Origin of the sequence: Compostimonas suwonensis, from assembly GCF_002797855.1 — a bacterium.
In the GTDB taxonomy this organism is placed as follows: domain Bacteria; phylum Actinomycetota; class Actinomycetes; order Actinomycetales; family Microbacteriaceae; genus Compostimonas; species Compostimonas suwonensis.
In genome coordinates, this window is the sequence record NZ_PGFB01000003.1 from 54,366 (window position 1) to 112,036 (window position 57,671).

The 57,671-nt window shown below is 68.9% G+C and carries 43 protein-coding genes (2 of these 43 cut by a window edge); 33 read left to right on the plus strand and 10 right to left on the minus strand.

Annotated elements, in window-relative coordinates:
* The 4 genes in view from CLV54_RS08145 to guaA are tightly spaced (at most 4 nt apart) and all read left to right on the plus strand, a layout consistent with a single transcriptional unit that may run on beyond the window.
* Window positions 1–50 carry the 3' portion of a cation:proton antiporter gene (locus CLV54_RS08145; RefSeq protein WP_100344489.1) on the plus strand. Its footprint begins 1,306 nt before the window's first position, so 50 of the gene's 1,356 nt are visible here — the last part of the coding sequence; the start codon falls outside the window, past its left edge; the stop codon is at window positions 48–50.
* Window positions 13–867: an SURF1 family protein gene (locus tag CLV54_RS08150; protein WP_100344490.1), complete on the plus strand. Its 855-nt coding sequence runs from the start codon at window positions 13–15 to the stop codon at window positions 865–867. Before CLV54_RS08145 ends, CLV54_RS08150 begins: the two co-directional genes overlap by 38 nt.
* 4 nt (window positions 868–871) lie before the next feature.
* Window positions 872–1,312 (plus strand): DUF3817 domain-containing protein, encoded by a 441-nt coding sequence (locus CLV54_RS08155; protein WP_100344491.1) that lies wholly within the window; start codon window positions 872–874, stop codon window positions 1,310–1,312.
* The gene (guaA, locus tag CLV54_RS08160; protein ID WP_100345004.1) at window positions 1,308–2,891 is read left to right on the plus strand and encodes a glutamine-hydrolyzing GMP synthase; all 1,584 of its coding nucleotides are present in this window, start codon (window positions 1,308–1,310) and stop codon (window positions 2,889–2,891) included. Before CLV54_RS08155 ends, guaA begins: the two co-directional genes overlap by 5 nt.
* A gap of 215 nt (window positions 2,892–3,106) precedes the next feature.
* On the opposite strand, the gene CLV54_RS08165 is transcribed toward guaA, so the two are convergent.
* Window positions 3,107–3,913, minus strand: a complete 807-nt coding sequence (locus CLV54_RS08165) for a Bax inhibitor-1/YccA family protein (protein WP_100344492.1) — start codon at window positions 3,911–3,913, stop codon at window positions 3,107–3,109.
* 132 nt (window positions 3,914–4,045) lie between these two features.
* Here CLV54_RS08165 and CLV54_RS08170 point away from each other — a divergent pair, with 132 nt between their 5' ends.
* The gene (locus CLV54_RS08170) at window positions 4,046–5,065 is read left to right on the plus strand and encodes a glycerophosphodiester phosphodiesterase family protein (RefSeq protein WP_100344493.1); all 1,020 of its coding nucleotides are present in this window, start codon (window positions 4,046–4,048) and stop codon (window positions 5,063–5,065) included.
* Between the two features lie 66 nt (window positions 5,066–5,131).
* Window positions 5,132–7,642, plus strand: coding sequence for an ATP-dependent helicase (locus tag CLV54_RS08175; RefSeq protein ID WP_100344494.1), 2,511 nt, complete (start codon window positions 5,132–5,134; stop codon window positions 7,640–7,642).
* Between the two features lie 116 nt (window positions 7,643–7,758).
* Here CLV54_RS08175 and CLV54_RS08180 read toward each other — a convergent pair whose 3' ends face one another.
* The gene (locus tag CLV54_RS08180) at window positions 7,759–8,520 is read right to left on the minus strand and encodes an oxygenase MpaB family protein (protein WP_100344495.1); all 762 of its coding nucleotides are present in this window, start codon (window positions 8,518–8,520) and stop codon (window positions 7,759–7,761) included.
* A gap of 68 nt (window positions 8,521–8,588) precedes the next feature.
* Here CLV54_RS08180 and CLV54_RS17675 point away from each other — a divergent pair, with 68 nt between their 5' ends.
* Window positions 8,589–8,747: a hypothetical protein gene (locus tag CLV54_RS17675; RefSeq protein ID WP_170061968.1), complete on the plus strand. Its 159-nt coding sequence runs from the start codon at window positions 8,589–8,591 to the stop codon at window positions 8,745–8,747.
* Window positions 8,748–8,870: 123 nt separating this feature from the next.
* Here CLV54_RS17675 and CLV54_RS08185 read toward each other — a convergent pair whose 3' ends face one another.
* The 4 genes from CLV54_RS08185 to CLV54_RS08200 are packed head-to-tail and all read right to left on the minus strand — an operon-like array spanning window position 8,871 to window position 13,067.
* Window positions 8,871–9,743: a carbohydrate ABC transporter permease gene (locus CLV54_RS08185; protein ID WP_100344496.1), complete on the minus strand. Its 873-nt coding sequence runs from the start codon at window positions 9,741–9,743 to the stop codon at window positions 8,871–8,873.
* Complete coding sequence (locus CLV54_RS08190; RefSeq protein ID WP_100345005.1) at window positions 9,740–10,681, minus strand: carbohydrate ABC transporter permease; 942 nt, start codon at window positions 10,679–10,681, stop codon at window positions 9,740–9,742. Before CLV54_RS08190 ends, CLV54_RS08185 begins: the two co-directional genes overlap by 4 nt.
* A complete protein-coding gene (locus CLV54_RS08195; RefSeq protein ID WP_100344497.1) occupies window positions 10,681–11,991 on the minus strand; it encodes an ABC transporter substrate-binding protein in 1,311 nt (436 codons plus the stop codon). The genes CLV54_RS08190 and CLV54_RS08195 overlap by 1 nt, the downstream gene beginning before the upstream one ends.
* Window positions 11,992–12,044: 53 nt before the next feature.
* Complete coding sequence (locus tag CLV54_RS08200; protein ID WP_100344498.1) at window positions 12,045–13,067, minus strand: LacI family DNA-binding transcriptional regulator; 1,023 nt, start codon at window positions 13,065–13,067, stop codon at window positions 12,045–12,047.
* 231 nt (window positions 13,068–13,298) lie between these two features.
* Between CLV54_RS08200 and CLV54_RS08205 the strand changes: the two genes are divergently transcribed.
* The 16 genes from CLV54_RS08205 (at window position 13,299) to CLV54_RS08280 (ending at window position 42,223) form a co-directional block, all read left to right on the plus strand.
* Window positions 13,299–14,870 (plus strand): DUF5597 domain-containing protein, encoded by a 1,572-nt coding sequence (locus CLV54_RS08205; RefSeq protein WP_157802878.1) that lies wholly within the window; start codon window positions 13,299–13,301, stop codon window positions 14,868–14,870.
* A complete protein-coding gene (locus tag CLV54_RS08210; RefSeq protein ID WP_170061969.1) occupies window positions 14,867–16,579 on the plus strand; it encodes a GxGYxYP domain-containing protein in 1,713 nt (570 codons plus the stop codon). The genes CLV54_RS08205 and CLV54_RS08210 overlap by 4 nt, the downstream gene beginning before the upstream one ends.
* On the plus strand, window positions 16,576–18,639 hold the full coding sequence (locus CLV54_RS08215) for a beta-galactosidase (protein WP_100344501.1): 2,064 nt from the start codon (window positions 16,576–16,578) through the stop codon (window positions 18,637–18,639). Before CLV54_RS08210 ends, CLV54_RS08215 begins: the two co-directional genes overlap by 4 nt.
* A 51-nt stretch (window positions 18,640–18,690) precedes the next feature.
* On the plus strand, window positions 18,691–21,387 hold the full coding sequence (locus CLV54_RS08220) for a carbohydrate binding domain-containing protein (RefSeq protein WP_100344502.1): 2,697 nt from the start codon (window positions 18,691–18,693) through the stop codon (window positions 21,385–21,387).
* A 341-nt stretch (window positions 21,388–21,728) separates the two neighbouring features.
* Window positions 21,729–22,892 (plus strand): ADP-forming succinate--CoA ligase subunit beta, encoded by a 1,164-nt coding sequence (gene sucC, locus CLV54_RS08225; RefSeq protein ID WP_100344503.1) that lies wholly within the window; start codon window positions 21,729–21,731, stop codon window positions 22,890–22,892.
* A 16-nt stretch (window positions 22,893–22,908) separates the two neighbouring features.
* Window positions 22,909–23,796: a succinate--CoA ligase subunit alpha gene (gene sucD, locus CLV54_RS08230; protein WP_100344504.1), complete on the plus strand. Its 888-nt coding sequence runs from the start codon at window positions 22,909–22,911 to the stop codon at window positions 23,794–23,796.
* Window positions 23,797–23,934: 138 nt separating this feature from the next.
* A complete protein-coding gene (locus CLV54_RS08235) occupies window positions 23,935–26,694 on the plus strand; it encodes a cation-translocating P-type ATPase (protein ID WP_100344505.1) in 2,760 nt (919 codons plus the stop codon).
* Window positions 26,695–26,703: 9 nt separating this feature from the next.
* Window positions 26,704–27,213, plus strand: a complete 510-nt coding sequence (locus CLV54_RS08240) for a hypothetical protein (protein WP_157802879.1) — start codon at window positions 26,704–26,706, stop codon at window positions 27,211–27,213.
* A 103-nt stretch (window positions 27,214–27,316) separates the two neighbouring features.
* Window positions 27,317–28,705 carry a hypothetical protein gene (locus CLV54_RS08245; protein WP_100344507.1) on the plus strand — a complete coding sequence of 463 codons (1,389 nt, stop codon included), beginning with the start codon at window positions 27,317–27,319 and terminating at the stop codon, window positions 28,703–28,705.
* 33 nt (window positions 28,706–28,738) lie between these two features.
* Window positions 28,739–29,980 (plus strand): cell division protein PerM, encoded by a 1,242-nt coding sequence (locus CLV54_RS08250; protein ID WP_100344508.1) that lies wholly within the window; start codon window positions 28,739–28,741, stop codon window positions 29,978–29,980.
* 9 nt (window positions 29,981–29,989) lie between these two features.
* Window positions 29,990–30,583, plus strand: a complete 594-nt coding sequence (gene purN, locus CLV54_RS08255; RefSeq protein ID WP_100344509.1) for a phosphoribosylglycinamide formyltransferase — start codon at window positions 29,990–29,992, stop codon at window positions 30,581–30,583.
* On the plus strand, window positions 30,580–32,220 hold the full coding sequence (gene purH / locus CLV54_RS08260; protein WP_100344510.1) for a bifunctional phosphoribosylaminoimidazolecarboxamide formyltransferase/IMP cyclohydrolase: 1,641 nt from the start codon (window positions 30,580–30,582) through the stop codon (window positions 32,218–32,220). The genes purN and purH overlap by 4 nt, the downstream gene beginning before the upstream one ends.
* Before the next feature lie 161 nt (window positions 32,221–32,381).
* Window positions 32,382–33,611 (plus strand): dimethylargininase, encoded by a 1,230-nt coding sequence (ddaH, locus tag CLV54_RS08265; protein WP_281258168.1) that lies wholly within the window; start codon window positions 32,382–32,384, stop codon window positions 33,609–33,611.
* 413 nt (window positions 33,612–34,024) lie between these two features.
* Entirely contained in the window at window positions 34,025–35,836 is a 1,812-nt protein-coding gene (locus CLV54_RS08270; protein WP_100344512.1) for an ABC transporter ATP-binding protein, read from the plus strand.
* Window positions 35,833–37,638 (plus strand): ABC transporter ATP-binding protein, encoded by a 1,806-nt coding sequence (locus CLV54_RS08275; RefSeq protein WP_100344513.1) that lies wholly within the window; start codon window positions 35,833–35,835, stop codon window positions 37,636–37,638. The genes CLV54_RS08270 and CLV54_RS08275 overlap by 4 nt, the downstream gene beginning before the upstream one ends.
* 259 nt (window positions 37,639–37,897) lie before the next feature.
* Entirely contained in the window at window positions 37,898–42,223 is a 4,326-nt protein-coding gene (locus CLV54_RS08280; RefSeq protein WP_157802880.1) for an OmpL47-type beta-barrel domain-containing protein, read from the plus strand.
* 186 nt (window positions 42,224–42,409) lie between these two features.
* Here the strand turns inward: CLV54_RS08280 and CLV54_RS08285 are convergent, their stop codons facing one another.
* Together CLV54_RS08285 and CLV54_RS08290 are read right to left on the minus strand one after the other, a co-directional pair.
* Window positions 42,410–42,721 carry an MGMT family protein gene (locus tag CLV54_RS08285; RefSeq protein WP_100344515.1) on the minus strand — a complete coding sequence of 104 codons (312 nt, stop codon included), beginning with the start codon at window positions 42,719–42,721 and terminating at the stop codon, window positions 42,410–42,412.
* Complete coding sequence (locus tag CLV54_RS08290; protein WP_100344516.1) at window positions 42,705–43,157, minus strand: GNAT family N-acetyltransferase; 453 nt, start codon at window positions 43,155–43,157, stop codon at window positions 42,705–42,707. Before CLV54_RS08290 ends, CLV54_RS08285 begins: the two co-directional genes overlap by 17 nt.
* Window positions 43,158–43,341: 184 nt before the next feature.
* On the opposite strand from CLV54_RS08290, the gene CLV54_RS08295 reads away from it, so the two are divergent.
* Both CLV54_RS08295 and CLV54_RS08300 read left to right on the plus strand, forming a co-directional pair.
* Window positions 43,342–44,556 (plus strand): NADP-dependent isocitrate dehydrogenase, encoded by a 1,215-nt coding sequence (locus tag CLV54_RS08295; protein WP_100344517.1) that lies wholly within the window; start codon window positions 43,342–43,344, stop codon window positions 44,554–44,556.
* A 29-nt stretch (window positions 44,557–44,585) separates the two neighbouring features.
* Window positions 44,586–45,812 carry an ROK family transcriptional regulator gene (locus CLV54_RS08300; protein WP_100344518.1) on the plus strand — a complete coding sequence of 409 codons (1,227 nt, stop codon included), beginning with the start codon at window positions 44,586–44,588 and terminating at the stop codon, window positions 45,810–45,812.
* A 71-nt stretch (window positions 45,813–45,883) separates the two neighbouring features.
* Here CLV54_RS08300 and CLV54_RS08305 read toward each other — a convergent pair whose 3' ends face one another.
* On the minus strand, window positions 45,884–46,840 hold the full coding sequence (locus tag CLV54_RS08305; RefSeq protein ID WP_100344519.1) for an acetylxylan esterase: 957 nt from the start codon (window positions 46,838–46,840) through the stop codon (window positions 45,884–45,886).
* A 286-nt stretch (window positions 46,841–47,126) separates the two neighbouring features.
* Here CLV54_RS08305 and CLV54_RS08310 point away from each other — a divergent pair, with 286 nt between their 5' ends.
* The 5 genes from CLV54_RS08310 (at window position 47,127) to CLV54_RS08330 (ending at window position 53,694) form a co-directional block, all read left to right on the plus strand.
* Window positions 47,127–48,425: an ABC transporter substrate-binding protein gene (locus tag CLV54_RS08310; protein ID WP_211294493.1), complete on the plus strand. Its 1,299-nt coding sequence runs from the start codon at window positions 47,127–47,129 to the stop codon at window positions 48,423–48,425.
* Between the two features lie 122 nt (window positions 48,426–48,547).
* Complete coding sequence (locus CLV54_RS08315) at window positions 48,548–49,438, plus strand: carbohydrate ABC transporter permease (RefSeq protein WP_211294494.1); 891 nt, start codon at window positions 48,548–48,550, stop codon at window positions 49,436–49,438.
* Window positions 49,435–50,280, plus strand: coding sequence for a carbohydrate ABC transporter permease (locus CLV54_RS08320; protein ID WP_100344520.1), 846 nt, complete (start codon window positions 49,435–49,437; stop codon window positions 50,278–50,280). The genes CLV54_RS08315 and CLV54_RS08320 overlap by 4 nt, the downstream gene beginning before the upstream one ends.
* Window positions 50,277–52,961 carry a hypothetical protein gene (locus CLV54_RS08325; RefSeq protein ID WP_157802881.1) on the plus strand — a complete coding sequence of 895 codons (2,685 nt, stop codon included), beginning with the start codon at window positions 50,277–50,279 and terminating at the stop codon, window positions 52,959–52,961. The genes CLV54_RS08320 and CLV54_RS08325 overlap by 4 nt, the downstream gene beginning before the upstream one ends.
* Window positions 52,962–53,415: 454 nt before the next feature.
* Window positions 53,416–53,694, plus strand: a complete 279-nt coding sequence (locus tag CLV54_RS08330; RefSeq protein WP_100344522.1) for a hypothetical protein — start codon at window positions 53,416–53,418, stop codon at window positions 53,692–53,694.
* Here CLV54_RS08330 and CLV54_RS08335 read toward each other — a convergent pair.
* Entirely contained in the window at window positions 53,691–54,002 is a 312-nt protein-coding gene (locus tag CLV54_RS08335; RefSeq protein WP_100344523.1) for a helix-turn-helix domain-containing protein, read from the minus strand. The two genes, CLV54_RS08330 and CLV54_RS08335, sit on opposite strands and share 4 nt — an antisense overlap.
* Before the next feature lie 381 nt (window positions 54,003–54,383).
* Here CLV54_RS08335 and CLV54_RS08340 point away from each other — a divergent pair, with 381 nt between their 5' ends.
* The 3 genes from CLV54_RS08340 to CLV54_RS08350 all read left to right on the plus strand — a co-directional run.
* Window positions 54,384–55,550 (plus strand): ROK family transcriptional regulator, encoded by a 1,167-nt coding sequence (locus tag CLV54_RS08340; RefSeq protein WP_100345008.1) that lies wholly within the window; start codon window positions 54,384–54,386, stop codon window positions 55,548–55,550.
* A gap of 124 nt (window positions 55,551–55,674) precedes the next feature.
* Window positions 55,675–56,943 carry an extracellular solute-binding protein gene (locus CLV54_RS08345; RefSeq protein ID WP_100344524.1) on the plus strand — a complete coding sequence of 423 codons (1,269 nt, stop codon included), beginning with the start codon at window positions 55,675–55,677 and terminating at the stop codon, window positions 56,941–56,943.
* Between the two features lie 197 nt (window positions 56,944–57,140).
* Window positions 57,141–57,671, plus strand: partial view of a carbohydrate ABC transporter permease gene (locus CLV54_RS08350; RefSeq protein ID WP_100344525.1) — the 5' portion only. 468 nt of this gene lie beyond the right edge of the window; only the first 531 of its 999 coding nucleotides appear in the window; the start codon lies at window positions 57,141–57,143; its stop codon lies off the right edge, out of view.

Sequence of the window (57,671 nt, forward strand, 5' to 3'; positions counted from 1 at the left end):
TGCAGCAGTCGGATGACGTGGCGGAACGAAGGCGAGAACCCGATTACTGATCAGCTCGGGCAGACCCCGACCCTCTTCCGTTTTATGCTGCGCCCGCGCTGGATCGGCCTGCTGCTGCTCACCCTGCTCGTCGCGGGGATCTTCGCGGCGCTCAGCCAATGGCAGCTCAGCCGCGCCATCGAATCCGGCCAGGAGGTCGTGCGCACGACCGAGCAGGTCGTGCCGCTCGAGAGCATCGCGCAGCCGAACGGGCCCATCCAGACGATCGCGACCGGGCAGATGGTGAGCGTCGAGGGCACCCTCGTCGCCTCGGACGTCGACGTGGTCGCCAATCGGATCAACGGCGGCGTGAGCGGGTACTGGGTGGTCGGCCACGTCGACACGATGACCGATGCGGATGCCGCGGGGCCGGCGCTCGCGGTCGCCTACGGGTGGACGGCCGACCGGAACGCCGCCGATGCCGTGGCGCGGCAGCTCGAGGCCTCAGCCGGCCCGCAGGAGCTCGTCGGGCGCTTCCTGCCCAGCGACTCCCCCGAGGTGCCCGGCGACGGAGTCGACCCGCACGAGATGACGACGATGTCGGTCGCCGACCTGCTCAACCGGTGGTCGAACGCCGACGACCGCGACGTCTACACGGGCTACGTGGTCTCTCGCGACGCGGCTGCCGGCCTCGAGGTGATCGACTCGCCCGCCCCCGACGAGGAGGTCACCCTCAACTGGCTGAACATCTTCTATGCGGTCGAGTGGGTCGTGTTCGCCGGGTTCGCCTTCTTCCTCTGGTATCGCCTGGCCAAGGACGGGTGGGAGCGGGAGCAGGACGAGCGTCTGCAGGCGGAGATGGCCGCCCACGGCGTGGACGTAAAATAGCTCCATGCCCCTCGAACCCAAAGCCGCCGATTTCCCGAGAATCCGCGGAGCCCTCACCTTCTACCAGGTGAGCTCGATCATCACGGGTGTGCTGCTGCTGCTGCTGTGCGCCGAGATGCTCATCAAGTACGTGTTCCAGTACGAGCTCGAGATGGGCGGGCCGCAGGGCTTCCTCGCCTTCGTGCCGAGAGACACCGTCGTGGCTGTGAACCTCAGCACCGGCATCCTCATCGCCCACGGCTGGTTCTACGTCGTCTACCTCTTCTCGGACTTCAGGCTCTGGAGCCTCATGCGCTGGCCGTTCGGCCGCTTCGTTCTCATCGCCCTCGGCGGTGTCGTGCCCTTCCTGTCGTTCTTCGTCGAGGTCAGGATCGCGCGCCAGGTTCGGGCCTACCTCGCCCGGCGTGAATCGGAAGACCAACAACTCGTGGAGGCCCCCCATTAGCCCGCAGCAGCCGAGCGCGCCCGCGCCTGTACTCGTTGTCGACTTCGGAGCGCAGTACGCGCAGCTCATCGCCCGCCGTGTGCGCGAGGCGAACGTGTACTCCGAGATCGTGCCGCACGACATCACCGCGGCGGAGGTGGCCGAGCGCAACCCGATCGGCATCGTGCTGAGCGGCGGCCCCTCGAGTGTCTACGAAGACGGCGCGCCCGCCTTCGACGCAGCCATCTTCGACCTCGGCATCCCCGTGCTCGGCATCTGCTACGGCTTCCAGGTCATGGCGACGGCCCTCGGCGGCGAGGTCGCCCACAGCGGCGTGCGCGAGTACGGCTCCACGAACGTGACGGTGTCGGATGCCGGCAACGCACTGCTCGCCGACCAGCCCGCCGCTCAGACCGTGTGGATGAGCCACGGCGACTCCGTGTCGAAAGCCCCGGCCGGCTTCGACGTGCTCGCGAGCACCGACTCCACCCCGGTCGCGGCGTTCGCCAACGACGCCCGCAGGCTCTACGGCGTGCAGTGGCACCCCGAGGTCAAGCACTCCGTGCATGGCCAGCAGGTGCTCGAGAACTTCCTGCACCGCGCGGCCGGCATCCCGGCCGACTGGAACAGCGGCAACGTCATCGCCGACCAGGTCGCCGCCATCCGCGCCCAGGTCGGAACGGGCAAGGTCATCTGCGCCCTCTCCGGCGGAGTCGACTCCGCCGTCGCGGCGGCCCTCGTGCACAAGGCCGTCGGCGACCAGCTCGTCTGCGTCTTCGTCGACCACGGCCTGCTGCGCGCCGGCGAGCGCGAGCAGGTCGAGATCGACTACGTCGCCGCCACCGGCGTGCGGCTCGTGACCATCGACGCCGAAGACCGCTTCCTGAGCGCCCTCGACGGCGTGAGCGACCCCGAGCAGAAGCGCAAGATCATCGGGCGTGAGTTCATCCGCACCTTCGAGCAGGCGCAAGCACAACTGCTCGCCGAGTCGGCGGCCGACGGCGACCCCATCCGCTTCCTCGTGCAGGGCACGCTCTACCCCGACGTCGTCGAGTCGGGCGGCGGCACGGGCACGGCGAACATCAAGAGCCACCACAACGTGGGCGGCCTGCCCGAAGACCTCCAGTTCGAGCTCGTGGAGCCGCTGCGCACCCTCTTCAAAGACGAGGTGCGCGCGATCGGCCGCGAACTCGGCCTGCCCGAGATCATCGTCGGCCGCCAGCCCTTCCCGGGCCCGGGCCTCGGCATCCGCATCGTCGGCGAGGTCACCCGCGAACGGCTCGAGCTGCTGCGCCACGCCGACGCGATCGTGCGCGCCGAGCTGACCGCCGCCGGGCTCGACAGCCAGATCTGGCAGTGCCCCGTTGTGCTGCTCGCCGATGTGCGCTCCGTGGGCGTGCAAGGCGACGGGCGCTCCTACGGCCACCCCATCGTGCTGCGCCCCGTCTCCTCCGAAGACGCCATGACCGCCGACTGGACCCGCCTGCCGTACGACGTGCTCGCGCGCATCTCCAACCGCATAACCAACGAGGTGGCGGATGTCAACCGCGTTGTGCTCGACGTGACGTCGAAGCCGCCGGGGACGATCGAATGGGAGTGACTCGGGGCCGGGTTTCGGCTCGGGCCTGAGCATTCGCTCCTCAGCTCAGACATTGCGGCGAATGGCCCATCCGAAAAGCGTGGATGGGCCATTCGCCGCAAAACTCGCACCCCGCGAATACTCAGGCCCGAGCCGAAACCCGGCGTCCGGGTGAGGGTGTTAAAAGGAAAGGCCGCCCCGTGGGGCGGCCTTTGCCGTGAGCAGGAGAGCGGGTGCTAGTCGCGGGCGATGGCGAAGATACGCAGAAGCTCGAGGTAGAGCCAGATGACCGTTACCATGATGCCGAAGGCGCCCGTCCAGCCGTACTTGCGCGGCGCGCGGTTGCGCACGCCCTGCTGGATCGAGTCGAAGTCGAGCACGAGCGAGTACGCGGCCATGATGACCACGAGCACGCCGACGATGAGACCGAGCGGGATGCCGAAGATCTCGGCGCTGCGCAGGCCCCACGGGTCTTGGTTGACGCCCGTGAGCATCAGCACGAAGTTGAGCAGCGAGAAGACCGCGTAGCCGATCATCGCGATGAGGAAGATCTTCGTGGCCTTCTTCGAGGCGCGGATCTTGCCGCTCGCGAAGAGCGCCAGGGTGACACCGACGACGACCAGCGTCGCGATGACCGCCTGCACGACCACGCCGGGGAACTCGGTCTCGTAGAACGCCGAGATGCCGCCGACGAAGACGCCCTGCACCGCCGAGTAGGCGAGGATGAGCGCGGGCGAGGGCTCCTTCTTGAAGATGTTGACGAGCGCGAGCACGAAGCCCACGATGCCCGCGCCGATCCACAGGAACGGGATGGTCGGCGCGAGGATCCAGCCGACCGCCGCGCCCGCGAGGAGGAAGACGAAGGTCACGACCGACTTCATGATCGAATCCTCGATCGTCATGCGGTCGGTGTCGGAGGAGGTCGCGGCCGGCTGGTTGTACAGCTCGGTCAGACTCTCGGCGGACGGCGTCGCCACAGCGGTCGTCGTGCCGCCCGTCTGGAAAGCCTTGTTCCGCGAGAATGCGGGGTTGTCGAGTGCCATGGGTCCTTCTGCTCTCAGGGATGTCGGGGATGGAACACCGTCATAGACGCTTCATGACATCTAATCAAGTTTCTCTCAGTAAAAGCTGGATGTTCGCCCGTTATTCCCGGTCTCCCGCACTATATTGAGCGGATGACCGTGCGCACGACCCCCACACCGATGATCATCGGTCATCGTGGGGCCAGCGGCTACCGTCCCGAACATACCCGATCCGCGTACGAACTGGCCTTCGCCCTCGGCGCGGAGGCCGTCGAACCCGACATCGTGGCGACGAAGGACGGCGTGCTGGTGGTGCGGCACGAGAACGAGATCTCGGGCACGACGGATGTCGCGAGTCATCCGGAGTTCGCGGCGAGGCGCACGACCAAGCTCATCGACGGCCACGAGCTCACCGGCTGGTTCACCGAGGACTTCACCTGGGACGAGCTCTCGACCCTGCGCGCGCGGGAGCGGCTCGGCGCCCTGCGCCAGTCGAGCGCGAGCTTCGACGGCCACTACCCGATCCTGCGGCTGAGCGAGCTCGTCGAGATCATCGACAGGGCCTCCGCCGATGCACGCGCGCCGCTCGGCATGGTCGCCGAGATCAAGCACGCGACGTACTTCGCCTCGATCGGGCTGCCGCTCGACGAGCTGCTCGCGAACGAGCTCGACGAGCTCGGCTGGGGCTACCAGTTCGACCGGCTCACGATCGAGAGCTTCGAGCAGACGGTGCTGCACGAGGTGCGCGCCCGCGGCGTCAAGGCCAGCTACGTGTACCTCATCGAGGCGAGCGGCAAACCCGCCGACCTCGTGGCGCGCAGCGGTGCGCAGGCGACCTCCTACGCCGATGTGGTCACGCCCGCGGGCCTGTACGGGCTCTCGGGGCACGTCGACGGCGTGAGCGTCGACAAGTCGCTCCTGCTGAGAACGGATGCCGCGGGCCGCCCCGCGACGACCGAGCTCGTCGATCACGCCCACGCCGCCGGGCTGCAGATCTTCACATGGACCCTGCGGCCGGAGAACCGCTTCCTCTCGGCGCCGTTCCGGCGCGGCCGCGCGAAGGCCGCGTTCGGCGACTGGCAGGGGGAGTGGCGGCTCATCATGGGCACGGGCATCGACGGCATCTTCGCCGACCACCCCGATCTGGCGCTCGCGCTGCGCGACGAGCTCTGACGGCCGCCCGTCGGTCGCCGAGGAACGCGGCCGGGCGTCGGTGGCCGCGCCTAGACTTGTTGCGGCATGACGACTCTCTCCGATCCTGACGACACCCGCGCGACGGGTTCCACGACGCCCGTGATCGTGCACGACCCCGCGGCGGGCGGCGGCTTCGCGTCCGCGGGCCCGGGCTCAGCGGCATCCAGCCCTCTGCTCGACGGTCTCAACCCCGAGCAGGCCGAGGCCGTGAGCTACCGGGGGCAGGCGCTGCTCATCGTGGCCGGCGCAGGCTCGGGCAAGACGAGCGTGCTCACCCGGCGCATCGCGAGCCTCATCGAGAGCCGCGAGGCGTGGCCGAGCCAGATCCTCGCCATCACCTTCACCAACAAGGCCGCGGCCGAGATGCGCGAGCGCGTCGAGGCGCTGCTCGGCCAGGTCGCCGACGGCATGTGGATCTCGACCTTCCACTCGGCGTGCGTGCGCATCCTGCGCCGCGAGGCCGAGAACTTCGGCTTCACCTCGAGCTTCAGCATCTACGACTCGGGCGACTCGCGCGCGCTGCTCAAGAGGATCATCAAAGACCTCGAGGCCGACACGCTCGGCTTCACGGTCGCCTCCGCCGCGAACAAGATCTCGAGGCTCAAGAACGAGCTCACGGATGTCGAGAGCTACGCCCGCATGGCGAACTTCAACGACCCCAACGAGGTGATGTTCCTCGAGATCTTCCGCCGCTACACGCGCAGCCTCACCGAGGCGAACGCCTTCGACTTCGACGACCTCATCGGCCAGACGGTCTACCTCTTCCGAGCCTTCCCGCACGTCGCCGCGAAGTACCAGCGGCGGTTCCGGCACATCCTCGTCGACGAGTACCAAGACACCAACCACGCGCAGTACTCGCTCATCCGCGAGCTCACGCGCCCCGTCGGCGCCGAGGTGGTCGCGCAGGCCGGCTTCGACACGCCCCTCTCGTCGCGGGCGAGCGACGGCAGCGGCGGCATCCCCGGCGCCTCTCTCACGGTCGTGGGCGACTCCGACCAGTCGATCTACGCCTTCCGCGGGGCCGACATCCGCAACATCTCGGAGTTCGAGCGCGACTTCCCGGGCGCGAAGGTCGTGCTGCTCGAGCAGAACTACCGGTCGACGCAGAACATCCTCTCGGCGGCGAACGCCGTCATCAGCAACAACTTCGACCGCAAAGACAAAAAGCTCTGGACGGCCGTGGGCGACGGCGAGAAGATCATCGGCTACACGGGCTACAGCGGGCACGACGAGGCGCAGTTCGTCGCCGACGAGATCCAGGTCCTGCACGAGGCGGGCGTCGCCTACAAAGACATCGCGGTCTTCTACCGCACCAACGCCCAGACCCGTGCGCTCGAAGAGATCTTCATCCGCTCGGCGCTGCCGTACCGGGTGCTCGGCGGCACCAAGTTCTACGAGCGCGCCGAGATCAAAGACGCGCTCGCCTACCTCGTCTCGGTGGCCAACCCGCAAGACACCCTGCCGCTGCGGCGCATCCTCAACGTGCCCAAGCGGGGCATCGGCCCGGCGACCGAGACGGCGCTGGCCAGTTACGCCGACAAGAACGGCGTGAGCTTCCGCCAGGCGATGCGGGACGCCGCGCAGCTCGGCCTCGGGCCCAAGGTGACCGCCGCCATCCTGCAGCTGGCCACCCTGCTCGACGAGACCGCGCTCGCGATCGACCCGGGCAATCCGGCGGGGCAGCTCAGCGTCGCCGAGGTGCTCACGGCTCTGCTCGAGAAGAGCGGCTACATCGACGCCCTGCGCGCGAGCCGCGACCCGCAAGACGAGGCGCGCGCCGAGAACGTCGACGAGCTCGTGGCGGTCACGCGGGAGTTCGCGCGCAACAACCCCGACGGCGGCCTCATCGACTTCCTCACCGAGGTCTCGCTCGTGGCGGCGGCCGACGAGCTCGACGACTCGAGCGGCACGGTCTCGCTCATGACCCTGCACACGGCCAAGGGTCTCGAGTACGAGGCCGTCTTCCTCACCGGGGTCGAAGAAGACCTGCTTCCGCACAGGATGTCGGCGAGCGAGCCCGGCGGCCCCGCCGAGGAGCGCCGCCTGTTCTACGTGGGCATCACGCGTGCACGCCAGCGTCTCTACCTCTCTCTTGCGATGACCCGCGCCCAGTTCGGCGAGACCGCCGTCGCGATGCCGAGCCGCTATCTGCAAGAGATCCCGGCCGAGCTCATCGAGTGGCGGCAGTCCCCGGGCATGGCGACGAGCCGCGGCGGAACCCAGCCGCGCGCGCTCAACGCCAACCGTTCGGGCTACGGCGGTTCGGGCTACGGCTCCGGCGGCCACGGTTCCGGTTCGGGCGGCTACGGCACGGGCGGGTCGATCGCGCCGAAGCCCAAGGTCAAGACCGAGTGGGCGAACCGGGTCACGGGGCAGGTGCGCGACAACGGCGACCTCGAGCTGCTCGCGGGTGACCGCATCCGTCACACCGATTTCGGCGAGGGCCGGGTCACCGCGGTCACGGGCGAGGGCACCAAACGGGTCGCGCACGTGCAGTTCGACGCCGCGGGCACCAAGAAGCTGCTCATCAAGATCGCCCCGATCGAGAAGATCTAGCGCCAGCTGCCCCCCCGGTCTCGCGGCGCACACCGTTCGTCGCGGCGCAGGTTCTTCGGTGCGCCCCGACGAACGTCGTGCGCCGCGGCATCCGCCGTGCGCGCACGACGCCGCGTTCAGAGGGCGCGCAGGTAGCGGTTCTTGAGGGCGTGGCGCAGGCGGCGTGGCAATCGTGGGTAGATCACGGCCGCGGCCCGCCAGAACCGCTCGAAACGGCGGGCGGATGCCGCAGACCACGGCAGTCCGTAGGCATCCCGCAGCTCGTCCGGCAGCAGCCCCGCCGTCAGCAGTCTCGCGAGCGGCATGGCGGCCTTCAGCCACAGCGGAGCCGTGCGCGGGTGCAGCAGATCCCACGCGACCCTGCGCGCCTCAGGCGTGACGGTCAGCCCGGCGACCGACTGGCGCCAGTAGCGCCGGAACGCCTCCCGATCGGCCGGCCACGAACCGACCGGCACCTGCAGCGCCGTGCCCACGACCTCGTACTGCCGGTAGAAGGCCTCGGCCGACTCCTCGTCGAGCTCGCCGTAGACCCGCTCGTAGATCTGCAAAGCGGTGTCGTAGAGGGTCGCGGCCACCCACAGCTGCAGCCCGGGGTCGAAGGCGTCGTAGCCGTCGCCGTGCGCGTCGGCCTTGCGGCGCACGGGCCCGTGCGCCCGGTTGACGCGCCTGCGCACCTCGGCCACGTTCTCGGGCGTGCCGAAGCCGATCGCATAGAGATAGGTCATCGTGCCGCGCAGGCGGTCGAGCGGCCGGTTCGCGAAGTCGCTGTGCGCGGCGACTCCTGCGCCCACCGCAGGGTTCGCGATCTGCAGCAGGATGGCGCGCCCGCCCCCCGCGAGCAGGATGCCCTCTGCGCCGATGTCCTGGATGCCGCGCATAGTGGTGTCACTGTACCCGGCGCGTCAACCCTCTGTCTGAGAGAGGCCCGGCAGGTCATACTGGCGCAATGGGAATCCTCATCGTGTTGCTCATCCTCGTCGGCATCCTCTTCCTTGCGCTCGGCATCTTCGTCGAGGCCGTCAAGTTCCTGCTCTGGCTCGGCATCGCGCTGCTGATCATCGGCGTGATCGTCTGGTTGATGAAGTACATCCGCCGCAACGTCTGAGCGCGAGCAGCCGGGGCCGCCCTCCTGCGGGATGCGCCATATGGCCGTTCCGGACGGCGACGGACGCGCCGGCGCCCGTTCGCCTCGCGACGTGCGCCCCATCCGGAGGGAGGAGGTCGCCGGCTACTTCAGCGCTCCCGCCAGGATGCCCGACACGAACTGCTTCTGGAACACGAGGAAGAAGATCAGAGTCGGGATCGTGGTGATCGAGGTGCCGAGGAGAAGAGCTCCGAAGTCGGTCTGGCTCAGTCCCACCAGGGTGCCCAGGAAGACCGGCGCCGTGTACAGCTGCGGATCTGTCAGCACGAGGAGCGGCCAGAGGAACGAGTTCCACTGGAACATGAACATCAGCAGGGCGACCACGGCGAGGGCGGGCCGGATCGAGGGGAGAGCGATCCGGTAGAAGATCCTGAAGTCACCTGCACCATCCAGACGCGCCGCCTCGATGAGCTCGGTGGGGAACGCCAGAAAGGACTGGCGCATGAAGAACACCCCGAAGGCGTTGAGTGTGAACGGCAGGATGACGGCCTGTGCGGTGTTGATCCATCCGAGGCTGGACATCAGCTCGAACAAGGGCACGAGCGTCACCTGATACGGGATCGTCATCGTCAGGAGTATGACAGTGAGGATCGCCTGGCGCCCGCGGAACGAGTACTTCGCCAGCGCGAAGCCCGCCATGGCGGCCACGAGACCGGCGAGCAGGGTGTACACGACGGCGATGACGATCGACATGAGCAGGTTGGTGGCGAACGTCGTGTCCTGAAACAGGGTGGTGACGTTGGCGGCGAGCTCGCCGCCCGGCAGAAGCGCCGGTGGTGCGGAGTAGATGTCCGCGCTCTGGCGGGTGCCGGCCACGAACATCCAGTAGATGGGGAAAAGGCTGATGGCGGCACCCAGCACGAGTCCCACGTGGATCGCGATGGATCGTATGACGGCGCCCGCCGAGCGGCGTTGAGCTCGTGGTGCGGAGGGGGATCGGAGCACTGCCTCGGTCATTCGTCGTCCTTGTCGCGGAGAAGGCGCATCTGGATGAGCGCGATGATCATCACGATGATGACCAGGACCCAGGCGATCGCTGACGCATAGCCGAAGTCGAGGCTCTTGAACGCGGTTCGATACAGGTACAGCACGATCGTCAGCGTCGCCCCGGCAGGGCCGCCCTGGGTCAGGATGTAGGGCTCATCGAACATCTGCAATGTGCCGATCGTCGATGTCACGACGCAGAACAGGATGACGGGCTTGAGCAGCGGCACGGTGATGTAGCGGAAGGTCTGCCCGGCGTTCGCGCCATCCATCGTGGCGGCCTCTCGCACGCTCGGATCGATGGAGGACATGCCGGCGAGCATGATGACCATGTTGTACCCCATCCACCTCCAGGTGACCGCGGAGATGAGGGACACGCGCGCCCAGAACGGATCGCCCAGCCAGTTGATCGGCTCGACTCCGAACATGCCGATGATCTGGTTGGCGACACCGGAATCGCCGTTGAGCAGGGCGCGGAACACGATCGCGTACGCGAGCAGGGCGGTGACCGCCGGAAGGAAGTAGATCAGCCGGAAGCCGGTCTTCAGCTTCACATAGCTCGAACGCAGCGCCGATGCCACGACGAGCGCGATGAGCAGCATGAGGGGAACCTGGATGACCAGGATGATGAGCGTATTGCCGAGGGCGAGCCAGAAGTTGGGATCGCCGATGAGCCGCTCGTACTGACGGAAACCGACCCAGGCGAGTTCTCCTCCCTCGCGGGACTGGAAGCTCAGTATCAGGCTGCGCACGATCGGATAGGCCTGGAACACCGCGAAGAGCACGAGCGCTGGTGCGAGGAACAGGAGGTAACGATGGTTGATCTTCCGTCGAGAGGGGCGCGAGGCCCCGGGGAGCCGTGCGTTCTGCACAGCTCCCCGGGCGGTCGCGTCCGGAAGGACGCCCGGCATCACTGACCGATCTGATTCCGCAGCTGCGCCGCGGCGTCCTTCATCGTCGACGCGGGGTCGGCGTTCGATACGACGATCTTGTTCATCGCGTCGATGACGATCTGGTCGGCCTTGTCGTAGTCGGAGGTGAACGGCACGGCGGCGATGTCCGGGATCGTGTCGGCGAACAGCTGGTAGACCTTCTGCCCGCCGAAGTAGTCGACCGGCTCGGTGAAGGCGGGTTCGCTGTGCGCGGCGAGCAGTGACGACATGCTGCCGAGCTCCATCATGGTGTTCGCGGAGTCGACCGTGCCGAGCGCGAAGGTCGCGAACAGGTAGCCGCCCTGCGGGTTCGAGGACTTCGCGGGGACGACGAGATAGGAGCCGCCCTGATTGGAGGCGCGGGAGCCGCCGTCCTCGAGCTCGGGAAGGGTGAGGACGCCCCACTGGCCGGCCATCTCGGGCAGGTTGGTCTGGAACGAGCCGGAGTACCACACGGGCATGATGAGGCTGCCGACGGCACCGCTCTTGAGCGCCGTCGTCAGGCCGTCGTCGTTGTTGACGATCTCGGCGTAGCCTCCCTGCACGGCCTTCTGCAGCCGAGTCGCGACGGCGATCGAATCGTCGCTGTCGAGATTGACCTCGCCGGAGTCGGTGAAGTAGCTCTCTCCGAGCTGCTGCAACTGAGAGCTGTAGAGCTGCGAATTGGCGACGGAGAGCGGGAACAGCTTCACCCCGAGATCCTGCAGCTTGTCACCGGCGGCCAGGTAGTCGTCCCAGGTGACGATCGATGCGGGATCGATGCCCGCCTGCTCGAACAGGTCGGCGCGGTAGTACACGGCCACCGGTCCCATGTCCCACGGGACGCCGAAGAGCTCGTTGTCGTCACCGGTCGCAGCGGGCCACTTCGCAGGAGCCCACTCGGATTCCCGCTCGTCGAGGCCGAAGGTGCTCAGATCGACGAGGCCGTCGGGGAACGTGCCGGTCACGGTCTTCATGCGCTCGACGGTGACTCCCACGACGTCGGGAAGATTCGTCCCGCTCTGCAGGCCGACGGTGAGGCGTGTGCTCACGTCGTCGTATCCGACGACTTCGAGGTTGACTGTGAGGTTGGGGTACTCCTTCTCAAAAGCGGGGATCACGGCCTTGAGCGGGCCATCCGAGCCCTGCCAGGCGAGCACGTTCACCGTTCCCGAGACGGCTTGCGGGTCGGTGATGGGTGCGAGCGCTGCGTCGTTGCCCGAGGATCCGGAGCAACTGGTGAGGGCGATCGTCGCTGCTGTGGCGGCGGCGACGGCAAGTGCCTTCGCCCCCATGGTTCGATGCGACATTGGACTCTCCTTCGAGTTAATGGCTGGGTGACCCGTGTTGAGGCCACGTCTGCTCACCCGCGACGTGCCGGCGAGGTTGAATCCCGCACGACGAGGCGCACGGGGAGTACGGTGGTGCCCGCGGTCGGCCGAAGGCCGGAGTCGAGCAGGATCTCGGCGGCCTTCTCGCCGAGGTCGGGGGAGGAGACGTGCACGCTCGTGAGCGCAGGGCTCACGAGCGCTGCGGCCGGGATGTCGTCGAAGCCCGTGACCGAGATGTCCCCGGGAACGCTGTATCCGTTGTGCTGCAGCCAGTTCATGGCCCCGATCGCCATGCGGTCGTTCATCGCCATGATCGCAGTCGGGTGCTGCTCGGCGCTCATCAGGCGGGCTGCTGCCGCCTCGCCGCTCTCCGTGCCGAAATCGCCGCGTTCGACGACCACGATCTCGCCGATCGCCGCGTCTTTCATCGCCCGCTGGATTCCCGCCCGACGAGACGCGAGTACAAGACGATCCTCCTCGGGACCGTCGATGACCGCGATGCGCCGATGGCCGAGGGCCAGGAGGTGCTGGGTGAGGGCGTACATGCCGCCTTCGTCGTCGCCGCGCACGGAGGCGACCTCGTGCGTCGTGTAACCGATCACGATCATCGGATACCCCGCCTTCACGATGTCGGCGAAGCCTTCTTCGCCCACACCCGCTTCGACGATCATCGCGTCGGTGATCCGCTCGGCGAGGGCGTCGGCGAAGACGTTCGTGCGGTCGTGCTCGGTGGCGGGCAGGGACAGGAGCATCTTGTGGCCGCGGGCGGCGATCGCCCGGGTCGCGCCGTGCACGACCCCGAGCAGGTGCGGATCGTTGAACAGCGCGTCGGCGCCGTACGGTGCGATCACGCCGATGATCTTCGAGGTGGAGCGGGCCTGGGTCGACCGCGTGGCGGTGGTGAGGACGTAGTTCTGCTCCGCGGCCGCTGCGAGAACTCGCTGCCGGGTCGACTCCACCACCGTCGTGTCGCCGTTGAGGACTCGGGCGACGGTCTGGTGGGAGACCCCCACCACCTCGGCGACCGATCTCATGGTCGGGCGTTTTGCTGTCATCTGGACTCCTGTCACGTGACGGTCACTCTAGATGAATGCCGCCGTGATCGTCAACCCGAAGGCCTGAACGATCCGAAGATCTCAAGATATTGGCCCTCATCTCCTGAATTTCTTTGTATGATCGACGCATTCGTTATAGCGTCAAGGTCAACGACGGGGCATCCTGTCATGTGACAGACGCATCGTGAGGTGTAAGACATCACGAAGCACAATGAAGTGATCGGAGACTGGATGCCCGCACCGTGGCTCACCGCTTTCGCGCCGTATCTCCTCGGCGCGGAGCTGCACAATTCATCGGCCAGTTCTCCCGAGCTGATCGCCGAACGCATCGGGCGCGTCGCCGGCCTGGGAGCGGACGTCGTGCTTGCGCCGATCGCCTGGGAGCTCGTGGAGCCGGAGGAGGGGCGGTTCGACGTCGAGATCGTCGACGCGATGGTCGCGACCGTGCGAGAGGTCGGCCTCCGTCTCATCCCCCTGTGGTTCGGGAGCTGGAAGAACGGCGTGTCGAGCTACGCACCCTCCTGGGTGCAGGACGATCCCGCGCGGTTTCCCGCTGTCCGGACAGGCGACGGGCGGGCGCTCGCGATACTGTCGCCGTTCTCCCACGAGCTCGGGCTCGCTGAGCGGACCGCCTTCCGCCAGGTCATGAGCCGCCTCGCACAACTCGATCCCGGCAAGGAGACGGTGGTCGCCGTGCAGGTCGAGAACGAGGTCGGTGTCCTGGGCGCCAGCCGCGATCATTCGGAGCCAGCGGGCCGCGCGCTCGCTGAGCCGATTCCCGAGGTCGTGCTCGAATCGCTCCTGCGCGACCGCGGAGTGCTGCGACCTCGAGTGCGGGAGGCCGTGCGCGTCCTCGAGGGAGCACATCGCGCCCCGACATGGCAGGACCTGCTCGATGGAGATCCGGAAACGGACGAGCTGTTCATGGCCGCTGGATACGCACGCCACATCGCCGCCGTCGCGTCCGAGGGGCGGGGCGCTTACGACGTCCCCATGTTCGTCAACGCCTGGCTCGACTCCGACGAGGCCCCGGAGTCCATCGCGTTCGCGGGCGGAAACCGACCGGGTCTCTACCCGAGCGGGGGGCCGCTCGTGCCCGTCGCTCCGGTCTGGTCGGCGCTCGCACCCGGACTCGTGCTGGCGCCGGACATCTACCACGGCGACTTCGCGGAGTGGTGCAGGATGTTCGCCGCGGTCAACGACGGCATCCTCCTGATCCCGGAGATGCCGCCGACCGTCAGCTCGATCGCAGACATCCACATCGCGCTCGGCGAGTTCGGCGCGAGCCTGGTCTCCCCGTTCGGCGCCGACGGGCTCGACAGCGAGAGCGAGCACGCTGTCGCCCTCCGGGGGGCGTATCGCGCCCTGTCGAACGTCCGAACGCCCCTCGGCCGCGCGCGGGAGGCCGGTCGCTGCATCGGCTTCGGCATCCGGGCCGATGAGACGATCGAGCGTGCGCTCGACGACGTCGTGTTCCGGATCGGACCCGACCGCGCCGATGCCCCGGGCTCCGGGCCAGGCGGCTGGGGCATCGTGTTCCGTGAGGACGACGGCACCTTCGTCGCGATCGGATCCGGATACTGCCTCACGGTCGTCTCGCCGGCTTCCGCCACGGTTCGCGGCGCGCAGACGGGCGGCTACCGCGATGGGGTGTGGCGGGCGTTCCAGTTCCTCAACGGGGACGAGACGAACTCCGCAACCCATGTGAGGATGCCGCATCGCGATCCCGGCATCGCGTTCCCGGTAGACGGCTCCGGCGAGCTGCGAATCCAATGCTTCTCGATCAGTGAATGGACAGTATGACCCCGCCCGCAGACAGCTCGGCCGCCCCGGTCGACCCGCAGCTCTTCCCGCGAGCGGGGACGGCTCCCGAATCCCTCGTGACCCTCGACGTGCGCGTCGGGCATCCCGACGGTGACACTCCTGATGCCGCCGCGGCGGCGAAAGTGCTCCAGGGTCTCGTGAACCGACGCGGTGCAGAGAAGCTCTACCTCTACAACTCCTGCTCGGACATCACCCATCAGATCGGCGGCGCCGAGTGGGAGGTGCAGCGCGACTGGCTCCGGGCGCTGCCGCAGCTGGAATCGCTGCCGACGACGGAACTGGTCCGTCATCGGCACAGGGACGGCGGGCTCCGTCGGCTGCTCGAGGTCTACGGCGACACCGTCACCGGCGTCGTCGTGTGGGACCCGCGTCGACGGGGGAAGGTCGCGATGGCGACCTTCGGCGCGGCGGTCACCATCGCGTCGCAGCGCGAGGCGGTTCCGGTCTCCCCGGAGCTCCTCGATGAGCTCCGCGGCTGGGGGATCGACCTCCCCGTGATCGAGGACCTGCGCGACCACGGCTTCCGCAGCGACCACGAGGTGGTCGAGTGGAGCGTTCGCGAGTACTGGGCGACCTCCGACACCACGCTCAACGTCGTCTTCTCGCTCGGCCTCGACGGGTGGCAGGGAATCCAGGAGTGGGCCGACAACTGGTGGAGCAACGACGTCTTCAACGAGGGGCCCATCGACTACGCCGTGGCGGTGAACGGCTTCTGCTTCAACCTCGACATGGTCGACGGATACGACGATCACGCCCTACTCGACCTGTTGTCCCGCTATCCGGCGGGGCGGACGGCGATCCTCGGCTGGGTGCCGACGCATCCTGTCGTCTACGGCTTCGCCGAGATGCCGCAGTGCCTGAACCTCACCTCGTCGTATGTGATCGGAGTGAACGGCTTCTCGAACCTGAGCGTGTTCGCGTCTTACCCGCCCACGGCCCGAACGCCCGGCGCCGGGCGTTCCATCCCGATCGGCGAACGCGACACGGTGATCGCGCTGATCGCGACAGACGGCGACGCATTGCACTGCGTGTACCGAGGGATGTTCTCCGCGTTCTCCCAGCGCCGGGACGACACCTTCGGGGCCACTCCCATCACGTGGACGATCTCGCCCGCGCTCGCCGAGCTCGCACCCCCGCTGTTCGACTATTTCGACAGGCAGCTTCCCGAGGGCAGCGATTTCGCGGCTGCATGGGCGAACAAGATCCAGACCCCGTACGATTCCGATCTCCAGACCGCCGTGGACGATGTCTACGCCCGCAGCGTTCGGGCGGGAATCCGCACACTCTGGACCGTTCATTCGGGCGAGGAGAGCCAGTTGCTCCCGGCACATCCCTGGGACGGGCTCATCATCGGCTACGCCGACAGCCGAGAGGAAGCACGCCTGAGCGCGGCGAATCCCGTGGTTCCGGTCATCGGCACCTGGTCGTTCGGGGCGAACGAGGTCGAGGAGACCGCCGACGGCCTCCGAGCCCTGTCGGCGACGGCTGACGGGCCGCTGTTCCTGGTGGTGAACCTGGGGGCGGAGTTCGACGAGGCCGCGGACTTCTCGCGCCGCGCATCCGAACTGCGCGCCCTGCTCGAGAACGACCCCCGGCGCTCGTACCACTTCCTCGGCGCCGCGGATCTGTTCGCCACCTATACGAGCTACGTCGCCGCCCTCGAGAGCACGAGCGGAGCACGCGCATGAAGATCTGGTACGGCGGCGATTACAACCCCGAGCAGTGGGACTCCGAGACCGTGGAGGAGGACATCGCCCTCATGGGTGTCGCAGGTGTCAACCTCGTGACGATCAACGTCTTCGGATGGGCGATCATCGAGCCGCGTGAGGGCGAGTTCGACTTCAGCGCGCTCGACGAGCTGATCGCGCGATTGGGCGCAGCAGGCATCGGGGTCGACCTCGCAACGGGCACGGCCTCCCCGCCGCCGTGGCTCACGACCCGGTATCCCGAGATGCTCCCGGTACGCGCCGACGGCACCCGACTGAGCCAGGGGAGCCGCCAGGAGTACTGCCCGAGCTCACCGGTGTACCGCGAGGCGAGCCTCCGACTCACGCGAGCCCTCGTGTCGCGCTACGCGGCCCATCCCTCGATCGAGCTCTGGCACATCAACAACGAGTACGGCGGTCACAACTCGCACTGCTACTGCGACGTCTCGGCAGCGGCCTTCCGCGACTGGCTCGAGCACCGCTACGGAACCGTCGACGAGCTCAACGCCGCGTGGAGCACGACGTTCTGGTCCCAGAGATACGACAGCTTCGCTGAGATCCTCCCCCCACGTGTGACGTCGACGCACGGCAACCCGATGCAGCTCCAGGACTTCGACATCTTCTCGACCCACGAGCTCATGGAGTGCTATCGGGGCGAGGTCGCCATCGTCCGTGAACTCTCGCCGGGCATCCCGCTCACCACGAACTTCATGGGCTTCTTCAAGCGAGCGGATTACTGGACCTGGGCGCGCGAGGTCGACATCGTGTCCAACGATGCGTATCCGGATCCGGCCGACCCCGACGCCGCCGCATACGCCGCGATGAACTGGGATCTCATGCGGTCGCTCTCCGGCGGGCGGCCGTGGATGCTGATGGAGCAGGCCGCGAGCGCCGTCAACTGGCGAGCGGCGAACCAGCCCAAGGCGCCGGGGCAGATGCGCGCATGGTCCCTGCAGGCCGTCGCCCGCGGCGCGCGCTCGGTGCTGTTCTTCCAGTGGCGCCAGTCGGCGGGCGGAGCCGAGCAGTACCATTCCGCGATGCTTCCCCACGCTCACACGCGCTCGCGCGTGTGGCGGGAGGTCCGCGAACTCGGGGCGGAGCTGCAGGGGCTCTCCGCACTCGGCGCCGATCTCGATGTGGGGCTCAACGGCCTGGGGGCCCGGGTGGCGATCGTGTTCGACTGGCCGTCGTGGTGGGCCATCGAGCAGGAGCACCTCCCCACCGCGCACGACTATCTCCGGCACGTGTTCGCGTGGTACCTGCCGTTGTGGCAGAACGACGTGCCCGTCGACTTCGTGCGGGCGGGCGACGATCTGTCGCGTTTCGATGTCGTGATCACGCCGAGCACGTTCACGATGACGGATCAGGCGGCCGAGTCGATCGACCGCTTCGTGCTCTCAGGAGGCACTCTGGTCGCCACCTATCAGACGGCGGTCGTGGACGAGGTCCTCCGCGTCCGCCGCGACGGCTACCTGGGACCCCTGGCCCACACCCTCGGCATCTGGATCGAGGAGTTCACTCCGCCCGCGGGAGCCGACCTCTGGGAACAGCGCGAGGAGGCGCCGTCGGTGTCGTTTCGCGGGCCGGCCGGCAGACGGCTCATGGGGTCGAGCTGGGCAGAGGTGCTCCACACCGACACGGCATCGGCCGTCGCCGAGTTCGACTCCGGCCCTGCGAACGGCCACCCTGCCGTCACGCGGAACGAGCGCGGTCACGGGGTCGCCTGGTACGTCGCCACCCAGCCCGACCGCGAAGCCATGCGCGAGCTCCTCGTGGCGATCGGCGTCACCCAGGGCGTCGAGCCCATCGATCCCGCGCTCGAACGCGTCGAGCGCGGCGGGCTCGTCTTCCTGATCAACCACGGCTCCGTCGCCGCGCGGGTTCGCGATCACGGCACGGATCTGCTCACGGGCGACCGGGAACCGGAGTGGGTTCCGTCATTCGGCGTGCGGATCATGTCGAACGCGCGCTCCGGCCTCGCGACACCGTCGGACAGCGACCGTGACCTCGCGGAGAGCACCATCCCCGGCGCACCCGCTTAAGACCTGGGCCCCTGCATCGACGCGGGACCCTCAAGGAGAAGGAGACAGGCAATGAAGCGCTGGTTATCTCACACGACGGCACTCGCCGTGCTCGTCGCACTGCTCGGGGTGGTGCCGATCGTCCAAGGAACGGCGGAGTCGGCCATCGCCTCGACACCGAGGCTGACCGACCCTCTTTTCACCAAGGTGCCGCAGGCGACGGCGCTGACGACGCTCGACATGCGCGTGCAGTACACAGGCGGTGACTCCACGGACGCCGTCGCCACTGCACGCGTGCTGCAGGGCCTGGTGAACCGCACCGCCACGAACAAGGTCTATCTGCTCAACGACGCGATCGACGCCTTGCACGAGATCGGGGGAAAGAACTGGAACGTGCAGGAGGACTGGATCACCAACACGGATGAGCTCACAGACCTTCCGCGTACTGCGCTCGCGCGCAGCAGCGGCGAGAACGGGGGCCTTCGCGCCCTGGTCGACCAGTACTCGGGGTATATCAACGGTGTGGTGATCTGGGATCCGACGGCGACCGGAGACGTCGACGTCGCCACGTTCGGCGCGGCCGTGACGATCGCTGCGCAGACGGGGGCGCTCGCCGTTTCGCCCGATCTCCGAGACGACCTCGTCTCGTGGGGGTACAGCTTCCCGGTTCTCGAGGACCTCCGGGACTACGATTTCGACGACGACTTCGAGGTGCTGAACTGGTCTGTCGAGAACTACTGGGCGGGGTCGAACCAAGATCTGCGATCGGTCTTCTCGCTCGGCGCGGACAGCTATCTCGACATCCGTGCCTTCAATGAGGGGCCCATCGACTATGCCGTCGCGACCAACGGATTCGCGTTCGACATCAACATGGTCGACGCCGACGACGACGCCGCGCTGATGGGGCTGCTGGACAACTACGTCGACGGCGAGACGGCGATCCTCGGCTGGATTCCCACCCACCCGGGCGGAACCGGTTTCGGCGAGACGCCGGCGGTGCTCGACGGCACGTCGTATTACGTGCTCGGCGGGAACGGCCTGTCGGACTTCAGCGTCTACGGGTCGTTCCCGGACAGCGACATCGATCTGCCCGACCCGGTCGCCGACACGGTGGGCGCCAACGACGTCTACGTCGGCCTGATGCTGACGGATGGCGACGCACTGCACTGCGTCTACCGCGGTATGTTCTCGGAGTTCACGCAGGAGCGCACGTCGAGCTTCGGGGAGGTGCCGATCACCTGGTCGATCGCACCCCAGCTGGCGAACCTGGCGCCGCCGGTGTACAACTACTTCGCCGAGAACCTCCCGGAGGGCAGCGATCTGACCATCGGCTGGGCCGACAAGGTCAACAGATCCACTGATACGGGCCTGACCGCTCTTGCTGAGCAGTGGAGGCAGTACGCGGACCTGAGCGATATCCACACGGTCTGGACGGTGCACTCGCAGGAGGATTCGCAACGCTCCGACCTCGTCGGCTGGGACGGTGTCGCGATCGGCTACACCAACAGCCAGATCCCGGCGCACCCGGCGACGCTGCGCTCCGACACCGCCGTGCTCGGCACCTGGAACTTCGGGTACGACGCGCCGGCCGAGGACGTCGTGGCCGGCATTCAGGACTATGCGGGCCAGAACCCGGGTGCGCCGTTGTTCATGATGGTGACGATGGGTGCGCCCTTCAGCGAGACGGGCAGCTACTACGACAAGGCGAAGGACATCGCCGACGCCCTCGGGGCCGACCCGCAGGGACGCAACTACAAGTTCGTCGGCCTCTCCGACATGGCCGCCACGTACAGCGAGTTCGCCGCCAACGGCGGCATCGGCGGCGGCGGTGCGGGCAACCTGATGTCCAACGGCGGCTTCGAGCTCAACCCGCTCGACGCGAACGGCTGGGGAACGCAGGACTGGAACAGCAACGCCTCGCTCAGCTGGGCGACCGACCAGAAGCGCAGCGGCCTGTATTCGGCGAAGGTGTCGGGCACCGGCGTGAACGCGGGGTTCAATCGCGACTACACGAACAAGATCTCCATCGGCCCGTCCGAGACATACACCCTGGGAGGGTGGATGAAGACCGATTCCGTGTCGGGGACCGGCGCCTGGGTGTGGACCGAGCAGTTGGACTCCCTCGGCAATGTCATCTCCGGCACCCGGTGGGACAGCCCGCAGGAGCTCGGGACGAACGACTGGAACAAGGTCAGCCATACCTTCACAGCGGCGCCGAACGCGGCCAATATGAACCTGTACGTGCACCTCAACGGATCGGGCACGGTCTGGTACGACGACATGACGCTCGCCTCGGGCGCGGGCCCGGTCGTCTCGAACAGCGGCTTCGAGTCCGACCCGATCGACGCGAACGGCTGGGACACGTTCTCGTGGTCCGGTTCGCCCGCGATCACGTGGGCGACCGATCAGGTGCACGGAGGATCGAGGTCGCTTCGCGTGACGAACGCGTCATCCGCGTTCGGCGGTGTCAACCGCGACGGGAATCGCGTCCCGGTCGAGGCGTCGACGAGCTACACGCTCGAGGGATGGGTGCGCACCGACTCGGTCTCCAGCCCGACGGGGGAGGGCGCCTATTGGGCGATCGGTTTCGCGGATGCGGCCGGCAACTGGATCGGGACGAGCACCTACACGGATGTGCTGAGCGCGACCCACGATTGGACGCAGGTGTCTGCGACGGTGACGTCTCCCGCGAACGCCGCATACGCCACGATCGGAGCGCGGCTGAACGGAACGGGAACGGCCTGGTTCGACGATGTGACGCTCGAATAGCGGAATGGCAGGCCACTGCTGCTCGCCGGCGAGAGGAGGACGCACGCGGTCCGCGCGTCTCCACGAAGCCGGCGAGCAGCAGGAGGTCGTCGCCGCAGCCTCCGGCTCCGCCGTCGAACGCCGTGTCGGGGCGGTGTGGTCGTCCGCTGTCGCGGAGGGCGCCGCCCTGTCGCGGGCCTGCCGGTCTACGTGCCCGCCACCCGCAAGGGGTAGAGTTCTCCTGGCGAAAATATCTCGGCGTCGAGCTAAATCGACACGCCTGATTGTGCCTACCATCACGTCAGAAAAGCGCGGCAGAAGCCACCAGCCCAGCGCCGCGAACCCACCGGACAAGGAAAACCGTGGATCTATACGAGTACCAGGCCAGAGACCTGTTCGAACGCTACGAGGTCCCGGTGCTCCCGGGCATCGTCGCCGACACCCCCGAGGAGGTGCGTGCAGCGGCCGAGAAGCTCGGCGGCGTGGTCGTCGTCAAAGCTCAGGTGAAGGTCGGCGGGCGCGGCAAGGCGGGTGGCGTGAAGGTCGCCAAGACTCCGGATGACGCAGAGGCTGCTGCTCGCGACATCCTCGGCCTCGACATCAAGGGCCACACCGTCAAGCGCGTGATGGTCGCCGGCGGTGCACGCATCGCCCAGGAGTTCTACTTCTCGGTTCTGCTCGACCGGGCCAACCGCTCGTACCTCTCGCTCACGAGCTTCGAGGGCGGTATGGAGATCGAGATCCTCGCCGTCGAGCGCCCCGACGCGCTCGCCCGCATCGAGGTCAACCCGATTAAAGGCATCGACCTCGAGACCGCCACGGCGATCGCCCGCCAGGCGAACTTCCCTGACGACCTCGTCGACAAGGTCGCCCCCGTCTTCGTGAAGCTCTGGAACGTCTACAAGGGCGAGGACGCGACGCTCGTCGAGGTCAACCCGCTCGTGCTGACCGAGGAGGGCGACATCGTCGCCCTCGACGGCAAGGTCTCGCTCGACGAGAACGCCGGCTTCCGTCACCCCGAGCACGAGGCGCTCGAAGACAAGGATGCAGCCGACCCGCTCGAGGCGAAGGCGAAGGCCAACGACCTCAACTACGTGAAGCTCGACGGCGAGGTCGGCATCATCGGCAACGGCGCGGGCCTCGTGATGTCGACTCTCGACGTGGTCGCCTACGCGGGCGAGAAGCACGGCGGCGTGAAGCCCGCCAACTTCCTCGACATCGGCGGCGGAGCGTCGGCCGAGGTCATGGCCAACGGGCTCGACGTCATCCTCGGCGACGCGCAGGTCAAGAGCGTCTTCGTGAACGTCTTCGGCGGCATCACGGCGTGCGACGCGGTGGCCAACGGCATCGTCGCGGCACTCGGCATCCTGGGCGACTCGGCGACGAAGCCGCTCGTCGTGCGCCTCGACGGCAACAAGGTCGACGAAGGCCGCAAGATCCTCGAGGACGCGGCGCACCCGCTCGTGACCCTCGCCCTCAGCATGGACGAAGGCGCCGACAAGGCCGCCGAGTTGGCTTCGAAGTAAGTAAGGACGAACAGACATGTCGATTTACCTCAACAAGGACTCCAAGGTCATCGTCCAGGGCATCACCGGCGGCGAGGGCTCGAAGCACACGGCTCTGATGCTCAAGGCCGGCACCCAGGTCGTCGGCGGCGTGAACGCCCGCAAGGCCGGCACCACCGTCACCCACGGCGACGTCGAGCTGCCCGTCTTCGCGACGGTCGCCGAGGCGATCGAGAAGACCGGCGCCGACGTCTCCATCGCCTTCGTGCCCCCGGCCTTCACGAAAGACGCCGTGATCGAGGCGATCGACGCCGAGATCCCGCTGCTCGTCATCATCACCGAGGGCGTTCCCGTGCAGGACTCGGCCGAGTTCTGGGCCTATGCCGGCGAGAAGGGCGGCAAGACCCGCATCATCGGGCCGAACTGCCCCGGCATCATCACGCCCGGTGAGTCGCTCGTGGGCATCACGCCCGCGAACATCACGGGCAAGGGCCCGATCGGCCTCGTTTCCAAGTCGGGCACCCTGACCTACCAGATGATGTACGAGCTGCGCGAGATCGGCTTCTCGACGGCGATCGGCATCGGCGGAGACCCCATCATCGGCACGACGCACATCGACGCGCTCGCCGCGTTCGAGGCCGACCCCGAGACGAAGGCGATCGTCATGATCGGCGAGATCGGCGGCGACGCCGAGGAGCGCGCGGCCGAGTTCATCAAGGCGAACGTCACGAAGCCGGTCGTCGGCTACGTCGCGGGCTTCACGGCCCCCGAGGGCAAGACCATGGGTCACGCGGGCGCGATCGTCTCGGGCTCCGCGGGAACCGCCCAGGCCAAGAAGGAGGCCCTCGAGGCCGCCGGCGTCAAGGTCGGCAAGACGCCGAGCGAGACCGCCGACCTCATGCGCGAGATCATCACGGGCCTCTAAGGCCTCGTCACGACGACGGAGATCCCTCTCCCTCTCGGCACCGCTCCTCGAGCGCGACCCGATCGGGGGTGGGATCTCCGTCGTCGTGGGCCGGGGAGGTGGCTCTAGCATGGTGCGAGAACGACTCCGGGGGGATCCATGGGCGACCAGACGCAGACGACGACGGCGACGGATGCCGCGGCCTACCGGCGCGGCGGCGACGAGGTCGCGCGTTCCCTGGGCTCAGACGCGGCATCCGGTCTGAGCGCTGCCGAGGCATCCGCCCGTCTCTCCTCGCACGGCCCCAACCGCCTGACCGCCCGCAGGCCGCCGTCGATGGCGCTCGTGGTTCTCACGATCCTGCGCGCGCCCATGAACATCATGCTCATCGTCGTGGCGGCGGCCGCGATCCTGATCGGGCAGTACGGCATCACGCTCGTGCTCGCCGTGCTCGTGACCGTGAACCTCGTGCTCGGCATCCGCCAGGAGCTCTCGTCGCGCGCGGGCGTCGACACGCTCGCGGCCGAACAGGTGGAGCGGGTGCGGGTCGTGCGCGACGGCCGGCCCGCGAGCATCGACGCCGAGGAGCTCGTGCCGGGCGACATCGTGACGGTCGAGGCCGGCGACCTCATCGCCGCCGACGGCCGCATCCTGGAGTCGGCGAGCCTCGAGGTGCAGGAGGCCGCCCTCACGGGGGAGAGCGCCGCGGTCGCGAAGGATCCGCTCGCGATCGCCGACGGCACGGGAGCCGGCGGCGCGGGAGGCGATGCCGGCGCCGAGGTCGCGCTGGGCGACCGCTCGAACATGCTCTTCCAGGGCACGACGGTCTCGCGCGGAACCGCCCGCTTCGTCGTCACGCAGACGGGCATGTCGACCGAGATCGGGCACATCGCCACCCTGCTCACCGAGGTGGAGCGGGTCGACTCGCCCCTGCAGATCGAGCTCGCGGCGCTCACCACGCGGGTCGCGATCGTCGCCTGGGTGGCGGTCGCCCTCATGCTCGTGATCGGCGCGCTGCGCGGACTGCCCGTCGCCGATCTCGTGCTGCTCGGCGTGACCGTGGCGATCTCGTCGATCCCCACGAGCATGCCCACCTTCGTGCAGACGATGCTCGCCTACGGCGCGAAGAAGCTCGCCGACGGCAAGGCGATCATCCGCAACCTCGCCGACGTCGAGACCCTGGGCGCGACGAGCGCGATCGCGACCGACAAGACCGGCACGCTCACGCTCAACGAGATGGTCGTGACCGAGCTCTTCGCGAGCGGCGAGTGGTTCAGCGTCGAGGGCGACGGCTACGGGAAGAGCGGCCGGGTGCTGGGCGCGGCCGGGCGCGAGGTGCCCGACTTCACCCAGCTCGCCTATGCGCTGTGCCTCGTCTCGGACGCGACGGTCTCCGACGCGGGCGAGGTCGTGGGCGACCCGACCGAGGCTGCGATGGTCGTGCTCGCCGCCAAGCTCGGCGTCGACGAAGTGCTCACCCGGCGCGAGTACCCGCGCCTGGCCGAGGTGCCGTTCGACTCCGAGTACAAGTTCATGGCCACCTACCACCGGGTTCCGCTCGACGGCGCCGACACCGTCGTCGGCCTCGTGAAGGGCGCCCCGGATGTCGTCATCGACCGCTGCTCGACGGCCCTCACCTCCGACGGCTCCCGCGTCGACCTCGCCGAACGCCGCGCCGACATCGAGGAGGCCAACCGGCAGCTCGCCTCCCGCGGCCTGCGGGTGCTCGCCTTCGCGATGCGGGTGTTCCCCGACGAGGCGCTCGACGGCATCCTCGCCGACCCCATGGGGCAGGTCGGCGAGCTGACCTTCGTGGGCCTGCTCGGGCTCATCGACCCGCTGCGCCCCTCGGCGAAGGCCGCGATCGCCGAAGCGCGCTCGGCGGGCGTCTCGGTGCGCATGATCACGGGCGACCACATCGTGACCGCCGCGGCCATCGGCGCCGAGCTGGGCCTCGAGCCGGGTGCGATGACGGGCGCCCGGTTCCGCGCCCAGAGCGACGAGGAGATGCGCCGGACCCTTCCCGACGTGCACGTCTTCGGGCGTGTGAGCCCCGAGGACAAGCTGCGGCTCGTCGAGGCGCTCAAGGCCGAGGGCGAGGTGGTCGCGATGACGGGCGACGCGGTCAACGACGCCGCGGGCATCAAGGCGGCGAGCATCGGGGTGGCGATGGGCAGCGGCAGCGCCGTGACCAAGCAGGCCGCCCGCCTCGTGCTCACCGACGACAACTTCGGCACCCTCGTGGCCGGCATCCGCATCGGCCGGGAGGTCTACGACAAGATCGTCGCCTACGTGCGCTATCAGATGTCGACCCTGCTCGCGCTCGTGCTGCTGTTCCTGATCTCCTCGATCCTCGGCATCGCCGAGGGCGTGCCGATGACCCCGGCGATGGTGCTCTTCCTCGCCTTCTTCTTCTCGGTCGTCCCGGTCGTCACGATCATGACCGACCGCCCCGCGCCCGACCTCATGTCGAGGCCGCCCCGCGACCTGACGGCGTCGATCGCGAGCCCCGGCTCGCTGCTGCAGTGGCTCGTCTACGCCCTCGCGATCCTGCTGCCGACGCTCGTGCCGCTGCTGTTCGGGCCGGATCGCCCGCAGCTCGGCGTGGCCTCGGCATCCGTCACCATGGTCTTCGTCGTGCAGGCGCTCGCCTACGGCTTCGGCGGCATCACGCTGCGGCGCGACCCGGAGTCGGGGCTCAACAGCCCGCTGCTCGGCCCCGTGCTGCTGATGCTCGTGCCGGTCGCGCTGCTCATGATGTCGACCGAGTTCCCGGTCTTCACCGAGACGCTGCAGACGGTGCCGCTCTCGCCCGCGCAGTGGCTGCTGTGCTTCGTGCTCGCGCTCGTCTTCCCGGTCGTGGTCGAGCTCGACAAGGCCGTGCGCCGGGCCCGGGCGCGCCGCGCCGCCCGCCGCTAGACTCGCACCGTGAGCGAGGAGAGCGGGCGTCTGGGCGCGAAGGCGGTGTCGGTGCTGCATCGCAACTACGTGAGCGAGCAGGCGATCTACGGCACGATCCTCGTGAGCGCCGTCATCGGCATCGGCGCAGACGACGACACCGACCTCGAGGTGCTGCTGTTCACGGTCGTCACGGTCGTGATCTTCTGGCTCGCCCACGTCTACGCGGCGACCTTCGCGATCCACGCCCGCGGCGAGCAGCCCATCGGCCGATCGATCGGCGAGGCCTTCCACCGCGAGTCGCGGATGCTCATCCCGCTCGTGCTGCCCGCGATCGCCCTTCTGACGGGGGTCTTCGGCCTCGTCGATGAGGAGACGGCCTTCCTCATCGCACTCTGGGTGGGCACGCTCGTGCTGGCCGTGCTGGGCTATCTCGCCTTTATGCGGCGCGGCAGCGTGTGGTGGGCGCGGGTGCTCGGCGGGCTCGGCACGGCGGCCTTCGGCGTTGTGATGATCGGGCTCAACTCGCTCATCCACTGATCGCCGGCGGTGCGTTCCGTCACCCATTCGGGTGCCACGACTCCCCTGATCCGGGCGGCCCCCGGGCGCTAGAGTGGGCAGCAATCGACACGGGGAGTCCAGGATGGCGCGCACGACGATGAGCGAGCTGCAGGCGACGATCGCCCGCCTCGAAGCCGAGAACGCCGCGCTGCGCGAGCGGGCGGATGCCGCGGGCGACGCGAATCCCACCCTCGAGCTGCCCCGGGCCGAGGCCGCCGTGCGCAAGCCCCGCGGCAGGGGCTGGACGGTGCTCTCCGTCTTCCTCATCGTGATCGGTCTCGTGCTCGCCCCCGTCGCCGTGCTCTCCACTTTCGCCCGCGCGCAGCTGACCGACACAGACGCCTTCGTGACGACCTTCGCCCCGCTCGCCGACGATCCTGCCGTGCAGTCCTTCGTGGCCGACGAGGTCGTCACGGTCATCAACGAGCAGGTCGACATCCCGGGGCTCACGAAGCAGGTCTTCGAGGGGCTCGACTCGCTGAGCCTGCCGCCCGCGGCGTCCTCGGCCCTGCAGCTGCTGGAGGGCCCGGCGGCGCAGGGGCTGCAATCGCTCGTCGCCTCCGTGGTCGAGAACCTCGTGGCATCCGAGGCCTTCTCCGACATCTGGGAGCAGGCGCTGCGCACAACGCACACCCAGCTGCTGGCGACCCTGCAGAACGACCCGAGCGCCGCGGTGGGCGTCACCGGCCGCGGAGAGATCGAGCTGCAGCTCGGCCCGATCATCGAAGAGGTCAAACAGCGGCTCGTCGACAACGGCGTGGGTTTCGCCTCGAGCATCCCGACCGTCGACCGGAGCATCGTGATCGCCCAGTCGGACTCCGTGACGAGCGTGCAGCTCGGCTACGGCATCGCGGTGGCCGTGGGCATCTGGCTGCCCTGGATCGCGCTCGTCCTCCTCGCCGCCGGGGTCGTCGTCGCGCTCAGGCGCACGACGGCGCTCATCTGGACGGCGGCCGGCCTCGGAGCCGTGATGGTCGTGCTCGGAAGCGGGATCGGCATCGGCCGGATCGTCTTCGTGGCGACCGTGTCGCCGTCGATCATCCCCTCCGACGCCGCGACCGTCATCTACGAGACGGTCGTCGTGTCGATGGCGAACACGACCGTCGCGGTGGCCGTCGTCGCGTTCACCGTCGCGATCATCGCCTGGTTCGGCGGGCCCTACCGGGTTCCCCGGGCCCTGCGCGGCCTCGCGACGAGCGGCGCCGACGCCCTGCGCAGGCTGGGCGACAGCCGCGGGCTCGGCACGGGCCGGTTCGGTCGCTGGCTCTACACGCAGCGCACCCTCGTGACGGTCGTCATCGCCGTCGGGGCCTCGGCGATCATCCTGTTCGTGCGCCCGCTCACCGTGGGGCTCATCGTCTGGACGGCCGTGATCGCGCTCCTGCTCGTCGCCCTGCGCGAGATCCTGCAGAGGCCCGTCATCCAGGTTCCCGAAGACGCGCAAGCGGACACCCCGGTCACCGTCGGCTGAGCGGGTGAGCGGGCCGGGTAGGCTCCCCCTCAGATGAATCGCACGACTACAGCCCTGCTCGCCGCACTCGAGGCGCTCATCGTGGTCGCCATCGGCATCGGCGTCTCCCTCGTTCCCCTCACGGTGCTCTGGGCCGTGCAGTACGGGCTGCAGATCGACTGGCTCGTCTTCTGGCGGGCGTCGGCCGACGTCTGGCTGCTCGGCAACGGCGCGAACCTCACGGTCCAGCTCGATCCGGGTCTCGTCGCGACCCTCGCGCTGCCGGGTGCCGAGGCCCCCTTCCCGGTCACGATCGCGCCCCTCGGCTTCGCCCTGCTCGCCGTGCTGCTCGGGGTGCGCACCGGCCGCCGCGCCGCGCGCTCGCCGTACCGGCTGCTCGCCGTGCTCTCGGCGGTGATCGCCTACGGGGCGCTCGCCGCCCTCGTGACGCTGAGCGCCTCGGCCCCCGGCGTGCACCCCTCCCTCTGGCAGGGCATCCTCCTTCCCACCCTCGTCTACGCGGCCGGTGTCGTCACGGGCTCCGAGACCGGCCAGGCCGATCTGCCGACCGCCGAGCAGGATGCCGCGAGCCGCGCGGTACGCGCCCGCCTCGCGCTGCTCCCGCAGATCGTCCGCTCCGTGCTCGACGTCTCGCTGCGTGCGGGCACAGCGGCAGTCGCCGCGCTGCTCGCCGTCTCGGCGGTCGTGGTCGCCGTCGTCGTGATGGTGCACTACACGACCATGATCGGCCTCTACGAGAGCCTGCAGGCCGGCATCGTCGGCGGCGCCTCGCTCACGATCGCCCAGCTCGCCTTTGTGCCGAACGCCGTGATCTGGGCGGCCTCCTGGCTCACCGGGCCCGGGTTCGCGGTCGGCGCCGGCAGCGCCGTCTCGCCGATCGGCACCGACCTGGGGCCGGTGCCGGGCATCCCGCTGCTCGGGGCCCTGCCCACGGGCGAGCTCGCCTGGGGGTTCCTCGGGCTCGTCGTTCCCGTGCTCGTGGGCTTCGGGTGCGCGATCGTCGTGCGCGGGCGGCTGCTGCGCGGACTCTCGGGCATGCCGTCGGCACGGTGGTTCGCGGCATCCGCCCTCGGCATCGCCATCGTCTCGGGGGTGCTGCTCGGCCTGCTGGCCTGGTGGTCGTCGGGCGCGGCCGGGCCGGGCCGGCTCGTCGAGGTGGGGCCCAACGGCTGGGTCGTCGGGCTCTTCGACGGTCTCGAGATCGGCATCGGCGCGCTCGTGGGCTTCTTCGCGGGCGGGCGCTCGCGGGCGGAGCCGCCCGCGCCGGGGCAGTAGGCTCTATTCGTGCTTTCCCTCGTCGTCCTGATCTCCGGTGGCGGGTCGAACCTGCGCGCTCTGCTCGAGGCGGCTGAAGACGCCGAGTATCCGGCGCGGGTGGTGGCCGTCGGCGCCGACCGCCAGGCCGACGGGCTCGAGCACGCCGAGGAGTTCGGCATCCCCTCGTTCACGGTGCCGTTCACGTCTTTTCCCGACCGCGAGAGCTGGGGTGAGGAGCTGCTCGAGCAGATCCGCTCCTGGAACCCCGACCTCGTGGTGCTCTCCGGTTTTATGCGGCTGCTGCCGCCCCGCGTCGTCGAGGCGCTCTCGCCCGACCTCATCAACACCCACCCGGCCTACCTGCCCGAGTTCCCGGGCGCGCACGGCGTGCGCGACGCGCTCGCCGCCGGCGTGAGCCAGACGGGCGCGAGCCTCATCGTCGTCGACAACGGGGTCGACGCGGGGCCCATCATCTCGCAGGAGCGCGTGCCGGTTCTGCCCGGAGACACCGAGGCGCAGCTGCACGAGAGAATCAAACCCGTCGAACGCCGTCTGCTCGTGCAGGCCGTGCTCGACATCGCCAACGGTCACGTCAACCTCAAGGAGCTAGCCCAAGCATGAGCGGTCCCAGCCACGACCCGTCCCTCTACCGCGAACGGGATGTCGTCCCGCTCACCCGCGCACTCGTCTCGGTGAGCGACAAGACGGGCCTGCTCGAGCTCGCCGCAGCCCTCGCCGCGGCTGGGGTCGAGATCGTCTCGACGGGGTCGACGGCGAAGACGATCGCGGATGCCGGGCACGCCGTCACCGAGGTCGCGAGCGTCACGGGATTCCCCGAATCCCTCGACGGCCGGGTCAAGACCCTGCACCCCGCCGTGCACGCCGGCATCCTCGCCGATCTGCGCCTCGAATCCCATGAGGCGCAGCTGGCGGAGCTCGGCATCAAGCCCTTCGACCTCGTCGTCGTGAACCTGTACCCCTTCCGCGAGACGGTCGCCTCGGGCGCCCCCGCCTCCGACATCGTCGAGCAGATCGACATCGGCGGCCCCGCCCTGGTGCGCGCCTCCGCCAAGAACCACGCCAACGTCGCGATCGTCGTCTCGCCCGATCGCTACCCCGTCATCGTCGAGGCGCTCGCCGCTGGCGGCACGAGCTTCGAGACCCGCCGCGAGCTGGCCGCCGAGGCCTTCGCGCACACGGCGTCGTACGACACGGCGGTCGCGGGGTGGTTCGCCTCGGCCGCGCAGCCCGTTTCGGGCGCCGAGCCCGCTTCGGCCGCGGAGGGTGCGGAGGCGGCATCCGCCTTCACCCCCACCGTCACGGTCTCGGGCGAGCTCGCCCACGTGCTGCGTTACGGCGAGAACTCGCACCAGTCGGCGGCGCTCTACCTCGACCCGCGGGGCACCGGGATCGCCCAGGCGCAGCAGCTGAACGGCAAGGAGATGTCGTACAACAACTTCGTCGACGCCGATGCGGCCGTGCGCTCCGCCTACGACTTCGACGGCCCCGCGGTCGCGATCATCAAGCACGCCAACCCGTGCGGCATCGCGATCGCCCTGCCCGGCGACGCCGACCCGATCGCCGCCGCGCACAAGCGCGCTCACGAGTGCGACCCCGTCTCGGCCTACGGCGGGGTCATCGCCGCGAACCGCACGGTCACGCTCGCGATGGCCGAGACCGTGAAAGACATCTTCACCGAGGTGCTCGTCGCGCCCGGCTTCGAGCCCGAGGCGCTCGAGCTGCTGCGCGCCAAGAAGAACCTGCGCCTGCTCGTGCTGCCCGAGGGCTTCGCCCGCGAGGCGCGCGAGGTCAAGCAGATCTCGGGCGGGCTGCTCGTGCAGGACGCCGACGGCTTCGCCGGCTTCGACTCCTCGAGCTGGACGCTCGTGACCGGCGACGAGGCGGATGCCGCCACCCGCGCCGACCTCGAGTTCGCCTGGAAGGCCTGCCGCGCCGTCAAGTCCAACGCCATCCTGCTCGCCTCGGGCGGGGCGTCCGTGGGCGTCGGCATGGGGCAGGTCAACCGCGTGGACTCGTGCCGGCTCGCCGTGAGCCGGGCGGGGGAGCGCGTTGTGGGGTCGGTCGCGGCATCCGACGCCTTCTTCCCCTTCGCCGACGGGCTGCAGATCCTGCTCGACGCGGGGGTGCGCGCCGTCGTTCAGCCCGGCGGCTCGATCCGCGACGAGGAGGTCATCGCCGCCGCGCGTGCCGCCGGCGTGACGATGTACTTCACGGGCGAGCGCCACTTCTTCCACTGAGCGGGCGCTGAGCCCGCGCGACCTCGCCGGCTCACGTCGGGCACGGGATCCTCTTGTGCCGAGCGCGGCTTTGTTCGCGGGCGACGAGCGCCGGTGAGGCGCGCCCGCGAACAAAGCCGCGCTCGACGAACGGGCGCAGGATGAACGGGTACAGTCTGAGGGTGAGTTCACCCCTCGTGCAGAAACCGTCCGTCGCGCGCCGCACCCTCGCCGTGTTCGTGTCAGCCCTGGCCGTCACCCTCGTGGCGCACCTCGTCATCGTGCTGGCGTTCTTCATCGCCGGGGGCGCGCAGGCGATCGTGCTCGCCCAGATCAGCGACTACTTCCTGCTCGCCTCGACGGTCGCCTTCGTCGTGCTCGTGCTGCTCGGTCTCGCGGGCAGCAACACGAACCTGTGGGCCGCCCTCGGCGCCGGTCTCGCGGCCGCGATCCTCGGCACCCTCATCGGCACCACGGCGAACACCCTGACGCAGGGCACGGCGCTCACTCCCGAGGTCGTGCTCTTCGTGCTGGGCTCGCTCGCGAGCATCAACCTGCTCTACATCCTCGGGATGGCGGTGGCCGCCCCGACTCTCGGCCGGCGTGTCTACGCGGCGATCGTGAGCCGGCGCGGGACACCGGCTCTCGGCACCCGTCACGTCGCGCTCGTGCGCCCGCCCGCGACGAATCTCGCGGAGGGCCTGCTCACGCACCTCGAGCGTCAGGCCGTGGATGTCGCGCTCGCCGACGAGCAGTGGGACAACTACGTGCAGGCCCTCGCCGACCACGGCTGGACCACGATCGACGTCGAGCCCGCCGACACCCTGCCCGACAGCGTCTTCGTGGAGGACGCGGTCGTGCTCTTCGGCGAGCTCGCCGTGATCACGAGCCCGGGCGCCGCCGTCCGCCGGCCCGAGACGGCCGCCGTCGAGGCCAGCGTGCGCGAGCTGGGCCTCGTGGTCGAGCGCATCGAGCTGCCCGGCCTGCTCGACGGGGGCGACGTGCTCACCGTCGGCACGACCGTCTACGTCGGCCGCAGCGGCCGCACGAACGCCGACGGCATCCGTCAGCTGCGGGCGCTGCTCGCGCCCCTCGGCTACACGGTCGTCGCGGTTCCCCTCACGAAGGTGCTGCATCTCAAGAGCGCCGTGACCGCCCTGCCCGACGGCACGATCATCGGCTACGTGCCCCTCGTCGACAACACCGCGATCTTCCCGAGCTTCATGGCCGTGCCTGAGCCGGGTGGCGCGCACGTCGTCGTGCTCTCCGAGGACACGGTGCTCATGGCGGCATCCGCCCCTCAGAGCGCCGCGCTCGTCTCGGAGCTCGGCTACCGCGTGGTGACGGTCGACATCAGCGAGTTCGAGAAGCTCGAGGGCTGCGTGACCTGCCTGAGCGTGCTCGTGCGCTGAGCGTCTCGTTTCCCGAACGGGGTCCCGCTCGATGCGCATGCATCGGAGATTGCGGCATCCGGAAAAGCGGGTATAGCCTGGAAAGCTGTCTCGCGATCGTGAATGACAGTATGTCCGACCACCGGGAGGATCCGATGACATCGACAGACTTCGCCGCCGCTGCGGCACGCAACGATCGCGCCCTGGGCCACTGCTATCCGCGCGCCGTGATGTCTCACTAGGCATTCCGGCGGTCCGCCGCACGATCCAGCACCGCACCCTCTCCGCACACAACCACCGATGACCGACGTTCGACGTGTGCTCACGCACCCCGCCGGCATCCCCTTCTTCTTCTCTCTCTCAGCCCCAGCCAAAGGATTCCCCATGTTCGTCCGCCGGCGCGACACGATGCCGCACCCCGGGGAGGCCGCCCGATGAGCGACCGCCCGCAGACCACACCGACAGCCAAGCAGCCCAGCACCTTCGCCTCGATCAGGCGGCTCTACCCCTACGCGCGCCCGGCCATGCCGCGCATCTACCTCGGAATGGTCGCCGCACTGCTCGCGGCCGGGGTCGCGCTCGCGATCCCGCTCGTGCTGCAGGGCCTCGTCGACGGGCCGCTCTCCGAGGGCGATCCCGCGCAGGTCTGGCCCGCCGTGATCGTCGTGCTCGCGCTCGGCGTCATCGAGGCGATCATGATCGCCCTGCGCCGCTGGTTCGTGCTCGCCCCGGGCACGCACATCGAGGCCCGGCTGCGCAACGGCCTCTACGCGAAGCTGCAAGACCTGCCGGTCGCCTTCCACGACCGCTGGCAGAGCGGGCAGCTGCTCTCGCGCGCCGTGAGCGACCTCAACCTCATCCGCCGCTGGCTCTCCTTCGGCCTCGTGCTGCTGGTCGTCAACATCGTCACGATCCTCATCGGCTTCGGCATCCTGATCTACTGGAACTGGGTGCTCGGCATCGTCTTCCTGCTGTGCTCGATCCCGCTGTGGATCTACGGCTACCTCTTCGAGCAGAAGTACTCGGTGATCGCCCGGCGCAGCCAGGATCAGGCCGGAGACCTCGCGACCTCCGTGGAGGAGGCCGTGCACGGCATCCGGGTGCTCAAGGCCTTCGGGCGCGGCAAGCACGCACTCAAGAACTTCGCGTTGCGCGCCGAGGACCTGCGCGGCACCGAGATCGAGAAGGCGAAGGCCATCGCGGGCATCTGGCTGTGGCTTCTACTGGTTCCGGATGTCGCGTTCGCGCTGTGCCTCTTCGGCGGCGTGTGGCTCGCCTCCGTCGGCCAGCTCTCGATCGGCGAGCTCTTCGCCTTCTTCGCGACCGCGACCGTGCTGCGCTTCCCCGTCGAGTCGATCGGCTTCCTGCTGTCGATGACCTTCGACACCCGCACGGCCGTCGACCGCTTCTTCGAGGTCATGGACTCGGAGAGCACGATCACCGACCCGGTCTCGCCGACGACGATCGAGCATCCACGCGGCGCGCTCGCCTTCCACGACGTGCACTTCCGTTACCAGGACTCGCCCGAGCGCTTCCCCGACCTGCTCGACGGCGTCGAGCTCCAGATCGAGCCGGGGGAGACCATGGCGCTCGTCGGCCTGACCGGTTCGGGCAAGTCGACCCTCACGGCGCTCACGACACGGCTCTACGACGTGACGGGCGGCTCGATCAGCCTCGACGGCGTCGACGTGCGCGACCTCACGCGCCAGGAGCTGCGTCGCCACCTTGCGATGGCCTTCGAGGATGCGACGCTCTTCTCGGCGTCGGTGCGCGAGAACGTGCTGCTCGGCCGTCCGGACTCGAGCGAGGAGGAGCTGGCCGAGGCGATCTCGATCGCGCAGGCCGGCTTCGTCTACGAGCTGCCCGACGGCCTCGACACGAAGGTCGGCGAGGAGGGGCTGAGCCTCTCGGGCGGCCAGCGGCAGAGGCTCGCGCTCGCCCGCGCGGTCGCGGCCAAGCCCGCGGTGCTCGTGCTCGACGATCCGCTCTCGGCGCTCGACGTCGACACGGAGGCCCTCGTGGAGGCCGCGCTGCGCAAGGTGCTCGCCTCGACGACGGCGCTCGTGGTCGCCCACCGACCCTCGACGGTCATGCTCGCCGACAGGGTCGCCCTGCTCGAGGAGGGCCGGGTCACGGCCGTCGGCACCCACTCCGAGCTGCTCGCGACGAACGATCACTACCGCTTCGTGATCTCGAGCCTCGAAGACGACGAAGAACAGACCAGGGAGAGGACGGTGAACGTATGAGCGTGCTCGGTGTCGAAGGCGAGGAGCGCGACGACTTCTCGAACACGGAGAGCAAGCAGATCCGGCAGCGGTCGCTGAGGCTGCTCGGCTCGCTCCTGCGCCCCGTGCGCGGTCAGGTCGTGCTCACCCTCGTGGTCGTCGTGCTGAGCACGGCGGCGCAGGTGGCCGGCCCCGCGCTCATCGCGATCGGGCTCGACACGGGCCTGCCCGCTCTGCTCGCACAGGACTGGATGCCGCTGAGCCTCACGGTCGTGGCCTACCTCGTGACGGGTGCGGCGGGCGCGGTGCTCATCGCGCAGTACACGGTGCTCTCGGCCCGGATCAGCCAGGCGATCCTCATCGACCTGCGCAAGCGGGTGTTCCTGCACACGCAGAAGCTGAGCCTCGAGTTCCACGAGAGCTACACCTCGGGGCGCATCATCTCGAGGCAGACAAGCGACCTCGACTCGATCAGGGAGTTGCTCGACTCGGGCATCAACCAGCTCGTGCAGGGCTCGCTCTACCTCGTGTTCATCGCGGGGGCGCTGTTCCTCACCGACTGGGTGAGCGGGCTCATCCTCATGGTCTCGCTCGTTCCCCTGCTCGTGCTCACGCGCTGGTTCCAGATCCGCTCGCAGCGGCTCTTCCGCCTGAGCCGGGTCGCGTCGGCGCGGCTCATCGTGAAGTTCGTCGAGTCGATGACGGGCATCCGCGCCGTCAAGGCGTTCCGCACCGAGAAGCAGAACCAGAAGGAGTTCGGCGGGCTCGTCGAGGACTACCGCGACGTCAACGGCCGCGTCATCCAGCTCTTCGGCATCTTCGACCCGGGGCTCGTGCTCATCGGCAACGTGACGGTCGCGGCCGTGCTGCTCGTGGGCGGTTTCCGGGTCGCCGACGGCCAGCTCGCGATCGGCGCTCTGCTGGCCGCCCTGCTCTACGCGCGGCGCTTCTTCGACCCGATGGAGGAGATGGCGATGTTCTACAACTCCTACCAGTCGGCCGCCGCCGCGCTCGAGAAGATCTCGGGTGTGCTCGAGGAGGAGCCGAGCGTTCCCGACCCGGCGAAGCCCGTCGACCTGTGGCACGCGCAGGGCACTGTGGCGTTCGAGGGGGCGGAGTTCGCCTATACGAAGGACCGCGTCATCCTGCCCGAGTTCTCATTGCGGATGCCGGCGGGCCAGACGATCGCGCTCGTGGGCTCGACGGGCGCCGGCAAGTCGACGCTCGCCAAGCTCATCGCGCGGTTCTACGACCCGACGAAGGGCCGGGTGACGCTCGACGGCATCGACCTGCGCGAGCTGCACCCGAAAGACCTGCGGCGCGCGATCGTCATGGTGACGCAGGAGGCCTACCTGTTCTCGGGCACCGTCGCCGACAACATCGCGATCGGCAAGCCGGACGCGAGCCTCGAGGAGATCCAGGCCGCGGCGCGCGCGGTGGGCGCCGACGCCTTCATCCAGGGGCTTCCGAACGGCTACGACACCGACGTGAACAAGCGCGGAGGGCGGGTGTCGGCGGGGCAGAGGCAGCTCATCTCGTTCGCGCGGGCCTTTCTCGCCGACCCTGTCGTGCTCATCCTCGACGAGGCGACGTCGTCGCTCGACATCCCGAGCGAGCGGCTCGTGCAGGAGGGGTTGCAGACCCTGCTCGCCGACCGCACGGCCGTCATCATCGCGCACCGCCTGTCGACGGTCGCGATCGCCGACCGGGTGCTCGTCATGGAGCACGGCCGCATCGTGGAGGACGGGACCCCCGCCGACCTCATCGGCGGCACCGGCCGTTTCGCCCAGCTGCACGCCGCCTGGCGGGACTCCCTGGTCTGACCCTTCCCGCGAGTGGGCGCAAAACGGGGGTGCGGAGAGGTTCGCACCCCCGTTTTGCGTCTACTCGCGGGAGTAGTTGACAGGGGAAGGGGGCGGGGGATATTGTCGGCCAAGTAATAAATCCATCGTTTGGTGTTATTGCTCGGCCGCTTTCTCCGGTGCGGCAGAGGAACACCCTCGGCGGATCCGGCCCGCGTTCCGATGGCGCGGGCCTCGTGCGGTCGACCACCTGAGCGGCCGGTTCATCAAGGAGGATGAATTGAAGCACCAACGTGCGGATATCCATACACAGCAGCGAACATCCACCCGACTCCTCTCCCTTCTCGTCGCGACCGCGACCGTGGCGAGCCTCGCGACCGTCGCCGTCGCGTCACCGGCGCAAGCGGCCCCCGACGACGCGGAATGGACCGCACTGCAAGCGCAGCTCGCGGGCATCACGGGCAGCTGGACGAGCCAGGCCTACTCGGGCGCCCTCACCACGGGCATGCCCGAGACGGCCCTGCTCGGCAACGGAGACGTCGGAGTCGTCTCCGGCGGCGGCACGGGATACAAGACGTTCTACGTCACCAAGGGCGACCTGTGGTCCGGCAGCAACACAGCCCCCGCCGGCCTCGGCAGCGTGAGCATCAAGCCCGTGACGGTTCCGGATGCCGGGGCCGTCGACCTCGCTGTCGGCTCCACCGCCACGGCGAGCAACCACTACCAGGACTTCACCCCCGACCGCGCCGTCAACGGCCAGTGGGGCGCCGGCTACGAGGGCTGGGTCACCCAGGTCGGCAAGCCGCAGTGGCTCGCGCTCGACCTCGGCGAGGTGAAGACGATCGCGCGCTACGTCGTGCGCTTCGACTCCGCCGCCCGCCCCGCGGAGACCGTCAACAACGGCAAGGACTTCGTGGTGCAGTCGAGCACCAACGGCACCGACTGGGTCGACGTCGACACCGTGACGAACAACACGGCCGGAACCGTCGAGAAGACGGTCGGCCCGATCACGACGCGCTACGTGCGCCTCTTCATCAGCGAGCCCACGCAGGCCACCGACGCCGACTCGACGAACAACCCGCGGGCGCGCGTCGGGGCCTTCGAGCTCTACGCCCCCGTCGCCAACGTCAACCTCGCGCTCGGCGCGACCGCGACGGCCACGAGCAACCACCCCGACTTCCCGGCCAGCCGCGCCGTGAGCGGGGCCTGGGGCCCGGGCTACGAGGGCTGGGTGACGAACGTCGGCAAGCCGCAGACCATCACCCTCGACCTGCACGAGCCGCAGACCATCGCGCGCTACGTGCTCAAGCACGACGGCGCCGCGCGCCCCGCCGAGACGGCCAACAACACGAAGAACTTCGTGGTGCAGGTCAGCACGAACAACACCGACTGGACGACCGTCGACACCGTGACCAACAACACGGCCTCGATCACCGACAAGTCGATCACCCCCGTGACGGCGCGCTACCTGCGGATCACGGCATCCGAGCCCGTGCAGAACCTCGGCGAGGCCAACCCGCGGGCGCGCATCGGCCAGATCGAGCTCTACGGCAGCGACGCGCCCGTCACGCCGCCGGCCCCGCCGACGCAGTTCCTCGAGGAGGAGAACATCCTCGACGCCCGTGTCGACACCGACGTGAACATCGGCAGCGCGGACGTCGCGATGCACACCTGGGTCGCCGCGAACGACAACGTCGTGGTCACCGAGCTGACCTCCGAGGCCGATGAGGATGTCGCGCTGCAGCTGGAGACGTGGGCGGGAGCGACCTCGGGCACGGCGCGCGCGGGCTCCACCGCGACATCCGGCGTCGACGGCTCGACCCTGTGGGCCGCGCGTGCGACGAGCCCCAACGGCAACCCGGCCTGGATCGGCCGCGCGGCGCTCGCCACGCGACTGCTCGGCGCCGAGCTGACCGAGACGGGCGCGACCGGCCCGACGGCATCCGGCCGGTTCACGCTCGAGCCCGGCCAGACCGTGCAGATCGTCACGGGCGTGGGCGGCGGCGGCCGGAACGCGACCGACCACGTGCAGCAGGCCGAGGCGCTCGCGAACCCGCTGACGGAGGACTCCGTCGGCGAGCTGCGGGCCGAGCACGCCGAATGGTGGAAGCAGTACTGGCTGACCTCGCACGTGAGCCTCGGCGATCCGCTGCTCGAGAAGTACTACTACTCGGCGCTCTACTTCATGGGCTCGGCCAGCCGCGAGGGCAAGCAGGCCCCCGGCATCTTCGGCATCTGGTCCACCCAGGACAACGCGATGTGGGATGGCGACTACCACCTCAACTACAACGCGCAGGCCCCCTTCTACGGGCTGTACTCGGCGAACCGGGCCGACTTCGCGTTGCCGTTCACGCAGACGATCCTGGACTACGTGCCCGAGGCGCAGCGCAGGGCGAAGCAGGATCTGAGCCGTCTGTTCCCCTCGAACATCGGCATCGGAAGCCGCCCCGACCTCGCGAACGGCATCGACGACGCCGTCTTCTTCCCCGTGGGGATCGGGCCGTTCGGCTCGACGACCGACGACAACTACCACCACCAGACGCTCGACTCGCTGTTCAACGCGACGCAGTTCATCTCGTACTACGAGTACACGGGTGACACGGACTACCTCGAGAACACGGCATATCCGTACCTCGTGAAGACCGCGAACTTCTTCGAGAAGTACCTGCAGTTCGACGACGCGACCGACGAGTACTTCATGTGGTCGGCCCACCACGAGGGAACCTGGGCGAAGAACTCGAGCCCCGACATCGGCATGCTCAAGCACCTGCTGACCTCGCTCGTCGAGGAGAGCACGACCCTGGGCGTCGACGCCGACAAGCGCGTGACCTGGCAGCACATCCTCGACCACCTGCCCGACATGCCGACCTCGGTCTACAACGGCAAGACGGTCTACTCGCTCGCTGAGCCCGGCACGACGACGATCCCCGGTGACGACGGCGGCGGAAGCGACGTGCGCGACATCCGCCCCGGCGACCAGCCCGTCAACCTCGAGTTCGTCACCCCCGGCGAGCAGATCGGCATCAACTCGCCCGCCGACCAGCGCCAGATCGCGATCGACTCGCTCGCCGGGATGAACTCGTGGGGGCAGGACAACGCGTTCCCGAAGGTCTTCACGATCGCAGCGCGCATCGGCTGGCCGGCGGATGACATCATCACCCGTCTGAAAGGCCAGATCACCGGCCACATGGGGCCGAACCTGCGCATCGTGTCGTCTCAGCACGGCATCGAGAAGAACGGCGCGATCGAGGCGATCGACAGCATGCTGCTGCAGAGCTCCGAAGGCCGCACCAACGTCTTCGCGAACTGGCCGGCCGACAAGGATGCGAGCTTCACGAAGCTGCGCGCCAAGGACGCCTTCGTGGTCTCGGCCGCGCAGACCGGCGGAGTGGTCGGCCCCGTGTCGATCACGAGCGACGCGGGCAACACGATGAGGCTCACCGACCCGTGGGCGGCCCCGTACGCGAGCGTCGTCGACGGCGAGGGACAGCCGGTCGAGTTCACGCTCGACGACGGCGTCATCGCCTTCGACACCGAGGCCGGCGAGGACTACGTCGTCTCGGCGGCCGAGCTGCCCGCCGACACGACCGCCCCCGTGGCGAGCGCGACCGTCGACCCCGCCGCACCGGCGCCGAGCGGCTGGTACCTGACCCTGCCCTCTGCGACCCTCACGGCGAGCGACGCGGAGAGCGGCGTCGCATCGATCGAGTACCGTCTCGGCAGCGGCGAGTGGACCGCCTACACGGCGCCCGTCGTCGTGCCCGACGGCACGGCGTCGCTCGAGTACCGGGCGACGGATGCCGCGGGCAACGTGAGCGCGGTGCAGTCGCTGCCGCTGAAGGTCGACACGGTCGATCCGACGGCCGAGGCATCCATCGCCGACGACCGCACGGTCACCGTGACCGGGGCCGACGCGGGCTCGGGTGTCGAGCGCCTCGAGTACTCGATCGGCGCGATCGGCGACTGGCAGGCCTACGGCTCGCCCTTCGCCGTCGACACCGACGAGAGCGTCGTCTACGTGCGGGCCGCGGATGCCGCGGGCAACACGGGCGCGGTCGAGGAGCTGGGCTTCGGCGGGGCCGAGCTGTCACGCGACAGCGTCACGGCCGGCGACCCGGTGACGGTCACGGGCCGGGGCTTCGCGCCCGGAGCGCTCGTGTCGTTCACCCTCGAGTCCGAGCCCGTCGCGATCGGAACAGCCGTGGCCGACGCCCAGGGCGCCTTCTCGCAGGCCGTCACGATCCCGGCGGACACCCTCACGGGCGACCACCACGTGGTCGTGGGCGTTCTCGGGCAGCGGGTGAGCCTGCCGCTGCACGTCGATGCGCTCGTGGTCCCGACCGACGAGCCGACGGATGTGCCGACCGACACGCCCACGGACGTGCCGACCGACACGCCCACGGACGACCCGGGCACGCCGTCCGACACCCCGTCGGACGCGCCGTCCAGCGCGCCGTCGTCGTCTGCCGCACCTGTGGCCGTCGACGGATCGCTGCCCGGCACGGGAATCGCGGCCGGGGCGATCGGGGGCATCGCGCTGCTGCTGCTGGCGGCCGGAGCCTCGGTGATCATCATCCGTCGCCGCACGCGGGCGAACGCGGAGTAGCCCGAGTAACCAAGACACCGGTCGGGTCCGAGAGGACCCGGCCGGTGTCTTGGGGTCCGCGAGAGTTCGCGACCGCGCAGTTCTGGGCGACACACCGATGGCGGTGCCTCAACACACCGTGCGCGGGTCGAAACTGCGCGGTTGCGCACCCTCTGCGAGGGTCCAGTCGAACCGGGGTTCGCCCGTTCAGGGGCGCCAGCGCGCCGCGCGGATGTTCACGCGATAGGCGCCGTCGGCTCCCACGACGAGTGGCGTGCCCTCGCGCTCGTAGTGCGGGCGCGCGCTCGCCTCGTGTCCGACCGGGGGCTGCCCGCTCGAGCGGATGACGCGCCACCAGGGCACCTCGCTGCCGTAGCGGGCCATGACCTGCCCGACGACACGCGCCCCTCGCGAGCCCAGGAAGGCCGCGACATCCCCGTAGCTGAGGACCTGGCCCTCGGGGATGCTGTCGACGACCTCGAGCACGCGCCCGACGAAGTCGTCAGAGTGCGATGGCACCGATCGTCTCGCCGTACTGGGTCTCTCCGATGGGCTGGAAGCCCACTCTGAGGAAGAACGCCTCGGGGCCGGCGTCGCCGGACTCCCAGATGACCGTGACGCGCTCGAAGCCGCGGTTGCGGGCCTCGTCGGCGAGGGCGTGCACGGCGAAGCGCCCGACGCCCTGGCCCTGCGCCCCGGCGTCGACGTTGATGCGCCAGATGCAGCTGCGGAACTCCTCCTGCTCGGCATCGGGATCGAAGTTGCCCATGATGAAGCCGACGACCTCGTCGCCGTCGAGAACGACGCGCGGCCACGCCGTCGTGGGGTTCACGTACGCTTCGGCGATGGAGTGGGAGACCGGTGCGACGAACTGTTCCTGGCCGGGCTTGAGGGTCAGGGTGTTCGCGGCCACGATGTTCGACGCAGACAGTTCTTCAAGTCTCAGCTCAGCCATCCGACTAGGCTACCCTCCCGCACCAACGCCCGGAAGTCGCCCGGGTGGGCGAACCGGTGAACTCCTGAAGTCTCTCGATGTCGAGATAGTTCGCCGCTCTAGTAAGCTGGCTGCTGGCCGGGCGGCTCGGATCCCCGGCGGAGCGCCTCGGGCGCGAAAACCATTGAGTCTTGAGGAGCAGGTCGTGGCAAAGATCCATGTTGAAGGCACCGTCGTCGAACTCGACGGCGACGAGATGACGCGCATCATCTGGCAGTCGATCAAAGACACGCTCATCCACCCGTACCTCGACGTGAACCTCGAGTACTACGACCTCGGCATCGAGAGCCGCGACGCGACCGACGACCAGATCACGATCGACGCCGCGCACGCCATCCAGAAGCACGGCGTCGGCGTCAAGTGCGCGACGATCACGCCCGACGAGGCGCGCGTCGAGGAGTTCGGCCTCAAGAAGATGTGGCGTTCGCCGAACGGCACGATCCGCAACATCCTCGGCGGCACGATCTTCCGCGAGCCGATCATCATCTCCAACATCCCGCGCCTGGTCCCCGGATGGAACAAGCCCATCATCATCGGCCGCCACGCCTTCGGCGACCAGTACCGCGCCACCGACTTCCGCTTCGAGGGCGAGGGCACCCTCACGATGACCTTCACCCCGAAGGACGGCTCCGAGCCGCAGTCGTTCGAGGTCTTCCAGTCGCCCGGCTCCGGCGTCGCGATGGGCATGTACAACCTCGACGACTCGATCCGCGACTTCGCGCGCGCCTCGCTCAGCTACGGCCTCAACCGCGGCTACCCGGTCTACCTCTCGACCAAGAACACGATCCTCAAGGCCTACGACGGCCGGTTCAAAGACCTGTTCCAGGAGGTCTTCGAGACGGAGTTCAAGGAGCAGTTCGACGCCGCCGGCCTCACGTACGAGCACCGCCTCATCGACGACATGGTCGCCGCGGCCCTCAAGTGGGAGGGCGGCTACGTCTGGGCCGCCAAGAACTACGACGGCGACGTGCAGAGCGACACCGTCGCGCAGGGCTTCGGCTCGCTGGGCCTCATGACGAGCGTGCTCTCCACGCCCGACGGCAAGATCGTCGAGGCGGAGGCCGCCCACGGCACCGTGACCCGTCACTTCCGCCAGCACCAGGCCGGCAAGCCCACCTCGACGAACCCGATCGCCTCGATCTACGCCTGGACCCGCGGCCTCGCCCACCGCGGCAAGCTCGACGGCAACCAGGAGCTCATCGACTTCTCGCTGACCCTCGAAGACGTCGTCATCACGACGGTCGAGTCGGGCGCCATGACGAAGGACCTCGCTCTTCTCGTGGGCCCGGAGCAGCCGTACCAGACCACCGAGGAGTTCCTCGCGACTCTCGCCGAGAACCTCAAGACCCGCCTGGCGTAGCGGGAGAGCGTCGGGGGAGCGGGCAGAGTTTGAGACGGGGAACGAATCTTCCCGCCGTCGGCGGATTCAACCAGACGGTCATCCTCGATGTCATCCGGCGCTCGCCGGAGGCGCTGAGCAGGGTCGAGCTGGCTGAGAAGACCGGGCTCGCCCCCCAGACCATCTCGAACGTGACCCGCCGCCTGCTCGACGACGGCCTCATCACCGAGGCGGGCAAGCACATCCAGGGCCGCGGCAAGCCCCGGGTCATGCTCGAGCTCGCCCCGCAGAGCCGGTACGCGCTCGGCGTGCACCTCGACCCCGCGGTCATCACCTACGCGGTGCTCGACCTGCGGGGTCAGGTCGTGCACGACGCGAGTATGCGCACCCCGCGCGCGGGCCGGCCGGACGAGATCATCGCGAGCATGGCCGCCGCCCTCGACGAGCTCATCGAGGCCTCGGGCGTCGACCGCGAGAAGATCCTCGGGATCGGCATCGCGGCGCCCGGGCCCGTGGATGTCGCGCGCGGCATCGTGCTCGACCCTCCCCACCTCGAGGGCTGGCGCGACGTCCCGCTGCGCGACGCGCTCTTCGAGGCCACCGGTCTTCCCGTGCTGCTCGAGAAGGACGTCACGGCCGCCGCGATCGCCGAGCTCTGGCTGAGCGGCGAGGCGCAGCACAGCGACTTCGCGTTCTTCTACCTCGGAACCGGCATCGGCATCGGCCTCGCCCTCGACGGCGAGGTGCTGCGCGGTTCGACGGGCAACGCCGGCGAGGGCGGAACCCTCGTCGTGCCCGTCGACGGGCTCGTCGACGGACGGCGCAGCGACCTGCTGGGCCACCTCGCGACGCCGCGCTACATGCTCGAGCAGGCCGCCGACGAAGGGGTGCTCGTGCCCGCTCCGCCCGCGAACGACATGGTCGCGATCGACGAGGGCTTCGACGAGCTCGTGCGGCTGGCCGAGGCGGGGGATGCCGGTGCGCTCCGTATCCTCGACCGTGCGGCGTCGCTCATCGCCTCCGCCCTCGTGAGCGTCGTCAACCTGCTCGACATCGACGAGGTCATCTTCGGCGGACCGTTCTGGGAGCGCGTCTCGGCGCGGTTCATCTTCCAGATCTCGAGGATCATCGATCATTCGCCCGACCGTGTGACGCGGCATCCTGTCGCCCTGAGCGGCTCCTCGATCGGCGACGACGTCGCCGCCGTCGGCGCGGCCTGCCTCGTGCTCGACCACGCTCTCTCCCCGCGCCCCTCCGGCCTCCTCATCACCGGCTGACCGTCCCGCGAGTGGGCGCGAATCGGGGGTGTTGGAGGCATCCGACCCCCGATTCGCGTCCACTCGCGGGGTCAGAGAGCGAGGAGGAACCGGCGGGCCTGGAGGAGGTCGTCGGGGCCGCCGCCCTCGTGGCCGTTGTAGGGCCAGACGGCGATGCCCTTGGGGGCGGTGTAGGCGTTGTAGGCGCCGAAGACCGAGGAGGGCAGCACCACGGGATCCATGAGCCCGACCGAGAACCGGGCGGGCGCAGTCGCATGCCGCGCGAAGTTGACCGCGTCGAAGTAGGCGAGCGTGCGCTCGACCTGCGCGACGCTGCCGCGGTGCACGGCGAGGTAGTCGGTGACCTCGCGCCAGGGGTAGCGGTCGTTCAGCGCGAGCGAGCGCGGGAAGTCGCTCGGGCCGGGGACGAGCGCCACGACCGCCTGCACCTCGGGCGCGAGGGCGCCCACCGCGATCGCCGCGCCGCCGCCCTGGCTCACGCCGACGACCGAGACGCGCCGCGGGTCGATCGCGGGCAGCGTGCGTGCGGCGTCGACCGCGCGCACCCCGTCGGTGTAGAGGCGTCGGTAGTAGTAGCTCTCGGGGCTCTCGATGCCCTGCGTCCACATGCCGGGGGCGTGCGGTCCGCTGCCGACGGGATCGGGGGTCGCGCCGAGGCTCCAGCCCGAGCCCTGCCCGCGGGAGTCCATGTGCAGGTGCGCGAAGCCGCTCGATGCCCAGAAGAGGTTCTCGATCGCGTGTCCGCGACCTCCGCCGTACCCCGCGAACTCGACGACCGCGGGCAGGGGCTCGTTAGCCCCCGCGGGGATCCGGAGCCAGCCGCGGATGCGGTGGCCGCCGAAGCCCGAGAAGGTGACGTCGTAGACGTCGACGGTCTCGAGCCCGGTGTCGACGCGCTCGAGCACGACGTCGACGTCGTGCGTGCGCGAGTCGGCGACCGTGCTCGCCCAGAACTGCAGGAAGTCCTCCGGTTCGAGCTGTGAACTACGGTAGACCTCGAGTCCTGGCAGGGGGATGTCGGTGTTCACGTGGGGGCCTCCACTCGGCGACGGCTCTCACTGCAGCCGCGGCATCCGGGGCTCGGGAACCATTAAATCGAAACGATGGATATATTTTAGACAACGAAGTTGACGTTCTCGCCCGGAGCGAGGTAATCTCCCCTGAGCAACAATAAATCCATCGTTTGGTGATAATGATCGGGAAACCTCGATCTCCGCCGCCCGGCGATGAACCCCCACAGCGCCCGTCACCGAACGGGCACGAACCTGCACCGATCGGTCGGCGGAAGCCGGCCGAATCATCAAGGAGGATGAAGTGAAACGCACTCGCACTCTGGCGACTCTCGCGCTCGGAGCGGCCGCCCTCGTGGCCCTCTCCGCTTGCTCGACGAGCGCCACCGGCGGATCGACGAGCGGAACCGGGGAGGGGGATGCGACGATCACGTTCATGACGTTCGAGACGCCCGCGCTCACCTCGTCGTTCTGGGACACCTCGATCGCCGAAGCCGCAGCGGCCGTTCCCGGTCTCTCGGTCAACAAGATCGTCTCGCCCGACGCCGACCGCAACGCCTATGCGAAGCAGCTGCAGGCATCCGGTCAGTTCCCCGACGTGCTCTCGTCGATCAACCCGAAGGACTTCACCGAGGCCGGCCTGCTCGAGCCCTTCGACCAGACCTGGCTCGACGACAACTTCCTGCTGCCCGACGGCAACTCGATCGACGGCAAGACCTACATCCCTCCGACCAACTCGCAGATCATCCCGATGATCTTCTACAACAAGGAGATCTTCGCGGCCAACGGCCTGAGCGTCCCCACCACATGGGACGAGTTCATGAACGTCGTCACGACCCTCCGCGCGGCCGGCGTCACGCCGCTCGAGATGGCCGGTGGCGAGCCCTGGTCGGCCGCCATCCCGCTCTCGGGCCTCATCACGGCCGACGTCATCGGCGCCGACCCCGACTGGGTGCAGCAGCGCTACGCCGGTGACGTCGAGTTCACCGACGAGAACGTCGTCGCCGCCGTCGACAAGTACCGTCAGATCATCGACGCGGGCGGGTTCGACCCGGGCGCCCTCGGCGTCAACTACAACGACGCGAACGCCCAGTTCCTCTCCGGCGCCTCCGCCATGTACCCCATGGGCAGCTGGTTCATCGGCCAGATCAAGCCCGAGGATGCCGACAAGTACGGCACCTTCCTGCTGCCGAGCGCCACGGGCGAGAGCATCGTTCCCTTCAACACGGGCGGAACGACATCCGTCGCCTCGAAGTCGAAGGCCCTCGACGACTCGGTCGAGTTCGCCAAGGCCTGGTCGCTCTCGACCGACAACCTGAAGACCCTCATCGAGACCGACGGAGCGTTCCCCATGCTCTCGCAGGTGGCCTTCGAGGACTTCGGCGCGACCGTGACCCCCGTCTACGACGAGGCGTACACCTTCGTGACGGACGACAGCGGCCAGAAGGTCAACGGCTTCGCCCAGGTCAACAACGACGACGCACTGCCCGCCGGCCTCAACGACGTCTTCTACGCGATGTCGCAGGAGCTGTTCACGAGCAACGACGTGCAGGGCCAGCTGGCCGCGTTCGACACGGCGTGGGATCAGGCCGCAGGACAGTAGCCTTCGCCTGCTGACGCGGTTGCACAGACGTGCCGCGGGTCGAGCTCGGAGAGCTGCTCGGCCCGCGGCACACATTCGATGTCCCTGACATAGACCTAGGGGACCTGAAAGGAAAGACTTCGGTGTCAAGACGACCCGGACGTGGAGCCCGGAACATCGGCCTCGCCCCTGTGGCGATCGTCGCGATCATCCTCTACGGGATGTTCCTGATCTTCCCCGTGCTCCAGAGCCTGTTTCTCAGCTTCACAGACAAGAACCCCCTCAAACCCGACATCAACTTCGTCGGCGGCGACAACTACGCCGAGCTCTTCACCGACCAGCGTCTGCTGGCGAGCCTCGGATTCACCGTCGTCGTCGTCATCTTCGTGACCGTCGTCGCCAACGTCATCGGCCTGCTCTTCGCCATGCTGCTCAACCGCACGACGACGAACTACAAGATCATGCGCACGCTCATCTTCATCCCCCAGGTGCTCTCGGGTGTCATCGTCGCCTTCATCTGGCGCAGCATCCTGACCCAGGGCGGCCTGCTCAACACCGGGCTGCAGAACCTCGGGCTCATCGACACCCCCGTGCCGTGGATCGGCTCGTCGGGTCTCGCGACCCTCTCCATCTGCATCGTCGTCAGCTGGATCACGATCGCCTTCGCGACCGTCGTCTACACGGCATCCCTCCAGTCGGTGCCCGGCGAGCTCTACGAGGCCGCGCGGATGGACGGCGCGGGCGCGTTCGGCCGCTTCCGTCACGTGACCTGGCCCATGATCGCCCCGGGAACCACCATCACGGTGACCCTGTGCCTCATCACGACCTTCAAGCTCTACGACGTCATCGCCGTGCTCACGGGCGGCGGACCCGCCAACTCGACCCAGTCGACGGCGTTCTACCTCGTGCAGACGGCCTTCACCAACAACCGGTTCGGCTACTCCTCGGCGATCGCGATGCTCCTGCTCGCCCTCACTGCGGGCGTCGCCTACCTCGTCACCTACCTGCTCCGCAAAAGGGAGGCAGCACTGTGAGACTCTCCTCGCGCGGCAAATTCTTCCGTGGCGGCGGCCGGGTGGTCCTCGCCTGGATCGTCACCCTCGCCTTCGTCCTGCCCGTCTACATCGCGCTCGTGAGCGCGTTCAAGAGCCAGGACCAGATCCTCGACAATCCCGCGGGCCTGCCGGCGCCGTTCACCCTCGACAACATCGTCCAGGCGCTGGGCCGCCCGGACCACCTCGTGCAGAACGGCCTGCTCAACTCGATCTTCGTGACGGCGGCCACGCTCATCGTGATCGTGCCGCTCGCCTCCGCGGTGAGCTTCTGGATCTCGGAGCGCAAGCCCGTGCTCAAGGGCGTGCTGCTCGCGCTCTTCGCCCTCGGGCTCATGGTGCCGCCGCAGGTCGTGCTGCTTCCCATCGTCAACCTGCTGCAGTGGATCGGCCTCGCCAACAGCTACCCCGGGCTCATCCTCTCGAACGTGGGCGGCGGCTACCTGTCGTTCGCCGTGTTCGTCTACGTGGGCTTCCTGCGCACCATCCCGCGCGAGATCATCGAGGCCGCGCGTGTCGACGGCGCCGGCGACATCCGCATCTGGTGGCGGATCGTGCTGCCCGTGCTGCGCCCCGCGACGGCGACGGTGAGCATCTTCCTCGGCCTCTGGGTGTGGAACGACTTCCTCAACCCGCTGTTCATCCTCGGGCCGCTGCAGGGCCAGACGATCACGACCGGCATCTACGTGTCGCTCGGCGCCTACTCGATCGACTACGCGCAGCTCTTCGGGATCATGTTCCTCGCCGCGATCATCCCGCTCGTCGGCTACCTCGTCAGCCAGCGTGAGTTCATCCACGGGCTGATGTCGGGGGCCAGCAAGTGAGCCGGCGCGGACGCGGGCTCCCGCCCCTCGACGAACTGGCCGGGCCGTGGATGCCGCGAGAAGACCTCGCGCACCTGCCCACCCTGCGCAACCGCTGGGGCCAGGCCCACGTGAACGACGACCTGACCTCGCTGTCGTGGCTCGCGATGCCGCCCTACGCGGGCGGTTACCGCACGGGAGTGCTGCGCATCGACGGCGAGATCGCCCGTGCCGAACGGCTGCGCTGGTCGCCGTGGGGCGTCCAGCGGGTCGCGGACTGCTCCGGCATCCGGGTGCTCAGCGACACGCGTATGGCCTACGAGGACAGCACGCTGCTCTGGAAGCTGCACGTCGAGAACACGAGCGAGCAGACCAGGGTCGTCGAGGTCGAGCAGGAGCTCATCTCCCTGGTCGCGACCTCCGAGGTCGACTGGGGCTGGCTCTACGGAACGCCCTGGAACGCCGGTCACTACCACGACTTCTACGCGACCGAGAGGCTGCGCGGCGCGGTTCTGGGCGGCGAGGGAACGCAGGTCCAGCTCCGGCAGGACGGCGAACGCTGGGTGCGCCTCGGCAGCCCGCGCATCCCCGGCATCCAGCGCGACGAGGATTCCGAGCCCATGCTGCTCGAGCACGAGCTGCCCGATCACTCGACGAGCGACTCCGGGCGGGTCCGGGCGTCCGGAGCGGCCGCGCGCATCCGCGGGCTCGCGGTCGTCGACGCCGACGGCGGCACGGTCGCGGTCGGCGACGCGCAGGCCGTGCACCCGATCGGGCCGGACACCGACATCCGTGCCGGTCGCACCGAGCTGCCCTTCGACTCGATCCTCGTCTTCGAGGTCGAGCTCGCCGACGGCGGCGCCGACGGTGTTGTGCTGACCCACGGCAACCACCCCGACTCCCTGCAGTTCGGCGTGAGCGCGGGGCTGCCCTGGTTCACGATCGGCGGCGAGCGGGTGCTCGGCGACACCTCGCTGACCCCTGGTTCCTGGCATCGCGTCGAGCTGCGGGTCGCCGCAGAGGGCGCGAGCGCGAGCGTCGACGGCGAGCCCGTCGGGCGAACCCGACCGTGGTGGTCGGGGCAGCGCTGGCTCGCCTCGACACAGGGCGAGACGGTGGCCGTCATCGACAGCCTGACGCCGGCCCGCTCGGCCTTCGCCTTCAGCGAGCGGCCGCACGAGATCGTGGTCGACGGCTCCCGGGCCTTCGCGCGCTGGCGTCTCGAGCTCGAGCCCGGCGCCCCCCACGAGCTCGGCGTCGTCGTGCGCCTCGCGAGCGACGAGGCGTCGGCGGACGCCGGTGCGCGCGCGGTCGCGGAGCGCTTCGAGGTCGAGCTCGCCGACGTCGCCGAACGGTGGCGCGAGAGCTGGCTCAACGCCTTCACCCCCGGAAACCCGGAGTTCTCGGGCTACCTGCCGACCCTGCACACCAAGGACTCCGACCTCGCCCGCAGCTACTACCTGGGTGTTCTGCTCGCGCTGTACATGCGCAACACGAAGGTGAGCCCCATCGGGCCGGTGACGCTCACGGGCGGCCCGCGCCTGGGCGCGACGACGACGTTCTACTGGGACCAGTCCGAGTGGGCGCGGGTCGCGGCGATGCTCGATCCGGTCGGGCACCGCAACTGGATCCTCGCGGCCCTCGGGCAGCCCTACGAGTCGTCGCACTCCTTCGACACGAAGAACCTGCTGCCGGTCGGCAACCACTACGCGGCCAACGACCACGCGCTGTTCCGCATCGTCTCCTCCTACATCGGCGTGACGGGCGACCTCGCCCTGCTCGACGAGACGGCGCGGGGGCGCACGGTGCGCGAGCACCTGCGCGACATGGCCTACCGGCCGAGGGAGACGCGGGTCGCCTTCCGCAGCTCCACCCTCGCCGACCTGGGCCGCGACGCCTGGGAGCTGCTCGAGTGCGTCCCGAACTACCGCGACGCCGTCGTCTCGTTCAACGCCGGCTACGTCGGCATGCTGCGCGAGTTCGCCGAGCTCGCGCGGATCGACGGCGACGAGGCATCCGCTGCTCAGGCCGACGCCGAGGCGGAGGCGCTCGCGCACGACGTCATGGGGCAGTACGCGGGCGGCGGCCGCTGGATGATCGCGCATCCGGAGGGCGACGAGACGATCGGGCACTGCCTCGACTTCGAGCTCGTCGCGGCCGACATGACGCAGGACCTCAGCCCGGCGATCCGCGGCGAGATGGTCGACTTCGTGGTGGGACACCTCATCGACGGGGACTGGATGCGCGCCCTGTCGCCCGACGACCCGATCGCGCCGCTCTCGGATCGCCCCGATCACGGCGCGGCCGGTGCCTTCGCCGCCTGGCCGGGTGCGACCGCTTACGGTCTGTGCAGGCTGGGCCGAGCGGATGTCGCGGCCGGCGTGCTGCGGAGGGCGCACCGTGCGACCTCCGGCGGCCTCTGGGGCCAGGCCATGGAGGCGATCGGCGACGGCCGGTTCCGGGTCGCCGAGCGCGGTGTCTCCAACCGCGAGAGCAACGCGGCGGTCGCCGTCTCCGAGGCGGTCATCGCCGGCCTGTTCGGCGTCGAGGCGTCGGTGCACGGCCTGCGCTCGCCCGTCGAGGGCTCGGTGGAGTCGGCCTGGGGCCGGCTCTCGAACATCCGAGCGGTCGGTTTCGACCTGCAGCAGCCGAGCGTCGACAGTCGTTCGGCACGCGATCTGTCGGTGAGCACCAACCTCTGAGCACCTTCTGAGCACCTTCTGAGCGCTGCGCGGGCCGATCCTCGCACTGCTCGCCGAACGCCCGCCGTCCTGCTGTTCTCCACCCGGTCTCCCGGGCCGAGAGCGGCGGGGCGGCGGGCGTTCGGCGTCGGCGCCCGGGGTTCGGCGCGCTCCGTGCGGGCCGTGGTGGGGGCGGCGCCGGGCGGTCGTGGGGGCCGCGCGCGTACATCGTCCCCTCGTCGATCGGAGGCATATACCGGGAAGAGTGTTTATACCTCTGGCGAATACACCACTTTTCTGTGTAGCATGATCTGGACGGTGGCGGCCGATGCCGGCGTCGAACACGAGCCGGTGCCCCAGCGATGACAGCGGTCACGACGATAGGGACGTCGTGGCGGCTGCGCCCCCTCATCCCCCTCGGGTCGTTGGGGCACCGGTGATGAAGACCAGTTTCACTCGAGTCAGGACACTCATCGTGGACACAGGCGACATCCCGTACCGTGTGCCGTTCGGTGTGGATCGTTCGCGGCCGCCGCGCTATCTCCTGCGCAACGAGAGCGACGAGGAGCTGCGTGGCGTCTCGGCGATCGTGCTGGGCTCGGGTGCTCTGACGCCGCGGGGTCCCGCCATCCTGAAGCCGGGGGAGGCGCTGGTCGTCGAGGTGCGGGGGAGCGATCTCGCGGTCGACACCGTGCTCGTGGTGCGCTGGTTCCGGCCGTCGGGGGAGGAGTACCTGTGGCGGGTGAGCTTCTAGCCCGAGGCGCCGTCGCGCCGCCGTTGCTCTCGGATGAGGTCGGCCGCCGTGAGCTTGTGGGTTCGGTGGGGCACCATGTCGGAGGTGAGTCCCGCGACGAGGTCGCCGGGGTCGAGGTTGACGGCGATCGCCAGGTTCACGATCGTCTGCAGGTTCGGGTTGGCCTGGCCGCGTTCGATCTTCCCGACGTTGGTCACGTGCATCTCGGCGAGGGCGGCGACGTCCTCCTGGCTGATCCCGAGTTTGAGTCGTTGAGCCCGGAGGCGTGAGCCGAGCACCTGGGCGGCTTCAGATTGTGGTTCTTGCACACTCCATGAATACGTGTCCGACGTCTTCGAGACCAGAGTGTCCGTGCCTCTAGTGTGACTTTCCTCCCCTGCCCCACTCACAACGACGGAGATTCTGCCCGAAAAGGGCCGGAAACGGCACTTTTCCCTCCGAAACGGCGGAATCTCCGTCGTTGTGAGTGGGGCGAGAGGAAGCGGGGGCGTGTTACAGGGGTGTAAAGAGTTGAGCCGGAGAGGCGGCAGGGCTTGCGAGTAGTTAGTTCGTAAGCTTTACTAACAAACATGACTGCACCGGAAGTGCGGCGCGGCCCTTCCATCGAGGCTCCCGCGCATCTGCCCCTCATCGCCTCATCGGCCGCCCCCGCTGCCCCCGGGGCCGCCGGCACCCCCTTCGCCTCGCGGATGGCGGCGAGCGGCGAGCAGAGCAGCCGCGTGCTCCGCCCCCGCTCCAAGGTGCTTCCCGAGCACGCCCGCAGCCACAACCGGGCCCTCGTGCTGCAGACCCTCTACCGCACGGGCCTGCTCAGCCGGGCCGATGTCGCCCGCGCCACCGGCCTCACCCGCGTCACCGTCTCCGACCTCGTCGCCGAGCTCATCGCCGAGGGCATCGTCGTCGAGCGGGGCCCGAGTGAAGACGTGCGCCCCGGCAAACCCGCGACGATGCTCGACATCGACCGCACCGCGTTCCACATCGTGGGGCTCGACCTCTCCCAGCACGCCGAGTTCTGGGGCGCCGTGCTCGACCTCGACGGCCGCATCATCTCCCGCGCCCAGGTCCCGCTCGCCAGCAGCACGGGCGAGGATGCCGTGGCCAAGGTCGTGGCCCTCGTCGAGACCCTGCTCGGCCAGACGAGCACCCCCGTGCTCGGCATCGGCGTCGGATCCCCCGGTGTCGTCGACCTCGCCGGCGTCGTTCTGAGCGCGCCCAACCTCGGCTGGGCCGGTCTCGAGCTGCAGGCCCTGCTCCACGATCGCTTCCGACTCCCCGTCATCGTGGGCAACGACGCCAACGCCGCCGTGCTCGCCGAGCACAGCTTCGGAGACGCCGACAGCGACCTGATGCTCGTGAAGATCGGCCACGGCGTCGGCGCCGGCCTGCTCGTGAGCGGCACACCGCTCTTCGGCAGCCGCTTCGCCGCGGGCGAGATCGGCCACGTCGTCGTCGGCACCGACGGCGGGGCCGCGTGCGTCTGCGGGAAGAGCGGATGCCTCGAGACCTGGCTCTCGACCCCCAACCTCGAGAGCGCGCTCGCGGCCGCCGAGCTCGCATCGACGGGGGCGGAGGATGCCGGCATCCGTCGTGACGCCGTGCTCCGCGAGGCCGGGCAGAGGCTCGGCATCGCGCTCGCGCCCATCGTGGGCGCCCTGAACCTCTCGGAGATCGTTCTGAGCGGACCCGTCGCCTTGCTCGACGGGACCCTCTCGGAGTCGACCATCGAGACCCTCCGCCGTCGCACGATGGCGGAGTTCCACGGAGACCTCACCCTGCGTATGACATCGCAGGGTGACGACATCGTGCTGCGCGGGGCCGCCGTCCTGGTGCTCTCCGCGCGCCTCGGGGTGTCGTGACGGCTCCGACGAGAGAACACCAGCACGGAGAAAGAACCAGCACCGGAAAACCAGCAACACACCACCACGACATGGCCCGCAGCGCCCAGCTGCAGGCCATCGCCCTAGGAAAGGAACATCACAGATGAGGAAAATCGCATTCGCGGCGCTCGGCGTCGCGGCGGCGCTCACGCTCGCCGGTTGTGCGTCAGGCGGCTCGTCCGCCGACGGAGGCGACGAGAGCGCGGATATCCGTGTGTGGCTCGCGGGAACCGACACCCCCGACGAGGCGCGCGAATACCTGAAGACGACCTTCGAGGCCGACCACCCGGGTTCGACCCTCACGATCGAGGAGCAGTCCTGGACGGGGCTCGTCGACAAGCTCACGACGAACCTCTCCGGAAGCGACAGCCCCGACGTCGTCGAGGTCGGCAACACCCAGGCCGCCGCGTTCACCTCCTCGGGCGCCTTCCTCGACCTGACCGACGAGTACGAGGAGCTGGGCGGCGACGACCTGCTGCCGGGCTTCGTCGAGGCCGGGTCGTACGACGGCTCGTTCTTCGCGGCGCCCTACTACTCCGGCTCGCGCGTGGTCTTCTACAAGAAGGACCTGCTTGCGAACGCGGGGCTGTCGGTTCCCACCACCCTCGACGAGTACATCGCCAACGGCGAGGCGCTCGCGGCCGCGAACCCCGGCGTCTCGGGGGTCTACTTCCCGGGCCAGGACTGGTACAACGCCCTGCCCTACATCTGGGAGAACGGCGGCGAGATCGCCGTGCAGGACGGCGACACCTGGACCTCGAGCTTCTCGACGCCGGAGTCGATCGCCGGGCTCGAGCAGGTGCAGCAGGTCATGACGAAGGCCTCGGTCGCCCCGAAGGACGGCAACGAGACCGACGCGCAGGTTCCGTTCTGCGCCGGCCTCATCGCCAACGTCTCGGCGCCGAGCTGGCTCCAGGGCTCGATCCTGGCCCCGGCCGACTCCGACGCGCCCGGCTGCCCCGAGCAGGAGGACAACCTCGGCGTCTACGCCCTTCCGGGCAAGGACGGCGGGGCGGCGCAGGTCTTCGCCGGCGGCTCGAACATCGCCGTCGCCGCGAAGTCGGCTCACCCCGAGCTCGCGACCGACGCCCTCGCGATCATGCTGAGCGACGAGTACCAGACGATCCTCGGCGAGAACGGTCTCATCCCCGCGAAGCTCTCGCTCGCCGACACGATCGGAACCGACGAGGTCGCGAAGGTGCAGACGGCTGCTGCGGCGAATGCCAAGCTCACGCCGGCCTCTCCGAAATGGGCCGATGTCGAGGCATCCGGTCTTCTGCAGGACTTCTTCGTGCAGATCGCGCAGGGCGGCGACGTCGCGTCGCTCGCGAAAGACCTCGACACGAAGATCGACGCGATCCTCAACGGCTGACGCCTGATCGCCTGATCGGCTGACGCCCGTCCGGCTGACGCCTCGCGTCTCGACGGGACGGAGAAGGGTGGTGCTCACGTTGCAGCGTGAGCACCACCCGCCCAGAGGCCGTCAGCGCTCGAAGCACCTTCGACCCAGTGCCATCGCCCTAGGAAAGTGGCGTGTGCACATCCGCAATCTTATGGGAGCCCCCTCTTATGTCTTCCCTCAACAGCACGGTGGATGCCGCCCCCAGCGGCATCGACGGTGAGAGGCTCGTGGCGCCGACGCCGACGCCGCCGCCGCAGGAGCATCCCGGGCGCCGTCGCCGAGCCGGCCGGTTCACCCCCTACACGCTCCTGATCCCCGCCGTCGTCATCCTCGCGGTCGTCATCGGCTGGCCGCTCATCCAGCTCTTCGTGATGTCGTTCCAGGAGTTCGGCCGAGCGCAGGTCTTCGGCCAGCCCGCGCCCTTCATCGGCTTCGACAACTACGTGAAGGTGCTCACCGACCAGCAGTTCTGGAACGTGCTCGGCCGCAGCCTCGCGTTCTGCGCCGTCAACGTCGTGATCACGATGACCCTCGGCACACTCATCGCGTTGCTGATGACGAGGGTCAACCGCTTCTTCCGGCTGCTCGTCTCCGTGGGCCTCCTGCTGGCGTGGGCCATGCCGGCCCTCACCGCGACGATCGTCTGGGGCTGGATCTTCGACACCCAGTTCGGCGTCGCCAACTACATGCTGACCCAC

Coding starts and splice junctions, on each gene's coding strand:
- purH (WP_100344510.1), top strand. CDS start 30,580: ATGAGCGGTCCCAGCCACGACCCGTCCCTCTACCGCGAACGGGATGTC.
- CLV54_RS08190 (WP_100345005.1), bottom strand. CDS start 10,681: ATGCCGGGCGTCCTTCCGGACGCGACCGCCCGGGGAGCTGTGCAGAAC.
- CLV54_RS08215 (WP_100344501.1), top strand. CDS start 16,576: ATGAAGATCTGGTACGGCGGCGATTACAACCCCGAGCAGTGGGACTCC.
- CLV54_RS08175 (WP_100344494.1), top strand. CDS start 5,132: ATGACGACTCTCTCCGATCCTGACGACACCCGCGCGACGGGTTCCACG.
- CLV54_RS08235 (WP_100344505.1), top strand. CDS start 23,935: ATGGGCGACCAGACGCAGACGACGACGGCGACGGATGCCGCGGCCTAC.
- CLV54_RS08275 (WP_100344513.1), top strand. CDS start 35,833: ATGAGCGTGCTCGGTGTCGAAGGCGAGGAGCGCGACGACTTCTCGAAC.
- CLV54_RS08205 (WP_157802878.1), top strand. CDS start 13,299: ATGCCCGCACCGTGGCTCACCGCTTTCGCGCCGTATCTCCTCGGCGCG.
- CLV54_RS08245 (WP_100344507.1), top strand. CDS start 27,317: ATGGCGCGCACGACGATGAGCGAGCTGCAGGCGACGATCGCCCGCCTC.
- CLV54_RS08220 (WP_100344502.1), top strand. CDS start 18,691: ATGAAGCGCTGGTTATCTCACACGACGGCACTCGCCGTGCTCGTCGCA.
- CLV54_RS08270 (WP_100344512.1), top strand. CDS start 34,025: ATGAGCGACCGCCCGCAGACCACACCGACAGCCAAGCAGCCCAGCACC.
- CLV54_RS08180 (WP_100344495.1), bottom strand. CDS start 8,520: ATGCGCGGCATCCAGGACATCGGCGCAGAGGGCATCCTGCTCGCGGGG.
- CLV54_RS08250 (WP_100344508.1), top strand. CDS start 28,739: ATGAATCGCACGACTACAGCCCTGCTCGCCGCACTCGAGGCGCTCATC.
- CLV54_RS08290 (WP_100344516.1), bottom strand. CDS start 43,157: ATGGCTGAGCTGAGACTTGAAGAACTGTCTGCGTCGAACATCGTGGCC.
- CLV54_RS08170 (WP_100344493.1), top strand. CDS start 4,046: ATGACCGTGCGCACGACCCCCACACCGATGATCATCGGTCATCGTGGG.
- CLV54_RS08345 (WP_100344524.1), top strand. CDS start 55,675: ATGAGGAAAATCGCATTCGCGGCGCTCGGCGTCGCGGCGGCGCTCACG.
- CLV54_RS08200 (WP_100344498.1), bottom strand. CDS start 13,067: ATGACAGCAAAACGCCCGACCATGAGATCGGTCGCCGAGGTGGTGGGG.
- sucD (WP_100344504.1), top strand. CDS start 22,909: ATGTCGATTTACCTCAACAAGGACTCCAAGGTCATCGTCCAGGGCATC.
- CLV54_RS08195 (WP_100344497.1), bottom strand. CDS start 11,991: ATGTCGCATCGAACCATGGGGGCGAAGGCACTTGCCGTCGCCGCCGCC.
- CLV54_RS08165 (WP_100344492.1), bottom strand. CDS start 3,913: ATGGCACTCGACAACCCCGCATTCTCGCGGAACAAGGCTTTCCAGACG.
- CLV54_RS08185 (WP_100344496.1), bottom strand. CDS start 9,743: ATGACCGAGGCAGTGCTCCGATCCCCCTCCGCACCACGAGCTCAACGC.
- CLV54_RS08210 (WP_170061969.1), top strand. CDS start 14,867: ATGACCCCGCCCGCAGACAGCTCGGCCGCCCCGGTCGACCCGCAGCTC.
- CLV54_RS17675 (WP_170061968.1), top strand. CDS start 8,589: ATGGGAATCCTCATCGTGTTGCTCATCCTCGTCGGCATCCTCTTCCTT.
- CLV54_RS08155 (WP_100344491.1), top strand. CDS start 872: ATGCCCCTCGAACCCAAAGCCGCCGATTTCCCGAGAATCCGCGGAGCC.
- CLV54_RS08150 (WP_100344490.1), top strand. CDS start 13: ATGACGTGGCGGAACGAAGGCGAGAACCCGATTACTGATCAGCTCGGG.
- CLV54_RS08340 (WP_100345008.1), top strand. CDS start 54,384: ATGGCGGCGAGCGGCGAGCAGAGCAGCCGCGTGCTCCGCCCCCGCTCC.